This window comes from Bacillus sp. 220_BSPC (assembly GCF_001054655.1).
In the GTDB taxonomy this organism is placed as follows: Bacteria; Bacillota; Bacilli; order Bacillales; family DSM-1321; genus Peribacillus; species Peribacillus frigoritolerans.
Genome location: NZ_JVPL01000246.1, coordinates 1 through 57,279 on the forward strand (window position 1 = coordinate 1; position 57,279 = coordinate 57,279).

At 41.3% G+C, this 57,279-nt stretch carries 57 protein-coding genes; 35 read left to right on the plus strand and 22 right to left on the minus strand.

Translation table 11 applies throughout. The features are described 5' to 3' along the window. Window positions 1-79 precede the first annotated feature (79 nt). From ADA55_RS19275 to ADA55_RS19300, 6 genes are all read right to left on the minus strand, one after another. Entirely contained in the window at window positions 80-298 is a 219-nt protein-coding gene (locus ADA55_RS19275) for a spore germination protein (protein ID WP_048686849.1), read from the minus strand. A 21-nt stretch (window positions 299-319) separates the two neighbouring features. After that, window positions 320-727, minus strand: coding sequence for a spore germination protein GerPE (locus ADA55_RS19280; RefSeq protein WP_048686851.1), 408 nt, complete (start codon window positions 725-727; stop codon window positions 320-322). Window positions 728-732: 5 nt separating this feature from the next. Then, window positions 733-912 (minus strand): hypothetical protein, encoded by a 180-nt coding sequence (locus tag ADA55_RS19285; protein WP_034314611.1) that lies wholly within the window; start codon window positions 910-912, stop codon window positions 733-735. Continuing rightward, window positions 902-1,513 (minus strand): spore germination protein GerPC, encoded by a 612-nt coding sequence (gerPC, locus tag ADA55_RS19290; RefSeq protein ID WP_048686854.1) that lies wholly within the window; start codon window positions 1,511-1,513, stop codon window positions 902-904. The genes ADA55_RS19285 and gerPC overlap by 11 nt, the downstream gene beginning before the upstream one ends. An 82-nt stretch (window positions 1,514-1,595) precedes the next feature. Beyond that, complete coding sequence (locus ADA55_RS19295) at window positions 1,596-1,802, minus strand: spore germination protein GerPB (protein WP_034314608.1); 207 nt, start codon at window positions 1,800-1,802, stop codon at window positions 1,596-1,598. A 21-nt stretch (window positions 1,803-1,823) separates the two neighbouring features. Next, window positions 1,824-2,045 carry a spore germination protein gene (locus tag ADA55_RS19300; RefSeq protein WP_034315507.1) on the minus strand — a complete coding sequence of 74 codons (222 nt, stop codon included), beginning with the start codon at window positions 2,043-2,045 and terminating at the stop codon, window positions 1,824-1,826. Window positions 2,046-2,268: 223 nt separating this feature from the next. Here ADA55_RS19300 and ADA55_RS19305 point away from each other — a divergent pair, with 223 nt between their 5' ends. From ADA55_RS19305 to ADA55_RS19325, 4 genes are all read left to right on the plus strand, one after another. Next, a complete protein-coding gene (locus tag ADA55_RS19305; protein ID WP_048686856.1) occupies window positions 2,269-3,861 on the plus strand; it encodes a long-chain-fatty-acid--CoA ligase in 1,593 nt (530 codons plus the stop codon). A gap of 279 nt (window positions 3,862-4,140) precedes the next feature. Continuing rightward, entirely contained in the window at window positions 4,141-5,415 is a 1,275-nt protein-coding gene (locus ADA55_RS19315; protein ID WP_048686860.1) for an MFS transporter, read from the plus strand. A gap of 40 nt (window positions 5,416-5,455) precedes the next feature. Then, window positions 5,456-6,637 carry a DUF418 domain-containing protein gene (locus ADA55_RS19320; RefSeq protein WP_048686862.1) on the plus strand — a complete coding sequence of 394 codons (1,182 nt, stop codon included), beginning with the start codon at window positions 5,456-5,458 and terminating at the stop codon, window positions 6,635-6,637. A 133-nt stretch (window positions 6,638-6,770) separates the two neighbouring features. Beyond that, a complete protein-coding gene (locus ADA55_RS19325) occupies window positions 6,771-7,112 on the plus strand; it encodes a YisL family protein (RefSeq protein WP_048686864.1) in 342 nt (113 codons plus the stop codon). A gap of 57 nt (window positions 7,113-7,169) precedes the next feature. On the opposite strand, the gene ADA55_RS19330 is transcribed toward ADA55_RS19325, so the two are convergent. Further along, window positions 7,170-7,736, minus strand: a complete 567-nt coding sequence (locus tag ADA55_RS19330) for a DUF2777 domain-containing protein (RefSeq protein WP_020018810.1) — start codon at window positions 7,734-7,736, stop codon at window positions 7,170-7,172. Between the two features lie 284 nt (window positions 7,737-8,020). On the opposite strand from ADA55_RS19330, the gene asnB reads away from it, so the two are divergent. Beyond that, window positions 8,021-9,868: an asparagine synthase (glutamine-hydrolyzing) gene (gene asnB / locus ADA55_RS19335; RefSeq protein WP_048686867.1), complete on the plus strand. Its 1,848-nt coding sequence runs from the start codon at window positions 8,021-8,023 to the stop codon at window positions 9,866-9,868. A 43-nt stretch (window positions 9,869-9,911) separates the two neighbouring features. On the opposite strand, the gene ADA55_RS19340 is transcribed toward asnB, so the two are convergent. Beyond that, window positions 9,912-11,663, minus strand: coding sequence for a glycoside hydrolase family 13 protein (locus tag ADA55_RS19340; RefSeq protein ID WP_048686868.1), 1,752 nt, complete (start codon window positions 11,661-11,663; stop codon window positions 9,912-9,914). Between the two features lie 355 nt (window positions 11,664-12,018). Here ADA55_RS19340 and ADA55_RS19345 point away from each other — a divergent pair, with 355 nt between their 5' ends. From ADA55_RS19345 to ADA55_RS19360, 4 genes are all read left to right on the plus strand, one after another. Further along, the gene (locus ADA55_RS19345; protein WP_207117668.1) at window positions 12,019-13,281 is read left to right on the plus strand and encodes an extracellular solute-binding protein; all 1,263 of its coding nucleotides are present in this window, start codon (window positions 12,019-12,021) and stop codon (window positions 13,279-13,281) included. Between the two features lie 150 nt (window positions 13,282-13,431). Beyond that, window positions 13,432-14,967 (plus strand): alpha-amylase family glycosyl hydrolase, encoded by a 1,536-nt coding sequence (locus tag ADA55_RS19350; RefSeq protein WP_048686872.1) that lies wholly within the window; start codon window positions 13,432-13,434, stop codon window positions 14,965-14,967. Between the two features lie 79 nt (window positions 14,968-15,046). Beyond that, window positions 15,047-16,696 carry a glycoside hydrolase family 13 protein gene (locus ADA55_RS19355; protein ID WP_048686874.1) on the plus strand — a complete coding sequence of 550 codons (1,650 nt, stop codon included), beginning with the start codon at window positions 15,047-15,049 and terminating at the stop codon, window positions 16,694-16,696. A 329-nt stretch (window positions 16,697-17,025) separates the two neighbouring features. Further along, window positions 17,026-18,069: a LacI family DNA-binding transcriptional regulator gene (locus ADA55_RS19360; RefSeq protein ID WP_034314582.1), complete on the plus strand. Its 1,044-nt coding sequence runs from the start codon at window positions 17,026-17,028 to the stop codon at window positions 18,067-18,069. Between the two features lie 38 nt (window positions 18,070-18,107). Here the strand turns inward: ADA55_RS19360 and ADA55_RS19365 are convergent, their stop codons facing one another. The 5 genes from ADA55_RS19365 to ADA55_RS19380 form a co-directional block, all read right to left on the minus strand. Further along, window positions 18,108-18,887: an MBL fold metallo-hydrolase gene (locus ADA55_RS19365; RefSeq protein WP_082162876.1), complete on the minus strand. Its 780-nt coding sequence runs from the start codon at window positions 18,885-18,887 to the stop codon at window positions 18,108-18,110. Window positions 18,888-19,017: 130 nt separating this feature from the next. Beyond that, entirely contained in the window at window positions 19,018-19,893 is an 876-nt protein-coding gene (locus tag ADA55_RS19370) for an SDR family oxidoreductase (RefSeq protein WP_048686877.1), read from the minus strand. A 235-nt stretch (window positions 19,894-20,128) separates the two neighbouring features. Next, on the minus strand, window positions 20,129-20,620 hold the full coding sequence (locus ADA55_RS19375; RefSeq protein WP_034314577.1) for a YajQ family cyclic di-GMP-binding protein: 492 nt from the start codon (window positions 20,618-20,620) through the stop codon (window positions 20,129-20,131). Between the two features lie 103 nt (window positions 20,621-20,723). After that, window positions 20,724-20,855: a DUF3941 domain-containing protein gene (locus tag ADA55_RS28740; RefSeq protein WP_072272565.1), complete on the minus strand. Its 132-nt coding sequence runs from the start codon at window positions 20,853-20,855 to the stop codon at window positions 20,724-20,726. 71 nt (window positions 20,856-20,926) lie between these two features. Next, on the minus strand, window positions 20,927-21,790 hold the full coding sequence (locus ADA55_RS19380; protein WP_048686879.1) for a DegV family protein: 864 nt from the start codon (window positions 21,788-21,790) through the stop codon (window positions 20,927-20,929). A 156-nt stretch (window positions 21,791-21,946) separates the two neighbouring features. Between ADA55_RS19380 and ADA55_RS19385 the strand changes: the two genes are divergently transcribed. Then, on the plus strand, window positions 21,947-22,789 hold the full coding sequence (locus ADA55_RS19385) for a YitT family protein (protein WP_048686881.1): 843 nt from the start codon (window positions 21,947-21,949) through the stop codon (window positions 22,787-22,789). An 86-nt stretch (window positions 22,790-22,875) separates the two neighbouring features. On the opposite strand, the gene ADA55_RS19390 is transcribed toward ADA55_RS19385, so the two are convergent. The 3 genes from ADA55_RS19390 to ADA55_RS19395 all read right to left on the minus strand — a co-directional run bounded on the left by ADA55_RS19390 (window position 22,876) and on the right by ADA55_RS19395 (window position 24,138). Then, window positions 22,876-23,067, minus strand: a complete 192-nt coding sequence (locus tag ADA55_RS19390) for a DUF3813 domain-containing protein (RefSeq protein ID WP_034314570.1) — start codon at window positions 23,065-23,067, stop codon at window positions 22,876-22,878. Beyond that, window positions 23,067-23,219 (minus strand): hypothetical protein, encoded by a 153-nt coding sequence (locus ADA55_RS30080; protein WP_164468789.1) that lies wholly within the window; start codon window positions 23,217-23,219, stop codon window positions 23,067-23,069. The genes ADA55_RS19390 and ADA55_RS30080 overlap by 1 nt, the downstream gene beginning before the upstream one ends. A gap of 103 nt (window positions 23,220-23,322) precedes the next feature. Beyond that, on the minus strand, window positions 23,323-24,138 hold the full coding sequence (locus ADA55_RS19395; RefSeq protein WP_048686884.1) for a Cof-type HAD-IIB family hydrolase: 816 nt from the start codon (window positions 24,136-24,138) through the stop codon (window positions 23,323-23,325). A gap of 216 nt (window positions 24,139-24,354) precedes the next feature. On the opposite strand from ADA55_RS19395, the gene ADA55_RS19400 reads away from it, so the two are divergent. From ADA55_RS19400 to moaA, 3 genes are all read left to right on the plus strand, one after another. Then, entirely contained in the window at window positions 24,355-25,143 is a 789-nt protein-coding gene (locus tag ADA55_RS19400) for an alpha/beta fold hydrolase (protein ID WP_048686886.1), read from the plus strand. 88 nt (window positions 25,144-25,231) lie between these two features. Continuing rightward, complete coding sequence (locus ADA55_RS19405) at window positions 25,232-25,540, plus strand: metal-sulfur cluster assembly factor (RefSeq protein ID WP_034314562.1); 309 nt, start codon at window positions 25,232-25,234, stop codon at window positions 25,538-25,540. Between the two features lie 107 nt (window positions 25,541-25,647). Then, complete coding sequence (gene moaA, locus ADA55_RS19410) at window positions 25,648-26,661, plus strand: GTP 3',8-cyclase MoaA (protein ID WP_048686889.1); 1,014 nt, start codon at window positions 25,648-25,650, stop codon at window positions 26,659-26,661. 224 nt (window positions 26,662-26,885) lie between these two features. Here the strand turns inward: moaA and ADA55_RS19415 are convergent, their stop codons facing one another. Next, the gene (locus tag ADA55_RS19415; protein WP_034314560.1) at window positions 26,886-27,575 is read right to left on the minus strand and encodes a Crp/Fnr family transcriptional regulator; all 690 of its coding nucleotides are present in this window, start codon (window positions 27,573-27,575) and stop codon (window positions 26,886-26,888) included. Window positions 27,576-27,807: 232 nt separating this feature from the next. Between ADA55_RS19415 and argC the strand changes: the two genes are divergently transcribed. The 8 genes from argC (at window position 27,808) to ADA55_RS19455 (ending at window position 38,070) form a co-directional block, all read left to right on the plus strand. Beyond that, complete coding sequence (argC, locus tag ADA55_RS19420) at window positions 27,808-28,845, plus strand: N-acetyl-gamma-glutamyl-phosphate reductase (protein WP_048686891.1); 1,038 nt, start codon at window positions 27,808-27,810, stop codon at window positions 28,843-28,845. A gap of 16 nt (window positions 28,846-28,861) precedes the next feature. Then, the gene (argJ, locus tag ADA55_RS19425) at window positions 28,862-30,094 is read left to right on the plus strand and encodes a bifunctional ornithine acetyltransferase/N-acetylglutamate synthase (protein ID WP_048686893.1); all 1,233 of its coding nucleotides are present in this window, start codon (window positions 28,862-28,864) and stop codon (window positions 30,092-30,094) included. Window positions 30,095-30,106: 12 nt separating this feature from the next. Beyond that, window positions 30,107-30,880, plus strand: coding sequence for an acetylglutamate kinase (gene argB, locus ADA55_RS19430; protein ID WP_048686895.1), 774 nt, complete (start codon window positions 30,107-30,109; stop codon window positions 30,878-30,880). Beyond that, window positions 30,877-32,028 (plus strand): acetylornithine transaminase, encoded by a 1,152-nt coding sequence (locus ADA55_RS19435; RefSeq protein WP_048686897.1) that lies wholly within the window; start codon window positions 30,877-30,879, stop codon window positions 32,026-32,028. The genes argB and ADA55_RS19435 overlap by 4 nt, the downstream gene beginning before the upstream one ends. Before the next feature lie 81 nt (window positions 32,029-32,109). Then, window positions 32,110-33,192 (plus strand): carbamoyl phosphate synthase small subunit, encoded by a 1,083-nt coding sequence (locus ADA55_RS19440; RefSeq protein WP_048686899.1) that lies wholly within the window; start codon window positions 32,110-32,112, stop codon window positions 33,190-33,192. Beyond that, window positions 33,185-36,304: a carbamoyl phosphate synthase large subunit gene (locus ADA55_RS19445; RefSeq protein WP_048686901.1), complete on the plus strand. Its 3,120-nt coding sequence runs from the start codon at window positions 33,185-33,187 to the stop codon at window positions 36,302-36,304. The genes ADA55_RS19440 and ADA55_RS19445 overlap by 8 nt, the downstream gene beginning before the upstream one ends. Continuing rightward, entirely contained in the window at window positions 36,301-37,260 is a 960-nt protein-coding gene (gene argF / locus ADA55_RS19450) for an ornithine carbamoyltransferase (protein ID WP_048686903.1), read from the plus strand. Before ADA55_RS19445 ends, argF begins: the two co-directional genes overlap by 4 nt. A gap of 630 nt (window positions 37,261-37,890) precedes the next feature. Next, window positions 37,891-38,070, plus strand: a complete 180-nt coding sequence (locus ADA55_RS19455) for a YjzC family protein (RefSeq protein WP_034314546.1) — start codon at window positions 37,891-37,893, stop codon at window positions 38,068-38,070. A gap of 53 nt (window positions 38,071-38,123) precedes the next feature. Here the strand turns inward: ADA55_RS19455 and ADA55_RS19460 are convergent, their stop codons facing one another. After that, window positions 38,124-38,882, minus strand: coding sequence for an IclR family transcriptional regulator (locus ADA55_RS19460; RefSeq protein WP_048686905.1), 759 nt, complete (start codon window positions 38,880-38,882; stop codon window positions 38,124-38,126). A 382-nt stretch (window positions 38,883-39,264) separates the two neighbouring features. Here ADA55_RS19460 and ADA55_RS19465 point away from each other — a divergent pair, with 382 nt between their 5' ends. The 5 genes from ADA55_RS19465 to clpB all read left to right on the plus strand — a co-directional run bounded on the left by ADA55_RS19465 (window position 39,265) and on the right by clpB (window position 45,984). Next, entirely contained in the window at window positions 39,265-40,212 is a 948-nt protein-coding gene (locus tag ADA55_RS19465; protein ID WP_048686907.1) for a fumarylacetoacetate hydrolase family protein, read from the plus strand. 1 nt (window position 40,213) lies between these two features. Continuing rightward, window positions 40,214-40,705 (plus strand): DinB family protein, encoded by a 492-nt coding sequence (locus ADA55_RS19470; protein ID WP_048686909.1) that lies wholly within the window; start codon window positions 40,214-40,216, stop codon window positions 40,703-40,705. A gap of 30 nt (window positions 40,706-40,735) precedes the next feature. Further along, on the plus strand, window positions 40,736-41,848 hold the full coding sequence (locus ADA55_RS19475) for a cupin domain-containing protein (RefSeq protein ID WP_048686912.1): 1,113 nt from the start codon (window positions 40,736-40,738) through the stop codon (window positions 41,846-41,848). 127 nt (window positions 41,849-41,975) lie between these two features. After that, a complete protein-coding gene (locus tag ADA55_RS19480) occupies window positions 41,976-43,175 on the plus strand; it encodes an FAD-dependent monooxygenase (RefSeq protein WP_048686913.1) in 1,200 nt (399 codons plus the stop codon). Between the two features lie 220 nt (window positions 43,176-43,395). Then, on the plus strand, window positions 43,396-45,984 hold the full coding sequence (gene clpB / locus ADA55_RS19485; RefSeq protein ID WP_048686915.1) for an ATP-dependent chaperone ClpB: 2,589 nt from the start codon (window positions 43,396-43,398) through the stop codon (window positions 45,982-45,984). Window positions 45,985-46,066: 82 nt separating this feature from the next. Here the strand turns inward: clpB and ADA55_RS19490 are convergent, their stop codons facing one another. Next, entirely contained in the window at window positions 46,067-46,258 is a 192-nt protein-coding gene (locus ADA55_RS19490) for a YjzD family protein (protein ID WP_048686917.1), read from the minus strand. Between the two features lie 294 nt (window positions 46,259-46,552). Here ADA55_RS19490 and ADA55_RS19495 point away from each other — a divergent pair, with 294 nt between their 5' ends. The 3 genes from ADA55_RS19495 to ADA55_RS19505 all read left to right on the plus strand — a co-directional run bounded on the left by ADA55_RS19495 (window position 46,553) and on the right by ADA55_RS19505 (window position 48,605). Beyond that, window positions 46,553-47,275 (plus strand): alpha/beta hydrolase, encoded by a 723-nt coding sequence (locus ADA55_RS19495; RefSeq protein ID WP_048686919.1) that lies wholly within the window; start codon window positions 46,553-46,555, stop codon window positions 47,273-47,275. Window positions 47,276-47,377: 102 nt separating this feature from the next. Next, a complete protein-coding gene (locus ADA55_RS19500; protein WP_048686921.1) occupies window positions 47,378-48,211 on the plus strand; it encodes a hypothetical protein in 834 nt (277 codons plus the stop codon). A gap of 211 nt (window positions 48,212-48,422) precedes the next feature. Continuing rightward, entirely contained in the window at window positions 48,423-48,605 is a 183-nt protein-coding gene (locus tag ADA55_RS19505) for a ComZ family protein (RefSeq protein WP_034314525.1), read from the plus strand. Window positions 48,606-48,647: 42 nt separating this feature from the next. Here the strand turns inward: ADA55_RS19505 and ADA55_RS19510 are convergent, their stop codons facing one another. After that, complete coding sequence (locus ADA55_RS19510; protein WP_048686923.1) at window positions 48,648-48,869, minus strand: hypothetical protein; 222 nt, start codon at window positions 48,867-48,869, stop codon at window positions 48,648-48,650. Window positions 48,870-49,071: 202 nt separating this feature from the next. On the opposite strand from ADA55_RS19510, the gene ADA55_RS19515 reads away from it, so the two are divergent. The 4 genes from ADA55_RS19515 (at window position 49,072) to ADA55_RS19530 (ending at window position 53,057) form a co-directional block, all read left to right on the plus strand. Then, complete coding sequence (locus tag ADA55_RS19515) at window positions 49,072-50,007, plus strand: beta-ketoacyl-ACP synthase III (RefSeq protein ID WP_034314519.1); 936 nt, start codon at window positions 49,072-49,074, stop codon at window positions 50,005-50,007. Between the two features lie 50 nt (window positions 50,008-50,057). Then, entirely contained in the window at window positions 50,058-51,296 is a 1,239-nt protein-coding gene (gene fabF / locus ADA55_RS19520; RefSeq protein ID WP_048686925.1) for a beta-ketoacyl-ACP synthase II, read from the plus strand. Between the two features lie 126 nt (window positions 51,297-51,422). Next, entirely contained in the window at window positions 51,423-52,187 is a 765-nt protein-coding gene (locus ADA55_RS19525; RefSeq protein ID WP_048686927.1) for a DUF2268 domain-containing protein, read from the plus strand. 114 nt (window positions 52,188-52,301) lie between these two features. Next, window positions 52,302-53,057 carry a YjbA family protein gene (locus ADA55_RS19530; protein ID WP_034314514.1) on the plus strand — a complete coding sequence of 252 codons (756 nt, stop codon included), beginning with the start codon at window positions 52,302-52,304 and terminating at the stop codon, window positions 53,055-53,057. A 256-nt stretch (window positions 53,058-53,313) separates the two neighbouring features. On the opposite strand, the gene trpS is transcribed toward ADA55_RS19530, so the two are convergent. Then, window positions 53,314-54,300 (minus strand): tryptophan--tRNA ligase, encoded by a 987-nt coding sequence (trpS, locus tag ADA55_RS19535; protein WP_048686928.1) that lies wholly within the window; start codon window positions 54,298-54,300, stop codon window positions 53,314-53,316. A gap of 536 nt (window positions 54,301-54,836) precedes the next feature. On the opposite strand from trpS, the gene ADA55_RS19540 reads away from it, so the two are divergent. Further along, a complete protein-coding gene (locus ADA55_RS19540; RefSeq protein WP_053087433.1) occupies window positions 54,837-56,015 on the plus strand; it encodes a putative glycoside hydrolase in 1,179 nt (392 codons plus the stop codon). A 51-nt stretch (window positions 56,016-56,066) separates the two neighbouring features. Here ADA55_RS19540 and ADA55_RS19545 read toward each other — a convergent pair whose 3' ends face one another. Beyond that, the gene (locus ADA55_RS19545) at window positions 56,067-56,255 is read right to left on the minus strand and encodes a hypothetical protein (RefSeq protein WP_034314508.1); all 189 of its coding nucleotides are present in this window, start codon (window positions 56,253-56,255) and stop codon (window positions 56,067-56,069) included. A gap of 96 nt (window positions 56,256-56,351) precedes the next feature. Between ADA55_RS19545 and ADA55_RS19550 the strand changes: the two genes are divergently transcribed. Next, the gene (locus tag ADA55_RS19550; protein ID WP_048686930.1) at window positions 56,352-56,933 is read left to right on the plus strand and encodes a GNAT family N-acetyltransferase; all 582 of its coding nucleotides are present in this window, start codon (window positions 56,352-56,354) and stop codon (window positions 56,931-56,933) included. Window positions 56,934-57,279 lie beyond the last annotated feature (346 nt).

The following is a 57,279-nucleotide window of genomic DNA, read 5'->3' on the forward strand; positions in this document are numbered from 1 at the left end:
GGTTCAGAATTTTTTAATTCCGAACCCCTTTTGTCTACAAACTGAAAGCCTCCCTGGAAATGGGAGGCTTTTTCTATGACTAATTATTCCCTGTAATGGGCTGGTCAACTCCATTGATATCAAGGACATTGCTTCCATTCAGGCCATTGGCCGTGAAAGTGATTGCAGCTGTGTTCCCTGAGCCGGATCCGAAAACCGTTTTGGAGGAAGACTTAGGGGAAATGACGGCGCAATCACCGAATAACAGGTTTCCTTGCGCGACATTAAATACTTGAACCGGGCCGATAATGGCAGGCATATGAACCCCTCCTTTAAAAGTTTAAGTGTTGTTGGTGGAATCCTCGATTGGCGTCTCTTCAGGTTTTTTAGGAACCTCCCGAATATGTTTCACTCTTGACTCCATACGTGCATGGCCTACGTTCCCCACACCCACCACAGATGAGGAAGATATCCCGATTATATTGATATTGCCGACCCGTATGAAGGGATTCGGATTTGAAAAACTTGATATGACTGGTTCATTCAATCTTGGGATATAAAATGGTTTCATAAAGATGTCATAGTCTGCGAAATGAATATCGACTGAGTGGAAAGTTTCACTTTTCTTTTGAACGGCTAAAGCCAGGGAATTCCCGTCAATATATGAGGTATCCCCGATTTGCATGGCGGAGCTGAACGATACCGTGTCCGATACTATAGATTTTACTTTTGATATTCTTGAAAACATATTTTTTATCCTTCTGGAGAAAGCGGCACGAATGGACCTATGATAAGGGATTCCGGCGGGGTATCGAATGCTGAGGATAGTTGGACCGTTTGTACATCCCCTATGAGAAATAAAGCAGAGCTTGCTACACCGGTAATTTTAATATCTCCTACACAAAGCTGGTGATTGGTTACATTAAACTCCATTTGGATTTCCTCCTGTCTCGGCTTGTGAATGGGTAATGAATTGGAATAATGCAGTTTGAATATCGGATTTCACCTTCTCCCTGATCTTTTCCTTGACATTATCCCGTTGCTGCGGTGCACGTTCCGCGTAAGAAAGATTATCGAAATACATATTGATGCGTTGATGAAGCTGGCGTTCGACGTCCTGTTTAATGAAGTCATGATAAGATGCTTCCAAGGATATTTTCAGCTGGGTTTCCGCATCGTGAATCATATTTTCCAAGTCTGAAAGTATATCATTGTGAATTTCCTGGACGACGATTTCCCTTCCTGGAAATAGGTTAGGTGCAGGTTGAACGGGTTGGTTGTTGACGGCAAATTCATCAATGTTGTTAAGGTCAGTTGGATTTAAACCGATATTCAATGTTCCATCTAAAGATTCGACTTTTAACTGATCGAATTTATATTCAATTTTATCTACATGGATTGGCGGTTTATTTTTCAGCTCGGCAATTTCATCTGTCAGGCGTTTGAGTTCGTGTTCAAGTTTCATGATCCGTTTATCCTGGGCTTCAAGAAAACGCTGCATTTGTATGGAATATGAATAGAGATCCTGATTCACGATTCAACACCCACCTTCACAATAAGTTGATTTCATATAAGACAGTATATGAAAAAGTAGGATGTAGGTGAATGCCTATGAACTAGGAGGGCGTAAATGGGACGAAACTGGCTAATGGGGTTACATCGGCTTCAATTTCGGGAGCAGGCTCAGTGAATCCACCGGTATTGGCCAATGTGGAATATGGTTTAATCACCCCTGCACTACCTATTTGAAAAACGGATGAATTGGCGATGCTTTCAATTTTTATCATATTAATTTGTATGGTCTGGTGAATATTGAAGATCATGCTGACTCCTTTCTTAAAACATTAGAGATTTAGGACCAGTGGCTGATCAACACCATCAGTATCATTTGTATTCGTGGTGCTATAGGCATTATAAAGGGATATGGATTCACCCGTATTAAACGAGCCAGCACCTGCAAACGTTTTTGAGGTGGAATAGGGACTAATTTTAAAGACGTCACCAATATGGACAATTCCACTGCTACCGACGTTGATGACTTGAACGATTCCTACGATGGCCGGCAAGAAAATCACCCTTTTTTTATTCTGGTTTTCCCCTGAATTTAAGGCCATGAGCCTATCACTGAAGGGAGTTTCAATGTATTGTATGTTGACTCATGATTGATGTGATTCATCTGCCTATTAATATATTGTTATATAACAACGGCTGATTTTATTGGAATGTTGTAAACAGATATGGTAATATAATGCTAATTCAGAATTTTCAAATAAAACTAGAGGTGAGGAAATGAATGTACCATTAGTATTATCGCATTTCTTAGATCGAGCAGCCTTACTATATGGCGATAAGAAAGCCATCATTGGAGATGACAAGGTATTAACCTACGCAGAATTGAACGGCCGTGTAAACCAGCTTTCAAATGGTTTAAGGGATCTCGGTGTCAAAAAGGGTGACAAGGTGGCATATTTGGCACCTAACTCAATTGAAATGCTTGAAGGCTTTTATGGGGTATTTCAAATTGGGGCAGTAATCGTTCCCTTGAATATCCGTTTGAAGCCTGCAGATTATGTTTTCATTTTGAACCATAGCGAGTCCAAGGTCCTTTTCGTAGATCAGGAATTGTATCATCTTATTTCCCCTGTCAAGGACGAACTTGAATCGGTGGAGCACATAATCGTTCATTATAAAGATGAAGAGATAAATGAAACCGATTACAACCATTGGCTGGAACGTTATGATAACAAGTGCTTTAACCGGGAGTCAGTGGATGAAAATGATGTTTCGAGCCTTCTTTATACTAGCGGGACCACAGGAAATCCCAAAGGGGTGATGCTGACTCACCGCAACAACTATTTACATGCCCTGGGTGCGATGCATCATTTCAGGGTCAATGACCGCGATACATATTTGCACGTACTGCCGATGTTCCACGTGAATGGGTGGGGGGCGCCATTTTATTATACGGCAAATGGTGCCACTCAAGTTTGTTTGAGGAAAACCAGCCCAGAAATGATATTTGATACACTGCAAAAGCATAAGGTTTCCATCATGCATATGGCACCGACGGTTCTGAATTCACTGTTCCAATATTATGAACGGAATGTTCCGAAAATCGAGCAGGATATCCGAATCGTTGTTGCGGGTTCCGCTCCGCCTCCTGCATTCGTTACAAGGGTGGAAAAAGAGTTAGGCTGGGAATTCATTCAAATTTACGGAATGACTGAATCAACACCGGTCAGTCTGATATCGCTGATTCGTTCTGAATTCGATGATCTTCCGGAAAAAGAAAAATACAGGATGAAGGCGAAAGCCGGATATCCCATCATAGGCAGTGAGGTAAAGGTTATCCATGACAATGGTGAGGAAGTTGCCCAAGATGGCGTGGATATCGGCGAGCTTATCGTCCGCAGCCATGGAGTGATGTTAGGTTATTGGAAAAATGAAGAAGCGACCAGCCAGACACTGATAAATGGATGGCTGCATACAGGGGATATGGCCACAATCGATGAAAACGGGAATGTGGATATCGTTGACCGCAAAAAGGATATAATCATTAGTGGCGGAGAAAATATCTCTTCCATAGAAGTGGAAGGAATACTCTACGAACATCCGGACATTCTTGAAGCGGCAGTCATTGCCGTTCCGCATGAAAAGTGGGGAGAGACACCGCATGCATTCATTGTGCCAAAAATGGGCGTGGAATTAACGGAGGATGATATAAAGGCCTTCACACGGGAAAAATTAGCTCATTTCAAATCAGTTACCAGTGTGTCGTTCGTCGATGAGCTTCCAAAAACGGCATCGGGGAAAATACAAAAAATCCATCTTCGTAATGATTATTGGGAATCTAAGGGGAAAACAGGCAGATTCGTTAATTGAAGCTCGCTAACGCTGTTCAGAAATGATCAGCGTTTTTTTCTGTTGCCGTTTAAAACGGTTTCCTGAGGTGGACACTGATATGTTTCCATTCGTAAATAGCCGAAGTAACTCATGCCATTGTTGGATAAGGGAAGGTCATTCAGGAACATTGGAATTTGTTTCAATAAAAAGCTTCCTGTTTAAAGATAAAGTGTTACTATTATTAAATATTTCAAATTATTATAATTTTTCTTTTTTCATTATGTTGATTTTAACAGTTTTGGATTGTGGGGGAGAGCATTGAAACATATTCATTATAGCTGGGTTATTTTAATCATAACATTCTTCTCGATTATTGTAGCCGGTATCGTTAGGTCATCATCGGGAGTATTCATCGTACCATTTGAAAATGAGTTCGGGTGGGACCGGTCCGTAATTTCTTTAGCCTTTGCCATAAGTCTTTTTCTTTATGGATTATCGGGTCCATTCATGGCCGCCCTAATTGAAGTGCTTGGATTGAAGAAAATGATGGTAGCGGCCATGTCCACTTTATTGGCAGGGATTCTCCTCACTTTTTTCATGCAGCATGAGTGGCAGCTCATTTTAATTTGGGGAATTATCATTGGATTGGGTTCTGGAGTGTTTTTAACTGTATTGAGCCCATATGTGGCAAATCGTTGGTTCGAGAAGAGGCGGGGGCTGGCGGTCGGGATACTTACGGCAAGTACGGCCACGGGCCAGCTCATTTTACTTCCGGTTTTAGCCATCATCATTGAGAGTTATTCGTGGAGATGGGCGATTGGATTAATCTTGATCCTTAGCTTGATCATGCTGGCAATCATCCTTTTATTCATGAAAAACAATCCGAAGGAAGTGGGCACTCTTCCGTATGGATTGGAAGAGGAAAAGCAGGAGGCTGTTACAGTCCAAAATAAGAACCCCATCGTCATGGCTTTTCAGTCGTTGATTGAAGCAGTGAAAGTGAAGGAATTCTGGTTATTGGCAGGTAGCTTTTTTATATGCGGACTTTCAACGAGCGGGTTGATCGGGACACATTTCATTTCTTACTGCATTAGTTTTGGTTTACCGGTTGTGACGGCAGCATCACTGCTATCTTTCATGGGAATCTTTGATTTGATTGGTACGACTGTATCCGGATGGCTATCAGATCGTTTTGATAACCGTTGGCTGCTGTTTTGGTATTACGCTCTAAGGGGTGCTTCCCTCGTATTACTTCCTTTTGCATTAAATGAAGGTTCTATCGGTCTATTGATTATCTTTTCCGTTTTCTATGGCTTGGATTGGATAGCGACCGTTCCTCCGACCATAAGCATTTCAAGGCAAGTATTTGGCTTGGAGAAAAGCGGGATCGTATACGGGTGGATATTCGCGGCCCATCAGGTGGGTGCAGCAGTGGCGGCGTACGGTGGGGGGCTTATCTTCAAAATATTCAACTCCTATACATGGGCATTCTTCCTTGCTGGAATCTTTTGCTTATTGGGCAGCTTGTTTGTCATACTGATAAAAAAGCAAAAAGCGGTCACGAAAGTTAAAGGTGATGTAATGGAGATATAGAAAAGATGTTAAATCTGTATGAATGAAAGAGGGTGTACCTATGAAGGGCGCGATGGTACCATTGCAGGAAAGTAAACGGATCGTAAGCATCGATATTTTACGTGGATTAGCCATTTTAGGGATTTTTTTAGTGAATATGCCTTCTTTCCACTCCCCGCTCTTGTACATAGATGGTGCAAAGCGGTGGGCAGGAGGATGGGATGGGATTTTGTATAGATTCAGTGATATAGTCGCACAGGCCAGCTTTTATCCGTTATTTGCCTTTCTGTTCGGTTTCGGGGCAATCATTTTGGCAGTAAGGAGTGAAGAAAAGGGTATATCATTTCCGTTACTATATATGAAAAGGCTAAGTTTCCTGCTGATACTTGGCTGCATTCATGCTTTCTTCATCTGGCATGGGGACATCCTCATTAATTATGCTGTATTTGGGTTTGCACTTTTGTTTTTTTATAAGATGAAGGGCCGGAATTTAATTCTGATTGGCTCGGTTTGTTATGTCCTGCCTTTTGCGATATTGGGTTCTCTATTTCTTATAATGGGCATTTTTGATAGTGAAGGGATGGCGATCACGACTGATTCGGCGATGATGAAACAGTCTTTGGAAGTTTATCAATCTGGTACATTTACGGAACTGATGAGTCAAAGGGCGTTGGATTGGTATATGGTGAACAACCCTTTTAATGCCATTATCCTTTTTTTATCGATTTTTCCGTTTTTTTTAATGGGAGCAGGCGTGGCAAAACAGGGCTTTCTCCAAAATCCAACCCAATATAAACGACAATTGAAAGCGATATCGATCGTAAGCTTGCTATTGGGCATGTCAATTAAGATGCTGCCATATGTGACGGTATACCATTTTGGAACGATATTCGTCCAGGATTATTTGGGAGGACCGTTACTTACGATTTTTTATATCACGGCAATCACGATTTTGGCGGAACGGGCAGGGGCTTCCCGCCTGTTACATCCGCTTTCGTATATCGGAAGGATGTCGATGAGCAATTACTTGTTCCAATCGATGGTATGTACGGGCATTTTTTATTCATATGGCCTTGGTTTATATGGATCAGTCTCATATACGACAGGATTTGTTTTTCTAATAGCCCTGTTTTGCCTGCAAATCCTGCTTTCCTTATTGTGGATGGGCCTGTATAAATACGGACCGGTTGAATATATATGGCGTTTTTTTACGTATGGTAAAAAGCCGGTCATGCGCAGGTAGGGACCAGTTAAGAAGAAATGTAAATGATGTTCATTAAATTGTTGGTTTTACCCATTCAGGTGGATACTTAGTTTTGTTTTTTTGTAAAAGCCTATGATATGATGAAATGGAAACTGAACGAGGGGGCAAAAAAATGACACATATGCATATTACAGCTTGGGTTATCGGAATCATTCTTTTCTTTGTCACATATTCGATGCTTAAAGGTGCAAACCCGAAAGCGAAAATGCTACATATGATAACACGGTTGTTCTATCTATTGATTTTCCTTACTGGCGGCATGCTGATCACTGATTTTGGTGCCTATGCAGTAAAAATGATTGTTGGTATCATCGTGATTGCGGCGATGGAAATGGTGCTGGTCCGTACGAAAAAAAGAAAAAGCACAGGTGCCATGTGGATATTGTTCATCGTAGCGCTTGTATTCGTCCTTTATTTAGGACTTTCACTGCCACAAGGAATGGACTTTTTTTAATACAGAATTAAAGACGGGTAAATGAGGAAATCTCATTTACCCGTTTTCTTTTACCCGTTATTGTGAATTCACTTTCTCAATGACGATCCTTTTTCCGGTGTTCAGGGTGAATTCAAAACGATCATGATCCTTTTTCCCGTATGAAAAATGGTGCTGAACGAGACAAATTTGACTCTCGTTATCAAAGGTGAAGAAATTCACGCCGGACTGGTTTGGGACGGCCCTTAAAAAAGTGAGCTGGTTATAGCTATATATACAATCATAAATAGAAAAATCAAGTGAATTCAATGTTGTTACAAATTGGAAAAAGGAATCATCGTTCAATTCTTCCAATAAACGTTCAAAAGAGTAGAGCAGTTTTTTGCGTATCCGAATGGGCTCATTTTCCCTTAAGAAGGTGATTTCCCGATGAAGCAGGATCTTTCCCTCTTCTTCAATTACTCCTTGCTGCCAGCGCCCACCCCTGTACACTTCGATGATGCTGTCAACGTGGTCTTCTATGGAGCAGGCCTCATCTGTTTCATCATCGAAAAAAATCCATTGTTGATTGATATTTTCCACTGTTCCTTCGGTAAAAGCTCTTGTTTGCCTATTCATTAACTTAGTTCGTTGTTGCTGACTCATACATATACCTCCAATAGTGGAATCCTCACCTACTTTTTAGTCAAAATCCAATGAAAATATAACTGTATATTTTAAAATATTATGGACAAATAACCATCTTTCCGTCTTTGCATAGGCTATGTTTAACACGGGATGCTTTGCTCAACAATTCATTAACGACGCCGGGCGTTGTTGGCAGGTGGCCCTACGGAATGATGCTGAGCGATACTTAGGGACTGTAAATCTTTTTAAGACAGGGAGCCAATATATTTTTGATAGTCCGGATAGAAAGGATGAAGTGTAAAATGTGTGGGATAACAGGCTGGGTGCATTTTCAAAAAGATTTACGGACAAAAACGAAAACGCTGGAAAACATGACAAAAACGTTGGCAAAGCGGGGGCCTGACGAAGATAATGTTTGGAGCGAAGCCCATGTTGCCTTTGGTCATAAACGGTTAACGGTTGTCGATGCGGAAGGCGGAAAACAGCCGATGACGAAAAATCAAGAAAACGGCAGATATACGCTTTGTTATAATGGTGAGCTATATAACACCGAGGATATTCGTAAACAGCTATTATTAAAAGGATATTCCTTTAACGGTCATTCTGATACAGAAGTTTTGCTAACTTCTTATATAGAATGGAAAGAAAAATGCATTGACTTGTTCAATGGGATTTTTGCGTTTGCGATTTGGGATGAAAAGGAACAGAAATTATTCGTCGGAAGAGATCGCATGGGGGTAAAACCATTCTTTTATGCGGAAAGGGACGGCGGGTTCATTTTCGGATCGGAGCTGAAGGCGATTCTGGCCCATCCGGATGTTAAAACGGAGATTGACCGCGAAGGGTTGTCTGAAGTTTTTGGTGTTGGTCCATCCCGGAAGCCAGGTTCAGGCGTATTTCATAATATCCAGGAATTAAGGCCTGCCCATGCGCTTACTTTATCAAGGAAAGGCCTCCGGATTTGGAGATATTGGAATGTGAAAAGCGAAGAACATCGGGATACTCTTGATGAGACGGCCGAGAAGGTTCGCTTCCTTGTCGAAGATGCAGTGACGCGGCAACTTGTATCCGATGTTCCGCTTTGTACCTTCTTATCAGGAGGGCTTGACTCAAGCGCAATTACGGCCATTGCTGCAAATGCCTATCAAAAAGAAGGGAAAGGCCAGCTTCATACGTATTCCATTGATTATGAGGATAATGAGCGTTATTTCAAGGCAAATGATTTTCAGCCAAACTCCGATGGGTATTGGATTAAAAAGATGTCGGATCGTTTTAACACGGTTCACCATTCATCGGTCATCTCTCAAGAGCAGTTGACAAATTATTTAACGGAAGCTGTCCTTGTAAGGGACCTCCCAGGCATGGCGGATGTCGATTCTTCTTTACTTTGGTTTTGTAAGGAAATCAAGCGGGATTTTGTCGTAGGCCTCTCCGGCGAATGTGCGGACGAAATTTTTGGAGGTTATCCTTGGTTTCACCGTGAGGATGATTTGAATCGTGCTGGTTTTCCATGGATGAGATCTACGGATGAGCGGGTATCTTTATTGAAAACGGGATGGCGCGAGAAATTGAAGCTGGAGGAATATGCCCAGGAAGCTTATTTGGCCACCCTTGCCGAAACGCCTAAATTGGAAGGGGAAAGCGGTATAGCGGCAAAACGGAGAGAGCTTTTCTATGTGAATTTATTATGGTTCATGACGACGCTCCTTGACCGGAAGGACCGAATGAGTATGGGGGCAAGTCTAGAGGTGCGCGTGCCATTTGCCGATCATCGCCTTGTTGAATATGCATGGAACATTCCTTGGGAAATGAAAATGGAAGGCAACCGTGAAAAGGGTATTCTTAGGAAGGCTTTGGAGGGGCTATTACCGGATGAAGTATTGTATCGTAAAAAAAGTCCATATCCAAAAACCCATAACCCTATATATACAGACCGTGTGCAGGCGTGGTTGAAAGACTTACTGACGGATAAAAATTCGATCCTGCATGAATTTTTCGATAAACAGAAGCTAACCGATATAGTAGAGTCAAAGGGTGCGGCTTTTAAAGTGCCATGGTTCGGCCAATTGATGTCAGGGCCACAATTGCTCGCGCATTTGGCACAGACCCATGTATGGTTCAAAGAATATGATATCCAAATAATCGAGTGAAAAAACGGGGCGGATGTTTATCAACGCCCCGTTTTCATTTGCCTCAATGATTGATTGCGAGAATTTTATATTGATAACCACCCAATTCAAATTTGCCAACTTGTGTGGTTTCCTTCGTTCTTAAATCCATTAGTGTACGTCCTTTCAAATCAACAGGAAGGGTAAAGGATTGCTTGACATCGGTCGGATTGATGAGGATCACGACAGATCGTTTTTCATTATACTTTTGGTAGGCCACGATATTTTCGTTTCCAGCTGTATCAAGGAATTTGAACTCCCCGTCATTGGCAAGTAACCGTTCTTCTTTTCGCAAGTGGATCAATGCCTTAATTTCATTGAGTAGCTCGGTGTTTTGTTTTTCTTCTTCCCAGACCATGCATTTTCGGCATCCTGGATCCATGCCGCCGGTTAAGCCGATTTCATCTCCATAATAAATACAAGGGCTGCCATTGAATGTCAGCAGGATTGCGTGAATGAGCTTGGCTCTTGCTAGATCTTCCCCGCAATCCGTGAAAATCCGCGGTGTATCATGGCTTCCAAGAAGGTTGAATGTCACGTCAAAAACATTGGTTGGATAACTGTGATAGATGGCTGTCATTTCTTCAGTGAACTCGCGTGCATTGATGGTTTGTGAGGCGACCAGGCGAAAGACCTGGTTGGTGAAAGGGTAATTCATGACGGCATCGAACTGATCGCCGCGAAGCCATGGCATGGAGTCATGCCAAATTTCCCCAAGAATATAAAGGTCAGGCTTTATATTTTTCACCGTTGTTCGAAATTCACGCCAGAATGGCTGATCGACTTCATTTGCCACATCGAGCCGCCAGGCGTCTATATCGAACTCCTTGATCCAATAGGCCGAGACTTCGAGCAGATACTCTTTCACCTCCGGATTTGCCGTATTCAATTTTGGCATCGATTCAAAAAAACCGAATGTTTCATAATTGGGCCTTTCCCCTCCCTTAAGAGGGAAGCTGTGTGGGTGGAACCAATCCTTATATTTCGATTTCTCCCCTTTTTCGAGTAAATCCTGGAAAGGGGGGAAATAGTAGCCGCTATGGTTAAAAACAGCATCCAGCATGACCCTTATATTCCGTCTATGGCATTCGGCTATTAGTGTTTTCAATGTTTCCTTCGTTCCGAATTGCGGATCGATACTCCGATAATCAATCGTATCGTATTTATGATTGGAGTAGGCATGGAAGATAGGCGTGAAATAAATTCCGTTGATGCCGAGATTCTCCAGGTAATCCAAATGTTCAAGGATTCCTTCGAAGTCCCCGCCAAAAAAATTATCCACCGCCGGTTCTTCACTTCCCCATGGTTTCACACCTTCGGGGTCGTTGGCGGGGTTTCCGTTCGCAAATCGTTCAGGGAAAATTTGGTACCAAATTGTATCTTTGACCCAATCCGGTGCCCCGAAAACTTCATTTTGATGGAGATAGGGAATCGCGAAATAGCATCCGGGATCTCGGGGAGGCTCTTTGAAGAAGCCCTTTTCCGTGTAAATGGAGCATTCATTTTCTGACGATACCTTGAACCCATATCGAATTCTTCGGTAGGGAGGCTTCACATAGATATGCCAATAATCATAACGGGTATCGCTGCCCGACAGACTCATGGGAAGTTCCTCGTACTGCCATTGACCATTATTTGAAATGTAAGGATCCCCAAAAATCAATCCAACTGAGGAGATATCTTGTTTTTTCGTACGTAGGCGGATATGTAGGGTTTCAGTGTTGATTGGATAGCCGTAATTGTCATTAGGTCTATGGTGTATGGATGAAAATTCCATGAAAACCACTCCGATTCTATAAGTTTTGGGGCTGTGAAAAAGGAAACTTCCGGCTGTCACGAGGAGGGTCTCTATGAAGTGGTACTAAGCCAGGTTAAGTGCTTTTTCATTATGGTTATATACCCAATTTCAATTGAAAGAAGCACTTATTAACTAAAAAATAACAAAAATTGTTCATCACTACAAGGAAATAAATACGCCAAGGAAAATGTTGTAAAAATCAAAGCCGTTCATATAATGATAACAATAGCTTTGGCATCGCTTTCATCAATTGGCTTTATTTGAAGTACTGAACTGAAAAACAGTATTATTTGGTGCTTTTGGACATGATAGAATAAACATTGCAAAAAGGAGAATGAAAGTGAAGAAGCTGATTTTTCATTTGTTCATGTCCATATTATTGATTGTTAGTGTAAGTGCTTGCGGATCCAGTTCAGATTTAGAAAATAAAAATAAAGCAGTGAAAGAAGATAAGAAAAAAGAAGACGAAGCCAGCAATGAAGCGAAGCCGGAAAAATTGATCATTTGGGAGGAAGAAGGTAAAGCGGAGGCCCTAAAGCCGGTGATTGAAGCCTTTGAAAAAGAATATGGAATCAAAGTTGAGCATGAAGAGCTTGAAATGGCTACCGGGATGTATGAACGACTTCGTCGAGATGGGCCAATCGGAAATGGAAAGGCACCGGATGTCGTAACTTTTTCCCATGAAAAAGTCGGGCAAATCGTGAAGGAAGGCTTAATTCAGGAAGTGAAGGTGAAAGATGAGGTATTGAATGCCTTCATTGAACCTTCAATTAGGGGGGAGATGTATCAAGATAAGGTTTTTGGATTGCCAAAGTCCGTAACCACCTCCGTCTTCATTTATAATAAAAAATTGATGGCTAAGGCTCCTGAGACGATGAATGACCTGTATAAAATGGCGAAGGAATTAAGAAAGCGTAACATGCATGGTTACTATGGCAAGTGGAATGATTTCCATGATTCGTATGGAGTAATGGCTGGAATGGGAGGTTATATATTTAAAGATAAGAATGGAAAGTTAGACCCTTCCGACATTGGTTTGAATAATAAGGGTTCCGTAAAAGGGGCAGCGTACATCCAAAAATGGTATAGGGCGGGTTTGATTCCTAAAGGCGACAAGGCAGGAATCGAGAAGTTGTTTTTACAAGGGAAATTGGCTTCTATCATGAGTGACGGGAACTCATTTACCGAGCGAAAGGATACAGGAATTGCCCCCATGCCAGAATTGCCCAATGGTCAGCCAATGAAAACGTTCATGGAAATCAAAGGCTGGCATGTAACAGCATTCACAAAACACCCTTATTGGTCTACGAAGTTAGTTGAATATTTGACTAATGATGATAATGCAATGAAGCGTTTTGATTTAACAGGGGAATTTCCACCTAATAAATCAATTAAACACAGTGCCGCAATCAAAGAAAATGAAAGGGCACAAGCCTTAAGCATACAATTACAATACGCTGAACCAGTGCCGAATATTCCGGAAATGAATAAAGTATGGGGACCGATGAATTCAGCCATGGATGAAATGACCACTCAAAAAGCAAAACCAAAAAGGGCTTTGGATAAAGCGGTCAAGAAGATAAAAAAAGAGCGTTAACCGTGTTTGGCTCTTTTCCAATTCAGTAACCATAACCAGTATCCCCAGTTTGTCCCTTAAGTGTAAAGTTTTTTATAAATTGGATTTGACGTTAAGGGGTCAAAAGGCTAATCTTAAAGGCGTAAAGAGATAGCTAGGAGGAGAACGGATATGAGAAAAAGAGTGTTATCACTCGCTTTAATTCCGTTGCTTCTTTTTTACGCCATTCCAGTAGGAGCAGCTGAAAAAGAACAACGAACTTGGAAGGATGAAATCGTATATTCATTATTGGTCGACAGATTTTTCGATGGGGATACCCAAAATAATGGAGATGCGAACGTGAATGACCCTTCCACGTTTAATGGTGGGGATTTCGAAGGTGTCACGAAGAAACTGAATTATTTAAAAGATATGGGTTATACCGCTATCATCCTTTCACCGATTTTCGCTAATGATGCAAATGGCTATCATGGCGATTGGGTGGCCGATTTTTATAAAACGGATAAACACTATGGGACAATGGAAGAGTTTAAAAAACTCGTGAATGAGGCACATAAACGCGATATGAAGGTGATCATTGATTTTCAAGCAAATAATGTGGGCCCTGACTCCGCGTGGCTGAACGATCCAAAAAAACAAGAATGGTTCCATGAAGAAAAAAAGATTTCCAAGGATGGTAGCCAAACGGATTTGGAAACAGGGTGGGTTGATGGTCTTCCCGATTTGAATCAAGATAATGAGGAAACAAGGAAATATTTACTTGATGCTGCCAAATGGTGGATAACGGAAACCGATATTGATGGATACCGTATAAATAAAGTCCAATACGTAGCAAAAGATTTTTGGAAGGAATTTGTGGATGAAGTCAAATCTGAAAAATCAAATTTCTATACAATCGGCGATGTTCAAGGTGATGCGAAATTGATCTCAAGCTACAAGGAGACGGGTATCGATGCTTTTATGGCTTATCCGCAGAATGCTGAGCTACGTGAAGCATTTGCTGCGCCCGATAAGGAATTGAAACCTGTTTTTAATGCGTTTGCGAAAAGCGAAGATGAATTAGGGGGCAATGCCCATCAGGCTTTGTTCATGGATACAGAGGGAATGCCCCGGTTTACAAAGGATGCAGCCGACCATAACGAAAATCCAGGTTCCAGATGGAGAATGGCCCTGTCGTATCTATATACGATGCCAGGGGTGCCAATCGTATTTTATGGATCGGAAATTGCCTTGAACGGCGATATTGCCCCGGATAATCATAAGTTGATGAATTTTAAGACAGAACAGGAATTGGTGGAATATATAACAAAGCTTTCTGACCTCAGAGACATGTACCCGGCATTGAAAAAAGGGGATATGGAGCTTTTATATGAAGAAGGTGGAGCTTCGGTATTCAAGCGTGTATATGGTGAAGAAACGATTGTCGTCGCCATGAACAATACGACTGAAACTCAAACGATAAACCTTACTGATAAGGAACTTGAAAGCAATAAAGAGTTGAGAGGTATGCTGAATGGGGATCTGGTCCGCAGTAAGGACAACAGCTACTCTATCGTAATCGACAGGGAGACGACAGAAGTCTATACGCTGTCACCTAAGTCGATTATTAATATTCCTTACCTGTTAGTCATAGGATTGGTTCTTCTCATTTTTGGTATATTCATTGCTTTGGTTATTAAACGTTCAAAACGGAATCAACCAAAATAATCATATACCTCTCGATTGTCGGTAGCCGCCAAACATTGTCCCTAAGGCTTTGTGGAAAACAGGATCGGGAGGTTACAGCATGAATAAGACCTGGTGGAAAGAAGCGGTTTGCTATCAAATTTACCCGCGCAGTTTCATGGATAGTAATGGTGATGGAGTCGGAGACATAAAAGGTTTGATTTCAAAGCTCGACTATCTGCAGGAATTAGGGATAGATGTCATTTGGATTTGTCCTTTTTATAAATCGCCCAATGCGGATAATGGCTATGATATTAGTGATTATCAAGCAGTTTCCGATGAATTCGGTTCAATCGAAGATATTGATCTGTTATTGAAAGATGTTCACGGGCGTGGGATGAAGGTGATACTCGACCTTGTTTTGAATCATACAAGTGATGAGCACCCTTGGTTCGTCGAGTCACGTTCTTCCCGCGATAATCCGAAACGGGATTGGTATATTTGGAGGGATGGGCAGGACGGCCGTGAGCCTAATAATTGGGAAAGCATCTTTTCCGGAAGTGCCTGGAAATTCGATGAAAGGACCAATCAATACTATTTACATCTATTTGCCGAAAAGCAGCCAGACTTAAACTGGAAAAACACTGATGTGCGAAAGGCATTATATGAAATGGTCAATTGGTGGCTCGATAAGGGAATCGATGGCTTCCGGATTGATGCGATCACGCATATTCATAAGCGCGAAGGCCTTCCGGATATGCCCAATCCTTATTGGCATCAGTATGTACCTGCGTTTGAAATGCATACCAATCAGGACGGGATTCTGGATTACCTTCAGGAGTTGAAAGAAGAGACTTTCTCTAAGTATGATATCATGACGGTCGGTGAGGCCAATGGCGTCAGGATAGAGCAGGCGGAAGAATGGGTCGGGGAATCGAATGGGAAGTTCAATATGATCTTTCAATTTGAACATCTTGGTCTTTGGAATAGGGGACAGAATCACGCTGTTGATGTTCAAGGGCTAAAGCGAACGATGACCAAATGGCAAAAGGGGCTGAAAAACAAAGGATGGAATGCTTTGTTTTTTGAAAATCATGACCAGCCGAGAAGTGTATCCACCTGGGGAAATGATCATCAATATTGGTTGGAAAGCGCAAAAATGATAGGGGCCCTTTACTTTTTCATGCAAGGGACACCTTTTATTTATCAAGGTCAGGAAATTGGCATGACAAATGTCCAATTTGATTCGATTGATGATTATGATGATGTCGGAATGAAAAACTTTTATAGGATAGAGACCTCGAAAGGTCGACCTCATGATGAGATCATGAACATTATATGGCATAGCGGCCGTGATAATTCACGAACACCGATGCAATGGAATGATCTTGAAAATGGCGGATTCACTCATGGAACCCCTTGGATGAGGGTTAATCCAAATTATCGCGCCATTAATGTAGAACAGCAGAAAAATGACCCGTCATCCATTTATCATTTTTATAAAAAGATGATTGAACTTCGAAAAAAACATCAGGTCCTTGTTTATGGGGAATATGAGTTATTATGGGAAGATCATCCTGAACTTTATATTTATACAAGAAACATGAATGATAATTCAGTTATGGTGGTATGTAACTTTAGTATGAATCACCATCAAATCGACCTTTCTTATTGGGGGGGAATGGAACTTTTGCTTGCTAATTATGAGGATTGTCCTGAGGTGCCCATTATTGATTTACGTCCATATGAAACGAGGATTTATCGTTATTGATTCTATGGACTTGATTGGAAATTAGCCTAAAACCTATGTAGTTAGTCGTCTGACTTCTTAATTTCCAATAGACCTGTCGTTTTTAAAGAAGCTGATTATCCATCAGCTTCTTTTTGAATTTTAATCTTAGATGAAAAAAACGGAAAAGTAAGTATTTTCTGAAAAATTAAATAAACATTAAAAAAAGTATGGATATAACTATTGAACTGAGTGTATTATGAATACATGCAAAATGTATAAATATAAAATGAATATTAGAGAAGTGTTTATTGGTATTCACCTTTTTTAAAATGAAGTCAATAAAGGCTAAGAAAGGAGAGGGGAAATGCATGGCCATCACAATAAAAGATGTGGCACAGCTAGCGAATGTTGCTCCTTCAACAGTTTCTCGAGTGATTGCAAACAATCCTCGGATAAGTGAAAAAACAAAGGTACGGGTACGTAAGGCGATGACTAAATTAGGATACCATCCAAACTTCATTGCACGTAGTCTTGCCAATCAATCGACCAGGATCATTGGCTTGGTAATGCCAAGTTCGTCAAATGATTATTATCAAAATCCCTTTTTTCCTACGATCCTCCAGGGTCTAAGTGAGGGAGCTCAGGAAAACCATTATTCCCTGTTGTTAAGCACGGGAAAAACAGAAGATGAAATCTACGAAGGAGTAGTGAATATGGTGCAGGGGGGGATGGTGGATGGAATAATCCTGATGTATTCAAGGATGAACGATCACATTCTGACCTATTTGAGGGAAAGGGATTTTCCATTTGTGATCATTGGGAAACCCTATGATTACATCGAGGAGATAACATATGTTGATAACGATAATGTCTTGGCTGCCGAACAGGCAACGGATTACCTCATAAAGCTAGGACATGAAAGGGTTGGATTCATCGGAGGTGATGAATCCCTTATGATGACCATTGATCGCTTATCAGGATATGAACGGGCATTGGAGAGGGCTGGAATCGATCGAAGGATGGAATATACCCTGCATGAAGATTTTTTGCATGAAGGGGGACAAGCCGCTGCAAAAAGGTTACTATCCATCGATGAACCACCTACCGCTTTGGTGGTCAGTGATGATCTCATGGCACTTGGCATCGTGCATTCACTTCGCGAAATGGGCGTGCGCACTCCTGAAGAAATGTCAATCGTCAGCTTCAATAACGTTCTTTTCTCTGAACTGTCATTACCAGCCCTGACCTCCGTAGATATTAATATTTTTGATTTGGGATATCAGGCCGCTAAGGGCATCATTCATATGCTGCAGACTGGAGATGCTCCTGCCGGGACCATCATTCCACATCATTTCGTGGAAAGGCATTCCTGCAGATCGATCAAGCAAGGTGCAATGGCCATGACTTATTGAACGAGAAGGCATTGCGTAAAAGCAATGCCTTTTTTTATCTAGAAATGTACGCTGAAACTTTTGAATGCATGTATACCCGTTCCGTGTCTGACCAAATGATTCTCTTTAAGATATTGAATGGCTGCAAGGACTTCTTCAAGGATCTTTGGTTCGAGGCCTAGTTGGTTGTGTCCGCCATAGATTTTGGAGACTGCCTTGATCTTTGCGATTTTTTCTAACGAATTAACAAGGTCTTCAGGGCTTGTCGAGGGATAAAATGCATAAACGGGAGTATCTGAATAAAGCAGGTCGCCAGTAAATAAATAACCTGTTTTATCATCCAAAATTGAAATGTGGCCAGGCGAATGACCAGGTGTACGATAAATGCTTAAACTTCGGTTCCCGAGATCAATCGTGTCCCCATCCGATAAGAGCCTATCGGGGTACCCCTGGTATGGCTTGTATGTATCAGGATTGAATGAATCGGGTATGGGTAATGTGATATCCCGGGCCATGTTCTTTCTTATTTGTTCCAAGGGCAAACCTTCAATGCCGTTAATCAGCCAATTGGCATCATCACCATGAACATAAATCGTTTCATAATCAACGTGACCGCCAATATGATCCGCATGAACGTGTGTGGTCAGGACGATGATCGGAAGATCGGTAAGCTGGTCTGTAATCCGCTTAATCGAATCGATGCCTAATCCTGTGTCGATTAACGCAGCCCGGGTCTCACCAAGTAATAAAAAGGAATGAACTTTCTCCCAATGACCATATTCACTGATTGCAAACGTTTTTGAGTCCAATCCCTGAACGGTGAACCATGGATCTACAATATTTTTCAAAAATTACTCCACTCCTTCCCAGTCATATATTCCGCGTTAACCGGAAATATCCTGCCTGAAATAATAAAAGCAGTGGATTTCAATTTATGAAATCCACTGCTTTTGGAAAAAAGGTGAGGCCTTATCCGTTAACAACGGTCCCGCCGTTTACATGGATGACTTGTCCGCTGACATAGGATGAATCATCACTTGCCAAATATACATAGGCTGGTGCCAATTCCTCAGGCTGACCTGCACGGCCCATTGGAGTATCCTGTCCGAATTTGGCAACATCCTCCTCGCCGAATGAGGCAGGAATCAACGGTGTCCAGATCGGTCCAGGCGCAACACCATTAACTCGGATGCCATCTTTTGAAATGGAGTTCGACAGGGCTCTTGTAAATGCAAGTATTGCACCTTTAGTTGAAGAGTAATCGATTAGTTTTGGGTTGCCCTGATAGGCTGTGATAGAGGTTGTATTAATGATGCTGCTTCCTTTTTTAAGGTGCTTCAATGCAGCTTTAGTTAAGTGGAACATCGAGAAAATATTCGTGCGGAACGTTTTTTCCAATTGTTCAGCTGAAATGTCCAGGATACTTGTCTGCACATGCTGTTCCCCGGCGTTGTTGACTAGAATGTCCAAACCGCCAAATTCATCAACCGTTTTTTTGACGACTTCCTGGCAGAATGCTTCATCACCGATATCACCGGAAATGAGTAAACATTTCTGGCCTTCTTTTTCGATCAATTCTTTTGTCGCTTTGGCATCCTCGTGTTCATCCAGGTATGCAACTGTCACATTCGCTCCTTCTTTAGCGTAGTAAATGGCAACTGATTTTCCGATTCCGCTGTCTCCTCCCGTTATGATTGCCGTTTTACCTTTTAATTTGCCGCTTCCTTTGTAGGCAGCTTTAACTGAATCAGGATTAGGTTCCATTTTTGTTTCCAATCCAGGTTGATGCTGCTGATGTTGAGGTGGAAATCCTTGTTTGTTCTGATTTTGGTTTTGAGTAGTCAAGATATAAACGCCTCCCATTTAATTATCTACGCTTTTTCTATTCCTTCTTTTAGGAAAAAGAAAACATGGAAAAAATACCCATAAAAGTTTTGGTTTATGTTTTAACTGAAGGGAACATGACTAGTCTTTCCATGTTCCATGAAGGCGATTCATAAGAAAAGGGAGGATGAGCGCTGACGGAGGCAGTTGAAACAAATGAAAAAAGACCCACCCAAAGCAGGTGAGGTCTTCATACTTAGCGGTAATTTAAGAATTGTACATCAATGGACAGATCAGCGCCCCGAATCGCGGAAATGATTCCTTGTAAATCATCCCGGTTCTTACCGGTAACCCGGATTTGATCATCCTGGATCTGGCTTTTCACTTTAAGGCCGCTATTTTTAATGATGGTATTGATCTTTTTTGCTTGCTCCTTATCGATGCCTTGAATTAACTTGGCCCGTTGGCGAACGGTCCCGCCAGAAGCTCCTTCCAATTTGCCATAATCCAGGTTCTTGACGGGTACGTCACGTTTTATGAGTTTACTGATGAGAACATCCTTCAGCTGTTCGAGCTTATATTCATCGTCGGATACTAAAACCAAGTCTTCTTTATCAATGGTGATGCTGCTTATGCTCCCTTTAAAATCATAGCGTGTCTGTATTTCCTTCATTGCCATGGTAACTGCATTCGTTACCTCTGAAAAGTCTACTTTCGAAACAATATCAAATGAATTTTCCTTTGCCATCACTTACCTCCAGCAGGGTTTATTTCCTTTATTATAGAGAAAGTATGATAGGAAGACAACTATATAAACGATATTAAAAAAGCGGGGGGACAAGCCCCACGCTTCATTTATGGTCCGTTTTCTTCGAATAGGAGTGCTTACCTGCAGCAAGGTTTTCCTGATATGCGATATTTTTTTCAGCATTTCTCGCTTGGTTATCTTTTGGCCTTTTATTGTCATCGGTTGTTTTGGACATAGTGAAAACTCCCTTCCATTATCTGATCAATATATATTGTTCACAATTATGGAAGGGAGTATGTATGTTTATTATTTCTCAGGGGTATCGTTTAAGAAGAAGAGGGCAATTGTGCCAGGGCCGGCATGCGCACCGATGACGGAGCCAATTGTATGGATCATGAAGTCGGTTGTCCCGAATTCATTTTGGATGGCTTCCTTCCATTCCAGGGCCGTTGCTTCATCGTCCCCATGACTGATGGCAATCGTTTGGGTAGTTAAGTTTTTGCCTCTTTCGTGCATTAATTCGATTACACGTTTGATCAATTTCTTTTTGCCGCGTATCTTTTCAAGCGGAACAAGCTTCCCATCTTCAACATGCAATAACGGTTTAATGTTTAATAAACCGCCAACAAGGGCAGATGTCTTGGAGATGCGGCCGCCACGGGCCAGATATTCAAGGTTGTCTACAGTGAATAGATGCTCCATATGCCGGGTTTGGAATTCTATGGCAGCCAGGATTTCTTCTTTAGTGGCACCGTTTGCTGAAAGATCGGCTGCTTTCTTTACAATTAAACCGACGCCCATGGAAGCGCATTTTGTATTGACGATATCAATGTCAACGTCAGGGTACTCTTCCTTCACCTGATTAAGAATCATGACTGCCGTTTGATATGTTCCTGATAACTCAGAGGAAAAGGCTATATATATCCCTTGTTTTTTCTCCTTGGCAAACTGTGTGAAAAGTTCTATAAAGTATTCTGGAGAAGCTTGCGATGTTTTCGGGGCTTTTCCTTCAAGCATCGCCTGATAGACTTCGTGAGAATTAATGGTAAGTAAATCTTCATAAGTTTCCCCGTCAAGATGGACTTGTAAAGGGATTAATGAAACATTGTTTTCCTTATAGAAAGACAACGGCAAATCACATGCACTATCTGCAAGAATTGTGATAGCCATAATACACCTGCTTTCTTTTTACAATTTTTAGAAAATGAGTGGTCACTCTACTTTTTAGTGTAGCACGTAACGGTAAAAATTCAATCTCTACGTAAATAGAATAAATAATTAAGGGTAAAAAGATAATAGAATAAGGGTGAAATGGAGGTTTTTAGGATGTACAGTGGTGAAATGAAGAAAATTATCATAGTTGTGGTCGGGGCATTGCTTAATGCCATCGCAATGAACTTTTTTCTAATACCGGCAAACGTATATGCAAGCGGATTTACCGGAGTGGCCCAGCTTCTATCGAGGATGATTGGATCTTTTGCTCCTTTTAATGTATCGACAGGTATTCTCTTGCTTTTATTGAACATTCCAGTAACGATCATTGCTTGGCGAAAGGTAGGAAAGTCTTTCACTTTTTATAGTTTCCTCAGCGTTGCCTTGATGTCCTTTTTTATGGAAATCATCCCGATTACACGCTGGTCACCTGACATATTATTGAATGCGGTATTTGGCGGAGTCATAGCTGCAGTTGGTGTGGGGATCACCTTGAAATACGGAGCATCGACTGGCGGAATGGATATTATCGCCATGCTTCTTTCACGGAAGAAGGATAAACCTGTAGGGACTTATTTATTTCTGCTGAATGGCGTGATCATTGTAACGGCAGGTGCTGTTTATGGACCGGAAAAAGCTTTGTATACACTTGTTACCCTTTATACATCGACCCGTGTCGTGGACGCGATACATACACGTCATGAAAAGCTTACGGCCATGATCATTACAAAGAAAAGCGAAGAGCTTAAACAGGCAATCCATGCTAAATTAGTTCGCGGAATTACAAGGGTTCCCGCAAAAGGTGCATTCACTAACGAAACTAAGGAAATGTTATTGATTGTCATTACAAGGTATGAACTGTATGACCTTGAAAAGATCATCAAGGAAGTGGATCCACACGCATTCACAAACATCATAGAAACGTCAGGAATTGTTGGGACTTTCCGCAGGGAATGATATTAATAAAAATCAAGGCCATTGCACTTCTATTACAAGATGAAAAACAAAGCGAAAGCCTCCAGGAATCCCTGGAGGCTTTCACATTATTTAGAGTGATTTTCCAGCTCTTGCTGGAGTTCTCGCAATTGTTCTTTTTCAGCCTCGTTCGTATTGGCAAAGGCTGATGAAAGAGCGTTTTTAGCGATTTCCTCTGTCTTATGCTGGTCACCGTCATGCTCAGAGTGGAGAGCTTCTTCAACAAATTCCCTAGCCTTTTGGAATAATTTGTTTCCCATTAGAAGCCACCATAGCTTTGTTCAGACATAATTCTTAACCTGTCTTTTTCTGCCTCTTCAAACGTAGTGTGATAAGGGATTTTTTCGGCATGCCTGGCAACACTTTCTTTGCCCTGCTGTACAAATCGTTTAGATTTACTGCTTTTACCCATTCTTATCTCCTCCGATTCTGAGCGTTGTCGACAACGGAATAGATCTGTTGTCCATATTAGTTTGGCTTGAAAGTTGAATATTATGAAGGTAAAAAATGACGGATTAGGCTTTCATATTGAATTTTTCTTCGAGGAAGACGGCTATACCATCTTCTTCATTCGTCAATGTCGTCGTATTTGCTACCGTTTTTACTGGTGAGATCGCATTTCCCATGGCCACCCCGGTTCCCGCATATTCGAGCATTTCCAAATCATTATCTTCATCACCGAAAGCGATTATCCTGTTTTGAGGAATTTCCAGATAGTTGGATACGCGTTTTAGCCCTACGGCTTTACTTAACCCGCTTTTTATTATTTCGATGATATGAAAAGGCTCTGCCCAGCGGCGGTGATCGACCAATTCTGCATGGACATCGGATAGATGCTGGCGAATCTGCCCTACGAATTCACTATCTGTGTGAATCAGCATCGAAGTTGGGGAATCCTGAAGGTAATTGCGTAAATCACCTGTCTTCATGATCGGATTTCCTAGATTGAACATGTTCATCAACTTTTCATCATGATAATGGACATAAACTTCATCCCGGACTTCAGCGATGATGTTATGATATGTAAAATCATCACACGCTTCGACAATTTCTTTCGCAACATTTATATCCAGTGGAGAGTGGTATACCCCCCAGCTTGTATGTAATGGGTGATGGACGAAAGCGCCATTGAAATTAACGATTGGTGTAGTCAGCCCCAGTTCCCGGTAATAAAGTTCACTTGAGCGAAAGGGGCGCCCGGTGGCGATCATAACCTCGTGTCCATCTTCTTTAAGTTTTAGGAGTGTTTTTTTAGTCCTTGAAGAAATTGTTTTGTTATCTGTAAGTAAAGTACCATCAAGATCCAATACGATTAAATGTTTCTCAGTCATGTACACACCTTCTGTTCTTTTTGATTTCATTATATGCAAATATTGTTAAGCCTATTTTAAAGTAAATGTAAATCTTTTTCATTCTTTATGCATTCCTGTATGATATTACTATATCCAGGATTATGATAATTAAAGCGAAGCTCAGATTTAAAGGTAATGAATTCCATTTTGGTAATAGATTGAAAAGACCGGAACAAATTATTCGGAGGGGTTAACTTGATAATAATTGAAAAAGAACGAATTGGGCAAATTCCTGTCTTGCACTTAGGGGAACAAGCCACTTTCAATCAGGAATTGCCGCTTATTATTTTTATACATGGTTTTCAAAGTGCAAAAGAACATAATCTGCACTATGCTTATTTATTGGCTGAAAAGGGGTTTCGTGTGCTTCTACCCGATGTGATTCATCATGGGGAAAGGGAAGCCGGTTTAAGTGATTCTCAAATGATGCCCCGTTTTTGGAAAATGGTTTTACAAACAATCCAGGATTTATCTTTGCTGAAGGATGATTTATTATCCCGAAAATTGATTGATCCCGACAGAATTGGCGTGGCAGGTACTTCAATGGGGGGAATAGTTACTAATGGGGCCCTTGCTGCTTATGAATGGATTTCCGCCGGGGTCAGTTTAATGGGGAACCCATCATATGTCGCGTATGCAGAGCTCCAAATGGAGGAGATTAAGAAAAGGAAAGTTGATTTCCCAGCTACCGATGAGGAAGTTGCGAAGGTGATTGAACAGCTTAAGCCATTTGATTTGAGTCTTAATCAGGATAAGCTTTGCGACCGACCGCTTCTTTTTTGGCATGGTGCCAAAGATCCGGTTGTACCTTATCAGCATGCATACCGTTTTTATGAAGGGGTCAAAGCAGGGTATGACAAGGCAGATGAAAAAATTGATTTTATCCTTGACCCTAAGGCTGGGCATAAGGTCAGCAGAGAAGGAGTGCTTAAGACAGCGGACTGGTTCGCGAAACATTTACTGTCTGCTGTGCAAAATGCTTAAGTACTCACTCAAAATCTGTTATGATGCTTATACGGACATAATGATGAAAGCGACAAACTAGAGATTTTCCATAAAAGGAGTGATTGAAGTGGATCAAGATACAAAAGACATTATTCTTGGAGCTTTGGAGCAGGTCATTGACCCTGAGCTTGGTATAGATATCGTTAATTTAGGCTTGGTATATGATGTGGATATGGATGAGGAAGGTCTGACCACCGTTACGATGACATTGACAGCAATGGGCTGTCCGATGGCTGGGACGATTGTCGATCAAGTTAAATTGGTTCTGGAAGATATCCCCGAGGTCAAGGAAACGGACGTGAAGATAGTCTGGAGTCCGCCATGGACGAAAGACAAAATGTCCAGATATGCTAAAATTGCATTAGGTATCAAATAATAACTCTGTAATAGAAATGAAAAGCCAGTCAAAAAAAGTGAACCCATTCAAGGAGCCACTTTTTATGGTCTGGTTTTTTTCTAATACTTTCGGCTAGGAGTGGTTAATTGAACAGTCAAATTAAAGATTCATTGGACAGGCCACTAAGGGATTTAAGGATTTCAGTCATAGATCGCTGTAACTTTCGCTGCCAGTATTGCATGCCTGCTGAAATTTTTCACGAGAATTTTCAGTTCCTGCCTAAAAGTGAGCTATTATCTTATGAGGAAATTGTAAGGCTTTCTAAAATCTTCGCAGGCTTAGGGGTAAAAAAACTAAGGTTGACTGGCGGGGAACCATTACTCCGAAGAGATCTTACCACTTTGATTTCAAATCTCGTTAAAATTGAAGGTATTGAAGATATTGGACTGACCACGAATGGGGTCTTCTTGAAAAAACATGCCGTAAATTTGAAGGAAGCTGGTTTGCAGAGGGTGAATATCAGCTTGGACAGCCTCGATGACGATCTTTTCAAGAAGATGAACGGCAGGGATATCGGCATAAAGCCCGTTATTGAAGGCATCGCTGCTGCTAAAGAAGCAGGGCTTGGCGTTAAAGTGAATATGGTAGTCAAAAAAGAAACCAATGAATCTCAAATCCTGCCGTTGGCCCGATTTTGTAAAGATGAGGGCCTTCAATTACGCTATATAGAATTCATGGATGTCGGACATACAAATGGCTGGCAGTTAAAGAATGTCATTACGAAAAAAGAACTGCTTGCAATGCTCCAAACCGAATTCGACCTCGAACCAGTTGAAGAAGATTATTTTGGAGAGGTCGCAAAACGCTTCCGCTATAAGGGCACTACTGCAGAAGTAGGCTTCATTACCTCGGTTTCCGAGTCTTTTTGTTCAACTTGTACACGTGCACGTCTTTCTGCTAATGGAAGTTTATATACATGCCTGTTTAATGGAAAGGGACATGACTTGAAGTCATTGCTCCGTTCCGACATGACCGATGAAGAATTGACAGGGTTCATCATTTCACTTTGGAACCGCAGGGACGACCGCTATTCGGATGAGCGGGCAGCGGGAACGGTGAAGAAACAGGAAAAAATCGAAATGTCATTCATTGGCGGATAATCCGTTTGAATGAAAAATTAAGGGATGGCAGCTATGCCATCCCTTTTTTGTATAGTTGTCAGGACATGATGCCGGTCAATGGCGTTTTTTTATGCATTTTTATTTAGGATACAAGGTAATGAAAATAATTCAATGGTCCTAGGGATGGATTAGACTGAAATAAATTCCATTCATTATTAAGATCATTAAGGCTTTATGTATTGCTGCTTTTTATGGGAAAGGATTCAATCGATTGTACAGATTTCTATTGGACAGTTTTCACAGTCGATTTCCTGTTTCAAATAGTCAAAGTCAAGAATCGTAATGCGGCCCTTTTTAATGGAGATGACATTGTTTTTCCTTAATTGAGCGAGCATTCGATTGACTACTTCGCGGGATGTGCCGCAAAAATTGGCGAGTTCTTGGTTTGTAAATGGAAGATTGATAACTTTGCCGTCTTCCGCTTCAGTGCCATAGCTATTTGATAAACGGATGAGGGTGGAGTAAAATGCACCTTTCTTACCGTGCAGGAGCATATCGCGGAATTTAGCCTGATTTTTACGGTTTTGAGCGGATAACCATGTCATCATCTCGACTGCGAGATGGCTATCGGAGGCGATTTTTTCTTCTAATGCTTCTTTGGAAATAACCGCGACAGTACCATCTTCCATCATTTTTGCATTCATCATATATTTAGGATTTTGAGAAAATAAGACTGTCTCCCCAACCAAATCATTCTCCGAACTAATGCGTATAGTTAATTCCCGACCGTCGGGAACAACCTTACTCACTTCTACTTTCCCATTTATAATGTAATACAAATCACTTGCTGGGGTGCTCTCATGAAAAAGGTAGCGCCCTTTTTCCATATGTTTAATTTGTTGTTTATTATCTAAAATTGCTTGCATCCGATTGGATAACGATAATTCATTCATGCATATGACCACCTTTCAGAAACCGTCATTACTCAATTACTACCTTTGATTTAAACGGAAAAAACCCTAGTAGTCAACAGCTTTGGATAATTCTAGGAATTTTGTTGGATAATATTTCATTTGAAATTTATGTTTATAATTTTATAAAAATACATTTGATTTTATTTTTATTCAGTCTTATAATAATAGAATCAAAGATTGACAGGGACCTGAAATTATAGGAGATGGTTTTATGAACGTATCAATAGTAGGTGCAACGGGTTATGGAGGAATGGAACTAATAAGGTTTTTGAATAATCATCCGCAATTTAAAATAAAATCATTGCATACTTCATCCCAATTTGGTCGAAGTTTATATGAAGAAAATGCACATTTAATGCATATGAAAGATACATTAGAAGAAATCGACCCGGAAGCGATTGCAAAAAAATCCGATATTGTATTTCTTGCAACTCCTTCGGGCGTTTCATCGCAATTGATTTCGGAATTTTCTGATCTCGATATTAAAGTGATCGATCTATCAGGAGATCTTAGGCTTCAAACTCCAGGTGAATACGAAAACTGGTATAAAAAGCCGGCAGCGCCTCAGCATATTATTGAAGAAGCCGTATACGGATTGGCTGAATGGAATGCCGAAGCTATAAAAAAAGCGACGATCATTGCAAATCCTGGGTGCTACCCAACCGCATCACTATTAGGTCTTGCCCCTTTATTCACTGAAGGGTTGGCCGGAGCGGATGCCGATGTGATCATCGATGCAAAATCCGGGGTTTCAGGGGCGGGTAAATCACCTTCTGCAGTCACCCATTTTAGTGAAATGAATGAGAACTTTAAGATATATAAGGTGAATCAACATCAGCACATACCGGAAATCGAGCAACAGCTTGGGCGATGGTCATCAGGTTTACAGCCCATTACCTTCAATACCCATCTTGTTCCAATGACAAGAGGGATTATGGCAACGATGTATATAAAGGTAAATCGGGAAACCTCAAATGTTGAATTAAAGGATTTGTACGAAACGGTTTACGAGAACCACCCATTTGTCCGGGTACAGCCCCTTGATCGCTATCCATCCACGAAACAGGTATACGGATCGAACTTTTGCGACATTGGCGTCGATTATGATGAAAGAACAGGTAAGGTAACGGTGGTTTCGGTTATTGATAATTTAGTGAAGGGTGCCGCAGGGCAGGCCATTCAAAATGCAAATATATTAATGGGACTAGAAGAAACGGCTGGACTATGGAACAGTCCGCTATATCCGTAAACTATGGAGGGAACCAATGAATACACTACAGTCAGTTGAAGAAATCAAACAAATTCAAGAAGGAAACATTTTAATGCCCCAAGGGTTCAAAGCGTCGGGTGTCCATGCAGGATTACGCTATTCTAAAAAGGACGTTGGCATCATTTTTACCGATGTCCCAGCCTCAGCCGCGGCCGTTTATACACAAAATGTCGTTCAAGCCGCTCCAATCAATGTAACGAAAGACAGTATTGCCGTTACTGGAAAACTTCACGGCATTGTAGTGAATAGTGCTTGTGCGAATGCTTGTACAGGTGAACAAGGTTTAAAAGATGCAAATGAAATGAGGAAGCTTGCGGCTCAAAAGTTCGGTTTGGAGGACCATTCATTTGCAGTGGCTTCAACGGGAGTCATAGGGGAATTCATGGAAATGGAAAAAGTAAGAAACGGCATAGAGGCATTACAGCCAGAAAATACACCTGAAGCTGCTGAAGCTTTCGGTACCGCCATTTTAACAACGGATATTGTAACGAAGAGTTGTGGTTATGAAACAATCATCGACGGTAAAACCGTGAAAATGGGCGGTGCTGCAAAGGGTTCGGGAATGATTCATCCAAACATGGCCACAATGCTAGGTTTCATTACGACGGATGCCGTCATTGAACCGCATGATTTACAGCAAGCATTATCCTCGATTACCAATGATACATTCAATCAAATCACGGTTGATGGCGACTGTTCAACGAACGACATGGTGTTGGTGCTCGCGAATGGAGAAGCGAACAATGAACCTTTGACACCTGACCATCCAGAATGGTCCATTTTCCTGGAATTATTAAAACAAACTTCCGAAAACCTCGCCAAACAAATTGCGAAAGATGGAGAAGGTGCGACTAAACTGATAGAAGTGAATGTTCATGGCATGCATACGAAACAAGATTCACAGATGATGGCGAAGACGATCGTCGGTTCAAATCTTGTGAAAACGGCAGCTTTTGGAGCGGATGCAAACTGGGGACGAATCATAGCTGCAATGGGAAGAAGCGGAGTGGGATTCAATCCGGATCAAACAACGATCGTTTTTGGTGAAATCGTCGTACTTAAAGACGGTGAGCCGATTATGTTTTCTGAGGAAGAAGCCAAAGCATACTTGGAAAATGAAAGTATCATCATTCATGTTTATTTGAAAGATGGTAATGAATCAGGCACGGCATGGGGCTGCGATTTAACCTATGATTATGTGAAAATAAACGGAAGCTATCGTTCGTAAGAGGTGAAAAGTATGAACATATTAGTCATAAAGTGCGGCGGCAGCATCATCAATGAGTTATCGGAGTCGTTTTTCAATAGTATTAAAGAGTTACAAAACCGGGGATACCATATTGTCTTTGTGCATGGGGGCGGCCCTGATATAAATTCAATGCTTGAAAAATTTGAAATTGAACCAGTATTTGAAGATGGGTTAAGAAAAACGACCACAGAAGTGCTGGAAATTGTGGAACTAATGCTGGCAGGCAAATCGAACCGCAGCCTCGTTCATAAATTGGAAGCCCATGGCATCAAGGCAGTCGGTTTAAATGGCTCGGACGGCGGAATTCTCACAGGTGATTATATCGATGAACAGAAACTTGGGGCTGTTGGTGAAATACAACAAGTCAATACGGAATTATTCGGGCTTTTATTCGAAAAAGGCTATTGTCCGGTATTGACGCCCATTTCATCTACCGAAGAAGGCAATAAATTAAATGTGAATGCCGATATGGCTGCCGGGTCTGTAGCTAAGGCACTATCGGCTGATATGTGTTTATTTGTGACCGATGTTCAGGGGGTCTTGAAGAATGGGCAGATCATTGAGAAATTGAATGAAACGGAAACGAAGAATTTGATCATGGATGGAAGTATACATGGCGGAATGATCCCGAAAGTCAATACAGCCTTGTCGGTGCTGAATAAAGGGATTGAAGAAGTGATGATCGTTAGTGGGAAAGATCATTTTTATCAAGGCGGACAATTCATCGGTACAAAATTTCTTCAGGAAGAAGGGGTATTTCAATGAGTTCTTTATTTCCTACATACGCTAGGTGGGACATTGAGCCAAGAAAAGCGTCAGGATTGAAGATTACGAGTGAAACAGGTAAAGAGTATCTGGATTTCACATCCGGAATCGGAGTTTTGAATCTTGGACATTGTCATGAGAAGGTAAAAATGGCCGTGACGGAACAACTTAATAAATATTGGCATGTATCGAACATGTTTCAAAGTTCCATACAGGAACGGACAGCAAAAATGCTGGCTGATGCCTCAGGTTTAAGTCAGGTGTTCTTTGCCAACAGCGGTGCCGAGGCGAATGAGGCAGCCATCAAACTAGCACGTAAAGCTACCGGGAAAAGCAAAATTGTCACTTGTCAGCAGTCTTTCCACGGCCGTACTTTTGCAACGATGGCGGCAACGGGACAGGAAAAAATCAAGACTGGTTTCGGACCGATGCTAGCTTCGTTCGAATATGTTCCATTTAATGATCATGATGCCATGAAAGCAGCCATCGATGAAAATACGGCAGCTGTAATGATTGAAATCGTGCAAGGTGAAGGCGGCATCCATGTTGTACAGCAATCATATCTGGACGCGATTCAAACTAAATGCCAAGAACACGGAGCTCTCCTTATCATAGATGAAATTCAGACTGGGATAGGACGTACAGGAAAGCCATTTGCATTCCAGCATTTCAATATCCTGCCGGACATCATCACTTCGGCAAAGGGGTTGGGAAATGGCCTGCCAATCGGGGCGATGATTGGGAAGGAAGAGTTGTCTGTATTCTTTGACCCTGGAAGTCATGGATCCACTTTTGGAGGGAATCCAGTTAGTGTCTCAGCAGCCGAAGCTGTATTAAAGGAAATTTTTCAATCAGGGTTTTTAAAAGAAACCGTTAAAAAGGCGGAATACCTTGAGAGCGAATTGGCAAAAGCATTGAATGGCATCGAAGAAGTGAAAGAGATTCGCGGTCTGGGAATGATGGTCGGAATTGAATGTAAACAAGATGTTCAAGTGTTTTTAATGGAATTGCAAGAAGAGGGCTTACTTGTATTGAGTGCAGGTCCTAAAGTACTTCGTTTACTTCCATCACTGACTGTTTCCGAATCGGAGATCGATACGGCGATAAATAAAATTAAAAAAGTATTGGCAATAAAACAAACTGTCTAAATTTATTGAATTTTTATAGAATAAAATGAATAATTATGCTATTGTATATATAAATATACATCATCTAAAGAGGTGAAGATCATGAAAAGCTATCTATATTTAGAGAATGGTTCCGTCTTTGAAGGGGAACTGCTGACTAAATCGACTGAAAAAACAATCACTGGAGAGATTGTCTTTTTTACAGGAATGACCGGATATCAAGAAGTGTTGACAGATCCTTCATATAAGGACCAGATTGTCATCTTCACATACCCACTAATCGGAAATTACGGAATCAATGAACATGATTTTGAAAGTAAAAAGCCGCATGTTGCCGGTGTGATTGTATATGAAGGAAATATGAGCCATTCCCATTATCAGGCTAAATATTCAATTGGTGAATATTTAGACAAGTGGAACATTCCTCTTTTAAGCCATGTGGACACAAGAGCGGTCGTTAAAAATATAAGACAGGAGGGTTCCATGCAGGCAGTCATCACAGCTGAAGAAAAATACACTGTCGTACCCAGCCTGAATGGTTTATCAGCCCATGTAGCTGAGGTATCCACAAAGGTTGTCGAGAGATTTGGTGGAGGCGACAAGCACGTTGTGATGATGGATTTCGGCTATAAAAAATCAATCCTGGATTCATTGGTCGCTCAAGGCTGCCGAGTCTCTGTCGTACCATTCGATACGGAATTCGAGCAAATCAAGGACTTGAAGCCAGATGGTATTTTGCTTTCAAATGGGCCTGGGGATCCAAAACAGCTTGAATACCTTTTAGGAAACATAAAAAAGATCATTACGAGTTTTCCCACGATGGGCATCTGCCTCGGTCATCAATTAACGGCCCTTGCCTTAGGTGGAAATACAAAAAAAATGCTGTTTGGACATCGCGGTGCGAATCAGCCCGTGGTCGATTTGAAAACGAAAAAGGTGTATATGAGTTCGCAGAATCATAGTTACGAGGTTGATGAACCGAGCTTGCAAGGAACATCGCTTCAAGTGAGATTCAGAAACGTGAATGATAACACGGTTGAGGGACTCATGCATGAAGACTTGCCAATCTTCACTACCCAGTACCACCCAGAGGCAAATCCAGGACCTATCGAGAGTTCATTACTATTCAAAGACTTTTTACAAATGATAAATGATTATAGCGGGAGAGAAAAAGCTTATGCCTAAGGACGACACGATACAGACCATTTTAGTGATTGGTTCGGGGCCGATTGTCATCGGGCAGGCCGCCGAATTCGATTATGCAGGTACACAGGCCTGCCTGGCTTTAAAGGAAGAAGGATATAAAGTCATACTGGTCAATAACAATCCGGCAACAATCATGACTGATGATATGAATGCGGATGCTGTTTATTTCGAACCTTTAACGGTTGATGTACTGGAAAAGATCATTTCCAAAGAAAAGCCGGATGGCCTGCTCGCTACATTAGGCGGTCAAACAGGATTGAACCTAGCTTATCAGTTGGATGATGCTGGAATACTTGAAAAATATAAGGTCAAATTATTGGGAACTCCGATCGATTCCATCAAAAAAGGGGAGGATCGTGAGCTGTTCCGTGAGTTGATGTTTGAAATAGGTGAACCCGTTCCCGACAGTACGATTGTCCATACTCTTGAAGAAGCGCTGGCTTTTGCCGACAAAATCGGTTTCCCCATCATCGTTCGTCCCGCATATACACTCGGCGGAACTGGCGGTGGTATTGCCGATTCACTGGAGACCTTTAAGGAACTTGTACGGGGCGGACTGCAAGAAAGCCCAATTACACAATGCTTGATTGAAAGAAGCATAGCTGGTTTTAAGGAAGTCGAATATGAGGTTATGCGAGATGGCAACAATACGTGCATCACTATCTGTAATATGGAAAATATCGATCCGGTAGGGATCCATACAGGTGATTCGATCGTCGTGGCACCATCACAGACTTTATCGGACGATGAGTTTCAGATGCTGCGTGCCGCATCCATTAAAATCATCTCTGCTTTAGGGATCATAGGCGGCTGTAACATTCAATTTGCACTTGATCCGAATAGCAAGCAATATTATTTAATCGAAGTGAACCCGCGCGTCAGCCGTTCATCGGCACTAGCCTCAAAAGCAACAGGTTATCCCATAGCCCGTATAGCGGCAAAGCTTGCTGTCGGCTACGATTTATCGGAGCTCATCAATCCTGTAACGAAAAGCACATATTCAAGTTTCGAACCTGCGCTTGACTATGTAGCGGTGAAGTTCCCGAGGTGGCCATTCGATAAATTCACGACCGCCGACCGCAAATTGGGAACACAGATGAAGGCAACTGGTGAAGTCATGGCTTTACACCGCAGCTTTGAGGGTGGAGTCCAAAAGGCCGTCGATTCTTTGGAATTGAAAACGATTGGGCTGCAGCTATCATCACTGAAAAATAAAACCATTCCTGAACTTTGGGGAAAGCTTGCCGAAAAATCGGATGAACGAATCTTTGTCATTTTTGAAATGCTTAGAAAAGGCGTGACGATTGAAGAAATCCATGAAGCGACAGCCATAGATTATTTCTTCCTTAAATCCTTTGCTTCATTGATCCAAAGCGAAATGGAGATTGAAGCTAAGGCAATCGATCAGGTAACAAGGGAAGAACTTCAGTCATACAAGGAAAAGGGCTTTTCAGACCGCTATCTTGCTTCCGTATGGAAAGTAAATGAGATGGAAGTGAGAGCACACAGGAAATCACTGGGTGTTACGGCGGTTTACAAAACGGTTGATACATGTGCAGCCGAGTTCGAATCACATACAAACTATCACTATTCAACATATTTTGGTGAGAACGAACAGCAAAAAACGGATAAAAAGAAAGTCTTGATGATTGGCAGCGGCCCGATTCGCATCGGACAGGGAATAGAATTTGATTATTGTTCAGTTCACGGTGTTTATGCACTCCAGGATGAAAATGTTGAAACGATCATGATCAATAATAATCCGGAAACGGTAAGCACGGATTTTGCGACAGCAGATCGCCTTTATTTCGAACCGCTGACCCTTGAATATGTTCTTAATGTGATGGAAGCGGAAGACATAAAAGATGTAATCGTCCAGTTTGGCGGGCAGACTGCAATAAACCTTGCTAAAGGCCTGGAAGAATACGGTGTCAATTTGTTGGGGACATCCTTCGATACACTTGATCAATTAGAAGATCGTGATCGTTTTTATCAGCTTCTTCAAAAACTGGATATCCCCCATGTACCAGGTTCAATGGCTAATGGAGAAGAACAATTAATTTCCCGGGCAGAGGCCATCGGCTTTCCGGTACTCTTACGCCCATCCTATGTAATTGGCGGCCAGGGAATGGAAATCATCGGCTCCAAAGAAAGCTTGTTGAATAGAATGGCTAATGGAACGGCACTAGTCTATCCCGTGTTGATCGATTCCTATATTCCAGGGAAGGAAGCCGAAATCGATTTGATTGCTGATGGAAATGATGTTTATATTCCCATCATTGCCGAACATATAGAAAAAGCAGGCGTCCATTCAGGAGATAGCATGGCCTTATTGCCAGCTCAATCCTTAACGGATGATATTAAAGATAAAATGACCCATTATGCTAAAAAACTAGTTAGTGAACTTGGTTATAAAGGTCTTATGAACATCCAATTCGTGATCGAGGGAAATAGTGTATACGTATTGGAAGTGAATCCTCGTGCAAGTCGAACAATTCCAATCATCAGTAAAGTGACCGATGTGGCTTTGGTGCAAATAGCGACAAAAATATTGCTTGGGAAATATTCATTGTCGAATGCGTTCGAAAAAACGGGCTTAATGGATGAAATTCCATATGCAGTTGTCAAATATCCCGTATTCTCTACTTTTGCACTAAGCGGACTTGATTCGAAGGTAGGTCCGGAAATGAAATCAACAGGTGAAGGAATCGCCATCGGGGAAACGGTAAATGAAGCGTTGACAAAAGTGTTCCATGCTCAAAAAGCTAATCATACCACAGGCGTTTACCAATCAGAATCAGTTCAATTAAGTGAAGACCTGTTAGTGCAAATCAAAGAAGCAGGTTTGACATTGGGGAATTCAGATTTTGATAAATGGTTAAATGAAGGAAATGCGGCGGTCGTTTTGGCATATGGAACAACGGAGGAAGATAAGCAGCTAAGGTTACTTGCAGCGAAATACCGACTGCTTGCTTTTACGGAAGAAGAGACGTTCAAGGCCTATCTGCAATCGGTGGATAATGCTGATCCAGGGGTTACCTCGCTTCAGGAATGGCTTGTACCATATACGAAAGGAGTGTCACACGTATGAGTTCAATGACGGCACCGACACAAGCGAAGATTTTAAATGGAAAAGATTTTTTGACCATGAAAGAGTCCACACCAACGGCAATTGCAGATTTGTTAAAGCTAGCGCAGACCATTAAAGGCAAATTGCAAGCAGGTGAAGAATATACGCCTTTAAAAGGGAAAACACTGGGGATGATCTTTGAAAAATCGTCTACCCGTACCCGTGTCTCTTTTGAAGTGGGCATGATGCAGCTTGGCGGGCACGCTTTGTTCCTAAGTGGCAATGACTTGCAAATTGGACGTGGTGAAACGATTTCCGATACTGCAAAAGTCCTTTCTGAATACATTGATGGCATCATGATTCGTACCTTCGAACATGAAAAAATCCTGGAATTGTCAGAAAATGCTTCTATCCCAGTCATCAATGGGTTAACAGATCTTGCACATCCTTGTCAAGTACTTGCAGACTTCTTGACGATCATCGAGATAAAAGGGCAGTTAAAAGGCTTGAAGATGAGTTATATCGGTGATGGCAATAATGTTGCGAATTCATTGATGGTAGGCTGTGCAAAAATGGGAATGGATTTTTCCATTGGGTGTCCTGACGCCTACAAACCTGATGAAAAGGTCGTCGCCTATGCTAAAAAAGTGGCAGAAGAGACTGGCAGTGAAATTTTGGTGACAACCTCAGCTTCAGAGGCCATAAAAGATGCGGATATCGTCTATTCGGATGTTTGGACTTCCATGGGGCAGGAAATCGAGAATGGTATCCGCTTAGAAGCTTTTAAAGATTATCAAATCAATGGTGAGCTAGTAAAACTTGCTAAAGAAGATTATTTATTCATGCATTGCCTGCCTGCGCATCGGGAGGAAGAGGTTACGGCTGAAGTCATCGATGGTCCTAATTCCGTCGTTTTCCACCAAGCCGGAAATCGCCTTCATGCCCAAAAGGCGGTCCTGGTGGACTTAATGTCTTAACCAAAAAATCTTACCTCAGAAAGCAGTCACTCAGTTTGTAGAAAAAAAGGTTTCGGAATGGTCTCATTCCGAAACCTTTTTGATTTTATTTGTAGCAGTTAGAGAATAATAACTGGATCTATACTTGGGCGTCCTACCTCTAATACATATCTTCCATCAAGTTTAAATGAAAAAAGAAAACAATTGTTGCCTTCATTTTACGAACCAAAAGGTTCGATGGTACCAGTTGATTTAAAGTAAATCATTTCAAATTGATCTCGTTGAATAGAACCATGTATAGAAAAGCATCCCTATCACCTCAAGTTTTAATCCATTTTTTAAAACAAAAAGGACTGCAGGTAAAAGGATCTATCCTTAATGTTAAAACAAAGTTGATTGGAGTGGGTGTTCGAGATTCCTGCGGGAAAAGCGCGTCCAAAGGAGACCCCGCAGGCGCAATGGCGCCGAGGGAGGAAAGCGAGTGTCCTACGTTCCAATCGACTGTTAATTTTTAAAAACCTAAAAAGACGTCTGCTCAGAGAATAGACGCTTTTTAATTAGCCGAATTTCCTGTATGTACCTAATTTTTCTGACATGAAAGGTAGGAACCTGGTAATAATAACAGGGAAAGCATGTAAAGGGGTGAAATCTATGGGGCAAAATCGTCAATTTAAGCCAGGACAGAAGGCACCGAATAATGGGACCTACGTAGAAATCGGTGAAACGGGCAGCACGGTAGTGAATCCGAAAATGGTAAAGCTTGATGCAGGGGATTCTTTTCCTGAAACATCAAATCATAATCGGATATGGACCTATAAGCGGAAGCCATGAAACATCTAAAAGCAGGAAAAAGGAATGGTCGCCATCCTTCTTCCTGCTTTTTTCTATTCAGCGGAATAACCGAATATATTCGAGATTTCCAAACAGCTTTTCCTTAAATAGACGCTTAAAGGATCTTCATAATGATCAGGAATGTTTTCGGTGAACCCAACGGCAGTGATTGCTCCCAACAATTCGGAATTATAATTAAAAACCGGAATGGACATGGAGGAAACGGAAGGTACAAGAGGCTCTTTGGCAAAAGCTATTTTGTATTTCCGAATTTCATCATATTCATTTGTTTCTTTAAGGAACGAGCCCGTAACATTACGATCTTTTTCAATCCATTCCGCCGTCAAGGAAGGATCCTGAAATACAGTGAATACCTTTCCGGAAGAGGATGATGGCGGAAGTCGCGTACCTAACTGTGCCCCTATGTTTAAGTTTTGATTGGAATTCCATATTTTTGCAGTGATTGGTCCATCATATGTCCAAACGGAAAAAAGGACCGTGCAGGAAGTATGGTGACTGATTTCCTGTAAATAAGGAGTTATTCTGCTCGTTACATCCTCATTTCCTATCGCTGCCATTCCGTATTGAATCAATTTGCTCCCAAGGTGATACATACCGGTTGTCTTATCGCGATATAGTAACTCCAGTTGAGTCAAAGTATTCAAATACTTATAGAGGTTACTTTTCGTTATCTCCGTTAATTCCTGAATATCAGAGAATCTTAAAGGAGTTCTTTGGGAAGCAAGTAAATCTATGATGCTCATCCCTATTTGTAATGATTGAATCGTCGAACCGGATTTTACGATTTCCATAAATCAATCTCCCTAATCTGTTTTAATTTAGGTCTAGTATATCAGAATATGTAAAATATACATGAAATTCAGCAGAAAAAACCGCCGGATGCTTGAAGCTATCAATATACGTTCCTATTAAATGAATAACGAACTTTTTGATTCCGCAGTACTGTTAATGGTGTAGATGATAACATTTGCACAAAAATTTGCAATACTTTCTTGACAATATTGCGAAAATTGAGTTATCATTTATATAAATAGTGAACAATGTTATCTATAAGTGAAATAAATAAGGTGTACAGTCATTCAAATTCTGGTTTGTGAAGCGAATCCAGCAGAATTAGGATGTTGGCATCAAAAGAGGTTTTAAAAAAATCCAGATTAATAAAGGAGAATGAATATGAAATTAGTAACGTTCAGCAGTCAAGGATTTAAACGCATCGGTGCAATTTACCCGGAAAATGTAGTAGTTGACTTGAACTATGCCTATCAAGCGCTACTTGAAAGCGAAGGGAAACTTCGCAGTGAACAAATTGCTGACGCTTATGTCCCTGCAACAATGGAGGAGTTTTTACAGGGAGGGAATGAAAGCCTTTCCATCGCGCAAAAGGCTGCTGACTACGCTATTAGCAATCGTGATTCCTTCAGACATCAATTGGTATATGAAATTGAAAATATAAAGCTTGAGGCCCCTGTCCAAAAGCCAAGCAAAATTATTTGTGTCGGCCATAATTACCGAGAACACATTGCTGAAATGGGCCGTGAACTGCCGCCATTTCCTGTAGTATTCGCAAAGTTCGCCAATACAGTTATCGGTCCCCAGGATGATATACCGTTTTTCCCAATCTCGGAACAACTGGATTATGAAGCGGAATTCGCTTTTGTTGTCGGACAAAGGGCACGTAATGTTTCAAAAGAAGATGCTCTTGATTATGTAGCAGGTTATACAATTGCGAATGATGTCACTTACCGTGATATCCAACGGCGTACACTTGAGTGGCTACAAGGGAAAACGGTTGAAGGAAGTGCTCCGATGGGGCCTTGGTTAGTCACTTCCGATGAACTGTCCGATCCATCGGGCTTGAATGTCCGATTAACGGTAAATGGTGAAGAACGCCAAAAAACGAATACATCCAACTTCGTATTCGATGTGAAGTATCTAGTTGAATTCTTATCGAACTTAATGACTCTTGAACCAGGTGACATCGTACTAACAGGAACACCGGGTGGGGTAGGAGTAGCCCGTGATCCGCAAGTGTTCTTAAAAGATGGTGACGTTGTCAAAATCGAAATCGACAAAATAGGGTATCTTGAAAACCGTGTGAGACGTGTCGGGGAGGGAAAATAAAATGGCTTATCAGGGAATCGGGACATCAATCCAATCAGTGCAACAATCCATCGACCATATTCTTGAGACAACGGCAAACCTACCGGAAGAAACGATCCGATTTAAACCAGCAGAGGATGAATGGTCAATCATGCAGATACTTTCCCATTTAGCTGAAGCCATTCCTTATTGGTTAGGTGAAGTGGAAACTGTAATAGCGATGCCTGGAGCCGAATGGGGGCGTGGATTGCAAGATCCAGCCCGATTGGCGGCGGTTACCGATACAGACAAACTTGCTGTGGATGATGTCATGAAGCAAGTGGAGGAGCTTAAATATAAAGTGGAGAGCGGTCTCGGGAATTTAGATGAAGAAACACTATCCAAAGAATCGCCACACCGGAATTTCGCTAAATTCGGAAACAAACCAGTTTCCTATATAGTCGATCACTTCATCGATGAGCATGTTTCAGGACATTATGATCAAATTAAGCGAAATCTTTCTAAAATCCAGTGAGGCAAGATAAAAAAGAAAGTAGGGATTAATATGGCTGAAAAATCGGAATACATGAATAGTACAATCGTAAAAGATTTTACAAAGGATATTCAGCAGTATAACCTTGGGCCGCTGTGGGAAGCCATTCCCGCTCTGATGGACCATGAACCTAAACCCCATGCGCATGCTTATTTATGGAAAGAAGAGCTTTTGACAAAAAAATTGATGGAAGCGGCTGAAATCTTCACACCTGACCGAGGCGGGGAGCGCAGGGCGATTTATTTTCAAAACCCTGGCCTTACTTATCGCCAGCCTTGGGGATGGGCTTCGACAACACAAACGCTTTATGCAGCGGTCCAGCTATTGTTGCCAGGTGAAGTGGCCCCTTCCCACCGTCATTCCCAAAGTGCACTTCGTTTCATTACGAATGGTGAAGGTGCCTACTCCATCGTGCAGGGAGAAAGGATCTTCATGGAAGAAGGAGATTTTTTGATCACGCCCAAAAACTTATGGCATGGTCATGGACATGTTGGGGAAAAACCAATGATTTGGATGGATGCCCTTGATATCCCAACCATCTATTCCATAGGCGGCACTTTCTTTGAACCATATCCAGATCGGATTGAAACGCCTAAGCGGCCGGATAATTTTTCAGAGCTCCGTTATCAAGGCGGAATGGTTCGTCCAGTATCCGACCGTTATTCACAAGTGGCACCGCTTGCCAACTACAAGTGGAAGGGCACCAAAGCAGCGATAGAAGGATTGATGAACTTCGAACCGGATCCATATGAAGGTTTTGCCGTGGAATATATCAATCCATCAAATGGCCAAACGGCCAATCCGACGATGGGGGCATGGATGCAGAGACTTCCTAAAGGTTTCCATACGAAAGCCCATCGCCATACCCATTCCACGATTTATCAAGTGCACCAAGGATCAGGCTATACGGTCATTAATGGCGTGCGTTTTGACTGGTCCAAGGGAGATTATTTCGTCGTTCCTAATTGGGCATGGCATGAGCACGTTGCAGAAGCGGATTCTTACTTATTCTCGGTAAACGACCTACCAATAATGGAAAGATTCGATTTGGAACAGCAACAAGCATTAGACATAAACAATGGGTACCAAAAGGTTGAAAGTGAATTCAAGCCTGTTTTGGTTTGAAAATAATCGGTTTGGAATCTTCAGCTAAGATACTAGTGAATAGATGAATGCCATTCGAATGAAAACGCTTACTGTGGCAGTGGTCCGCAACTTTGACTAATAGCAACTAATATAGGGGGAATTGATGATGAACACAGAAAAAAAACCATTCATCGTTATTGGTGGGGGAATTGGCGGATTGGCAACTGCTTTAGGAATCGCAGAAACAAAACAGTATGTAAAAGTCCTAGAACAAGCTCCCGAATTTGGGGAAATTGGTGCTGGGATTCAGCTTGCAGCAAATGCCACCAACGTATTGCAGCGTTTGGGTGTCATGGATAAAATCAATGATATTGCAGTATTTCCAAAAAGATTGGTGCTGATGGACGCCTTTTCCGGAAAAGAGCTTTCCGCTTTGGATTTAGGTGATGTTTATAAAGAAAGATATGGAGCTCCGTATGTTGTTTTGCATCGTTCCGATTTGCATAAAGTATTGGCTGAAGCCTGTGAAAAGAACCCGTATATCGAACTGGTCACGAATCAAACCATTATTGAGACAGTAGAGTATGAAGGTGAAGTGATGGTTACTTCTGCCAACGGGTCCCAACATTCAGGAACTGCTGTCATTGGAGCCGATGGATTATGGTCCAAGGCACGGAAACTTTTTGTGGAAGATCAGCCGGTCTGCTCTCAATATGTTGCATACAGGGGAGCGATCCCGATGGAGGAGGTTACGAGCCATGGGGATTTAGATGATGTATACATGTGGATTGGGCCAGACCTTCATCTTGTTCAATATCCGGTTAGAAGGGGAGAACTTTATAACCAAGTAGTGGTTTTCAAAAGTTCTCAATATACGGAAGAAAACGAAAAAACAGATCAATGGGGAACACCGGAAGAAATGGACCGTGTATTTGCCGGAACTTGTGAGCTTGTTCAGAATGCGATTTCATTCATTCAAAGACAACGCCGCTGGCCGATGTATGACCGTTTACCAATTGATAATTGGACAAAAGGAAGAATTACGCTTATGGGCGATGCGGCACATCCGATGCTTCAATACTTGGCACAAGGCGCTTGCCAGGCTTTAGAAGATGCAGCTTATTTGTCTGATATGCTCCATAAGCATGGGAATGACATTGAACAGGCATTTTTGGAATATCAGGAGGAACGCATTCCTCGTACGGCTAATGTTCAAACGAGTGCTAGAATGTGGGGGGAAATCATTCACAATACGACCGATGCAGGCATTCTGCTCCGAGATACGATCCTTGCAGGTCGGACGGATAAGGATTTCCACTTCGTCGATGAATTTCATGGTTACAATAAAACGGCCGTGAAAGCATAAACCATTTTTTCATCCATAAAGGAATTTATCCATGTTACAAATGGGTCTGCCTTTCTTCTATATGAAGAAAGGCTTTTTCCGTTTATTTTCCAAACTACTGCATTTCTTATAACTTTCCTTTACATGGGGAGAATTAGAAGTATAATGAAAATATAAAGGTCAAAATTGGTCAAACCCAGTGGGGATTCGTTCATGATATAGATGAATGGGAGGTTTCAAGATGGATATTAATAAAATGACGGAGAGAACCCAACAGGCATTCACTGGCGGTCAGGAACTAGCCAATGAAAGAGGGAATCCCGAGCTGACGGAGCTTCATTTATTAAAGGCCTTAATGGAACAGGATGAAAGTTTATTAATCAGGATTTTATCGGAATCTGGTAAATCGGTGAATCTATTTGATATAGAGCTGAATAAGGAATTGGATGGATTACCGGAAGTGAGCGGGGGTGTTTCCCAGGTTTACATGTCATCCTCCCTACAGCAAGTTCTGACGGCTGCCGAAAAGGAAATGCAGATGTGGGAGGATGAATACTTATCTGTCGAGCATATACTGCTTGCGTCTTTGCAAGTCAATAGAACGAATGTAAACAGGCTATTTTCATCATATGGAATTGATTATGATAAAGCAAAACGGGTTATAAGCGATATAAGGGGGAATCAGCGAGTGACTAGTCAAAATCCTGAAAGCACTTATGAAGTACTGAAAAAATACGGCAGAGATCTCGTTGCTGAGGTTAAATCGGGTAAGGTCGATCCAGTAATCGGTCGAGATACGGAAATCCGTAACGTCATCCGGATCCTTTCACGGAAAACGAAAAATAATCCTGTATTAATAGGAGAACCTGGAGTAGGTAAAACAGCGATTGTCGAGGGGTTGGCTCAAAGGATCGTCAGGAAGGATGTGCCGGAAGGTTTAAAGGATAAGACCGTTTTTTCACTCGATATGAGTGCACTTGTCGCAGGGGCCAAATTCCGAGGTGAATTTGAGGAACGCCTAAAAGCGGTGTTGAATGAGATCAAGAAGAGTGATGGGAAAATTCTCTTATTCATTGATGAATTGCATACAATTGTCGGTGCAGGAAGAACGGATGGCGCCCTTGATGCCGGAAATATGTTAAAGCCGATGCTTGCGCGCGGTGAGCTGCATTGTATCGGTGCAACGACCCTTGATGAATATCGGCAATATATTGAAAAGGATCCGGCTTTGGAACGCCGTTTCCAACAGGTTCTGGTTCCTGAACCGGATGTTGAAGATACGATTTCAATTTTGCGGGGATTAAAGGAACGGTTTGAAATTCATCATGGCGTCAGGATACATGATCGGGCGATCGTTGCAGCCTCTGTCCTTTCGAACCGATATATAACGGAGCGGTTTTTACCGGATAAAGCGATTGATCTTGTGGATGAAGCATGTGCGATGATCCGCATGGAAATCGACTCCATGCCATCCGAGTTGGATGAAATCACGAGAAAAGTCATGCAACTTGAAATTGAAGAAGCGGCCCTGAAAAATGAAGACGACCCTCAAAGCAAAGCAAGGCTGGAAGTGCTTCAAAAAGAACTATCAGAACTTCAGGATCAAGCGAATAGCATGAAATCCAAGTGGCAAATGGAGAAATCAGCGCTTCAAAAGGTGCAGGACAAACGTGAAGACCTTGAGAAACTGCGTCATGAACTGGAACAGGCAGAGAATGACTATGACCTTAACCGGGCAGCTGAACTTCGGCATGGAAGGATTCCGCAGCTTCAAAAAGAATTGGAAGCAATGGAAGACGAATTGGAAAAGGAAAAACAGGAATCACGATTGCTTCGCCAGGAAGTGACGGAGGAGGAAATTGCCTCGATTGTGGCAAGGTGGACAGGGATTCCGGTAAGCAAGCTGGTGGAAAGTGAAAGGGAGAAGCTGCTTCGCCTATCAGATATCCTGCATGAACGCGTAATCGGTCAAGGAGAAGCGGTGGAACTCGTATCCGATGCTGTTTTAAGAGCAAGGGCTGGAATAAAAGATCCAAACAGACCAATCGGTTCATTCATTTTTCTTGGGCCGACTGGTGTCGGTAAAACCGAATTGGTAAAAGCTTTGGCAGAAACATTATTCGATAGTGAGGAACATATGATTCGAATTGATATGTCGGAATATATGGAGAAACATTCCGTGTCCCGACTTGTTGGTGCACCTCCCGGTTATGTTGGATTTGAGGAAGGCGGCCAGCTTACGGAGGCTGTAAGGAGAAACCCATACTCAGTCATATTACTGGACGAAATTGAAAAGGCGCATCCTGAAGTCTTCAATATTTTATTGCAAATGTTGGATGATGGAAGAATAACAGACTCCCAAGGCAGGACAATCAACTGTAAAAATACGGTCATCATCATGACTTCCAATATCGGTTCCCATTTCTTATTGCAATCCAACCGGGTGGATGGTGGCATTGAAGAAGAAATAAAAGATCAGGTCTTTAAAGAATTAAGAGGGCATTTCCGTCCGGAATTTTTGAATCGAGTTGATGACATTGTTTTATTCAAACCTCTGACGAAACATGAAATCGTTGAAATCGTAGATAAAATGGTTCATCAATTAAAAGTGAGGTTAACTGAACAAAATATAGTCCTCAACGTCACAGAAGCGGCTAAGGAATTCATTGCGGACCAGGGATATGATCCGGTATATGGAGCTAGACCGCTGAAGCGATTCATCCAAAAGCATCTCGAAACGAAAATCGCCCGTAAAATCATAGCTGGGACTGTTAAGCTTAAAGAAGGAATCACGATTGATTATGACCATGATGAATTGGTCCTTAAATAAAAACGTTAATATGCAGTTTATCCGCATCCAAAGTACGGTATAACAAAAAGGACATCCTAAAAAGGATGTCCTCTTTTGCTTCTTAATGTTGATGGGAGTCTTTAGCTGGCCCGGCAGGCATGATAGCTGGGATGATACAAATCAGGATAGCAGCAGCTAATCCTAGAATAGTTCCCTGCGCAGCATCGTATGAAACTCCGATCATGGAAGAAACAACATATACAGTCATATGCACTAATAAGAATGTCCAAAAAATTGTCCAAGCATAACGCATCGAATTTCACCTCATTCCACTACATTCATTTTTATCTTACCATAATTAATATACAGTTAAAACGTGTTTTTAATAATAACCTTTAAATAATTCAATACATTAAATCATAAGAGAAATTTTTTGGCAGACAAGCTGGTTCAAAACTTCAAAAGGGAAATCATCGGGGGAATAAAAACGAAAATCGTCCCTGCTTGGTTAATTTAAGATAAGAAGTTAGGCGTTTCCACTGACCCTTTCTATTTTTCGTCATAAATTAATATAGTAGTAGTAATATTCCTTAAAGGAGTTTGAACGATGGAACAACGAACTTTTCAAATTGATGACCAATGGAATATCATCTATTATCCAGAGCGGCCCAGTGGTTTTTCCGTAATGGTAATTGGAGACCGTAGTCATTTTGTCGAAAAAGACAGCAGCTTTTGGCTGCAGCATCCAGGCAGGCTGCAGATATTGGAATATTTAAAGGAATATGGATACACACTATTTTCTTCCAATTTTCACGGGGCCAACTGGGGCAGTCCTAAAGCACTGGACCTTTCCCTTAACCTATATATTCTTTTCATGAAAAAAGAAATAGTCAATCAAAGGGTTCATATATTGGCAGAGGGGACAGGCGCACTACTTGCCCTAAAGCTAATGAATGAACTTGGAAATAAAATTCGGTCTGTCGTATTGATCGATCCGGTTTTTTCCTTGAAAGCACAACTGGAAAAAGAAAAGGAAAATAAGTTCTTCTATAAAAAATGGCTGTCAGAGGTTGCTGCTGCATATGAGCTCGATCCGGCAGAATGTGAACAGCATATCCTGGACACTGAAGATTCAGTTATCGCAGAGAATATCCCCATGAAAGTGATTCAGGTTTTTGGAAGCTTACGGAAAGAGCAAGCCTCCCTTTATCGGCAAATCCAGCTGGCCAGAAAAGCAGACTTGCAGCTGACGTATATATTACCCGAAAAACGTTATAAAATCCCCTATCAAATACAAAAGTTTTTCAATGAGAATGAAGAGATTTTATGAGAAGAGATATATTTTCACAATAGTTTGCATACGATACAGCATCTAAAAAAACTAGACGTGCCGGGTGAAGTGGGCTTGATGGCATACGAGGAGGCTGTATTTATGCAAACAAACATTGTCATAGGCACTTATCGATTTGTGGGCTTCTATGTGACTCAATATTTTTTGAACCAAGGGAAAGAAGTAATCGGAATCGATTGGGATGATTCCGAAGCAAATCAATATATTATGGAAGAAAAAGAATTTGAAATAGGAAGGAATTCAAATTATATATACTTTCCGATAAATAAACTTAAATTATTGGATATTTCACAGCAGGACACGGTGTTCATCTCTTGTTACGATATTCAGAGCGGCAAAATGGACAAAATCGATTTTCTGATAGGCGAAATCGTTTCCTTCATTGAGAAATTCAAAAATGGCAAGAATGAAACGCCCAATTTCGTTCTTTTCATGCCCATTGAAAAAGATGTCAGTATATTTCATTCCATATTAAGCTCGATTCGTGAAATCGATTCTGCAAAAATCATATTTTTACCGACGATTTATGGACCTTGGCAATCGGAAGGCATGAGCTTTGAAGCTGGAATCAATCAGCTTGGGCAGTCTGATATCAAAGCGGCAATTGCTGCCGAATATACCTTTGATGCTCTCTATATCACTGATTTTGTTAATGCCTTGGAAGCGGTGCTAACCTCAAGTTCCGATAGGGACATCCAATTGTGCAGCTCTATTGATGATCATTGGAATGAATGTGCCAAGCTAATATTTGGTGAAAGCATGGATTCATTCACTCCCCAACAATCAACAACTAAAATCAATAAAGGAACAATATTTGAAGTGCAATGCAAAATGGAACCGGAAGAAGGCATTGCATTACAAAAAAAACATAATAAACGATTAAACTTACTTAAAAAGTGGAGAAAGCGTGATTAAACAAATAATTTCGTTATTTGAGAAGAACAAATCGGTATATTTGCCTCTAATCTATATGTCTTGTACTATAATGTACAAGATAGGAAGAACATCAAAAGATATCCTTGATTTTATATGTGCGCCCTTTACGAAAGGGTCCTGTGGAATTATGATATTATTTGGGCATCACAAATCAATTGATGAATATTCAAAAGATAGGGGGGAAACGCGAATGAGTTCAGATAAAACTCTTGAATTTATGGGAATCGCCATGAAATACTTCCCAGAGGCTAAAGCGAAGCTTGAGGCAAGCGGGATTCCATTTTCAATGGAGATGGCAGAGCCATTCATGGAGCTCTTTAAAAGCGTAATGCAAGAAGCTTATGAGCTTGGCAAACAAGATGCTCAGCGTTAATTAAAGGCAGGCTGTCCCGATAAAGGGCAGCCTTGATTTTTTTTATTCTTTTTTCAAGAACTTGGCGATCAATGGGTTCAGATTGATTTTATCAATGGTCGGTTTGTATTGACTGTATAAGCCCATCAATGTTTCAACGCTCGCCATCAATTGCAAGTAATCAACCTCCGATTCCTCTTGCTCCGGTTCGGGTTTCCTGCCAAACATCAAATTCGAAAAATGATCATCCGGGTTTCTTTCGCGGTTGCGATTGAAGATATCCATAATGAGTCCTCCTTTACTCCTTTTATTTATAATGTATGTCCCTGAATTTCCCCTGGCATAGGCGCTTGACCGGCTTCCGAAAGAGATTTCTTTAGCTTTTAAAACTGTTAACTCTTGCAAGGAAGTCTTTTTTTATATAAAATTAGTACCAGGTAATAATAGATGATTATAATAACTCATTAAAATATAAGGGGATGGCAAGATGAATGCTGGAATACTAGGGCTTGGCCGCTACTTACCCGACAAAATCGTTACAAATGCGGATTTAGAAAAAATTATGGACACTTCTGACGAGTGGATCCGGACCAGGACGGGTATTGAGGAAAGAAGAATTGCAAATGATGATATTGATACTTCAGATATGGCTTATGAAGCCGCAAAAGCTGCATTGAAAAATGCGGAAATTTCGGCTGAAGAGATAGATATGATTCTTGTGGCTACCGTTACACCTGATCAGTCGTTTCCTTCCGTCGCTTGCATGATTCAAGAGAAATTGGGAGCGATGAAGGCAGCTGCAATGGATGTAAGTGCGGCATGTGCCGGATTTATGTATGCAATGATCACGGCACAGCAGTTTATTAAGACAGGTGCATATAAGCATGTGTTGATTGTCGGTGTTGAAAAACTTTCGAAAGTAACCAATTGGGAAGACCGTAATACTGCTGTCCTTTTTGGTGACGGAGCGGGTGCAGCTGTACTTGGACCTGTATCTGATGGCAAAGGGGTCCTTTCCTTTGAATTAGGCGCAGATGGAACTGGCGGGAAGCACTTATTACAGGAAGGAGATTTCATTCATATGAATGGACGTGAAGTATTTAAATTTGCTGTCCGTCAGATGGGGGAATCCAGCCTGGGTGTATTGGACAAAGCTGGTTTGACAAAGGAAGATGTGGATCTGCTTGTTCCGCATCAAGCAAACATACGCATAATGGAAGCCTCAAGGGAACGCCTAGGTCTCCCGCTTGAAAAAATGACAAAAACGGTTCATAAATATGGAAATACTTCATCAGCGTCCATTCCAATGGCCCTTGTGGAAGAAATGGAAGCGGGAAGAATCAAGGACAATGACTTAATCGTCATGGTCGGTTTTGGTGGTGGCCTTACATGGGGAGCGATCGCTCTTAGGTGGGGTAAATAAAAGAAGAAACAAATCGTAAGAGCTTTAAAAATAGGAAGGAGCCATTTTCAATGACTAATCGTCGTGTAGTTGTAACAGGTATTGGAGCAATCTCTCCAGTTGGTAATGATGCAGAAACTGGATGGAAGAATATAATCGAGGGGAAATCGGGAATAGGGCCTTTAACTCGTTTGAATGCTGAAGAATATCCCGTTAAAGTGGCTGCTGAAATCAAGGACTTTGATATAGAAACATATATAAATCGTAAAGAAGCACGCAAAATGGACCGTTTTACCCATTATGCAATTGCAGCTTCCGTTATGGCATATAATGATAGCAAGCTGGAAATAACCGATGAAAATGCTGCACGTGTCGGGGTCTGGATCGGTTCGGGTATCGGCGGGCTGGAGACACTTGAAACACAGCATGAAAACTTTTTAAACAGGGGATATAAACGGGTTAGCCCATTTTTCGTTCCAATGATGATACCGGACATGGCAGCCGGCCAGGTTTCTATCTTACTGGGTGCAAAAGGAATCAATTCATGTACGGTAACAGCCTGTGCAACAGGAACAAACTCAATTGGTGATGCGTTTAAAGCCATTCAACGGGGCGATGCCGATGTCATGATTACAGGCGGGGCCGAAGCGCCAATCACAAAAATGTCGGTTGCAGGCTTCTGTGCAAATACGGCTTTATCGACAAATCCTGATCCACAAACGGCTAGCCGTCCTTTCGATCTTAACCGTGATGGTTTTGTAATAGGTGAAGGAGCTGGAATCATCGTTCTGGAAGACCTTGAACATGCATTGAATAGAGGAGCCAAGATTTATGCTGAAATAGCTGGTTATGGCTCAACAGGAGATGCCTTCCATATTACCGCTCCGGCACCAGGTGGAGAAGGCGGGGCAAGAGCCATGAAAATTGCAATTGAGGATGCAGGTTTGAATCCTGAAGACATCCAATATGTGAATGCCCACGGAACGAGTACGCCATACAATGACAAATACGAAACGATGGCAGTCAAAGAAGTCTTTGGCGACCATGCTAATAAACTTGCGATAAGTTCCACTAAATCAATGACAGGCCATATGTTAGGGGCAGCAGGCGGTGTGGAAGCAATATTCACGATTCAGGCAATCAGGGACAGCATTTTGCCTCCAACCATCAATATTGAAACACCAGACCCTGAGTGTGATTTGGACTATGTCCCGAATCAAGCAAGGAAGGGCGAAATCAATGCAGCCATCAGCAATTCACTTGGATTCGGTGGACATAACGCAACGATTCTTTTCAAGAAATATCAATAAGTTTTGAAGGAAGAGCAGATCTTTTGGGATCTGCTCTTTTTTATGTTGAAGGGAAAAGGGATATATTGTGTCATCCGCCTTTATTAAATCATACGATAGTCAATAGAAGCGGAGGTGTATGGGGAAATGGGAGTCATTTCAACCAATGAATGGATGAGGAAGGATTTCAACCGGCCGATCCAGATGATGGAAAGACTTAAAAGCACTTTCAACGATACCCTTGATGCGGATATGATTTATCATCATTTATTGAAGCATGGCATGTATTCTCCGAATCAAAAAACTAAACTCACATGGGAAGACTTGCAAGAAAACGATGTATGGGAAAAAACACAAAGCTTGTTTACAGCTTATAAGAAGCTATGGGGAGGGCCAGATGTTCCCATATATATTTTCCCGCTCATGTCTACAGGGATGTGGAATAAAAAAGTTGAAACGAAGTCAGGGTTGGCCTTTAAAGATAAACTATTCCTTTTTTACGGAAAGGGGATAGCCGAAAAGGAAATGGAGGCCCTGTTGATTCATGAATACCATCATGTTTGCCGTCTGCATCATTTGAAAAAGGACCAAAAAGAATTCACTCTCCTTGATACGATGATCATGGAAGGACTGGCGGAAAGAACGGTGGGAAAATATTTAGGAACAAAATATTTAGCGAATTGGACTAAGTTATATCAGGAAGATAAACTACGAGAATATTGGAGAAAGCATTTAGAGGAAAAGCACACGATAAAACGTACAGATCCTCTTCATGATGTACTTCTGCTTGGGTCGAAAGGATATCCATATATGCTTGGATACTGTAGTGGCTATTACCTGGTGAAAAATTTTGAAAAACTCTCCGTGAAAAGATCATTCATTATTCAATCTGAAGAATTCTTATCAAAATAGAGCTAATATATACGTTCTTTTTTTCTTAATCTGTTTTCTAGAATAGGAATAAATTGTATGGTTACTGCCTATACTGATTGACAAACAGAAATTTGTTTAAGTGAGGGATGAATGATGCTATATCTTCATGATGTATGGGTTAACTGGTTTGAAGGAGAAGAAAACGGCTATAATATTTGTCATTTTCATGAATGGAGGAAAGATGACGGGATCGAACTACTAGATCAAGTTCCTTTGTTGAAAGTGTCATCAACATTGTTCCACTACATAGAAAACGACTTGTCAGAATTACCTAAGCCATTGCTGAATGATGTTTATCAAAAAGCATATGCAAGGAAAAATCATGAGCGAATACAGCTTGACTATTGTTTTATCGTGACTGACGGAAATGGAATTTTAGCTGTTGATACGATAGGTTATCATATTCCGATTAGGAAAAGCAGAATAATTCCCCGGCAGGAACAAATTGTTTATGACATGATAGAAAACCATGATGAGATGGATTACACCTTTACTGAAAAACCTACATCTGAGAAAGAATATCATATTTTGTCGCCGTCTCCCTTATTCATGAACGGTTTGACAAGAAAAGAAAGACAGCTTAAGCAATTGCTATTCATGGCCATGGACCAATTATTCACGGCGAAAAACACTGCTGAAATCCGCTATTGGTACACAGAATGGGCCCCTGAGAAATATGAAAGCATTCAAGAAATGGATTTTCAGATAGCTTGGCTTGAGTTATATGAAGAAATGAAGGAAGGCTGGTCAGAGAAGCACCTTCAACTTTGTGAAAATCTTGTGAAAGGGCAGCCTTTTTTTGAAAAGCTTTGGCAAGTGGAGGCTGGCGATAGCCCATCGATTTTATGAACAAAAAAGACGATCCGGTAGGATAAGTCAGACTGTAGGCAGACTTGAACTGCCCCGTAAATGTTAGACACCAAACTAACATTTACGGGGTGTTTTTTATGTACAATTTGAAAATTTGCCTGAGTCCGCGGAGGAGTGACATATTTGACAAGAATGTGAGAAAGAATCAAGAGCTACAAAGAAAAGGTTTCGGAATGATACCATCCGAAACCTTTTTGTTTACACACTGAGACGATCCGTTGAGGATCGTCTTCTTTTATCTCTTTCTGCCAAGTCCCATGCCATTATACATTTTTCTAATCATTTTATTGGCTTCAATATTCGCCTTTTCTGCACCGCGGTCCAGAATTTCATCCAATTCAGGTGAATCGATCAATGCATTAAAGCGTTCTTGGATTGGCAGGATTTCTCCAAGAACCACCTCAGCCAAATCACTTTTAAAGTCACCATAGCCTTTGCCATCATACATCTCTTCAATTTCTGAATAGGATTTTCCACTGAAAATGGAGTATATGGACATCAGGTTGGAAACACCTGCTTTGTTTTCCTTATCGTAACGGACAATTCCTTCCGAATCGGTAACTGCGCTCTTGATGTTTTTTTCGATTTGCTTCGGATCATCCAATAAGGCAATCGTCGCCTTTTTATTAGGATCGGATTTGCTCATTTTCTTGTTTGGTTCCTGAAGGGACATGATACGGGCCCCTTCTGTAGGGAGGCTGATTTCCGGGATTTTAAATATGTCATTATGCTTTTTATTGAATCGTTCAGCCAAATCGCGTGTCAATTCTAGATGCTGTCTTTGATCTTCCCCGACAGGGACCACATCTGTACTATAAAGGAGAATATCGGCAGCCATCAACGGCGGGTAAGTGAGCAGTGCTGCGGATACCCCTTCTTTGCCAGCGGATTTGTCCTTGAATTGTGTCATTCTCTCAAGTTCCCCGATATAGGATATACTCTGTAAAATCCAGCCTGCCTGTGCATGCGCTGGTACTTCTGATTGAATGAAGATGGTATTCTTTTCAGGATCCAGGCCAATGGCCAGATATAAAGCAGCCAATGTTTTAATGTTTTTCCTTAACTTGATGCGGTCTTGTGGAACTGTAATTGCATGTTGGTCAACAATACAAAAGAAACATTCATATTCATTTTGTAAGTTAACGAATTGTTTCATGGCTCCGATGTAATTTCCTAAAGTAACGGAACCGGATGGCTGAATGCCGGAGAAAATCCTTTTCAACTGCTAGTCACTCCTCTAAATACGTTTATTGATAAATGGATATTCGCTCTTCATTATTGTAAGGATAAATAGAAAATGAATCCACATTCTTTGAAAGAAATGTGCATGTTCCTTTGTGGGGAAACGCTCATTTGAATCTTGTGGAGGGCCGTTTTGTCCTGTATCGATGCCATTTTGAGAATACGAAATGTCCACTATACTGTATTTTAGCATTTATTCATATTAAATGTATAATCGAAACGGAAATCAAGCCAATAGAAAGGGTTTTCCGTTTCTTTTTTTTGACATGGAAGAAATGAAGGCTTCAAGGAAAATCAAACCGTTTAACATATATCACAATGAGCAGACCATTTTAGGGAAGGATACTCACAAGGGAATACAGGATTGTGAACGTATTCTTAAGCTGAAACTTTGTAAAGCAGTTTTTTTAATTATTTATCAATTATAGGAGTAAAGTTAATTGTTTGTGGTATTAAAGAAAGGGGTTTATTATATTTGTTGAATATTGATGACTGATGGCGAATGAGGTGGAGAAAATGAAACCAATGTGTAAATGGTTGATGACAGGTATATGCTTATTCCTGATTCAACAGCCAGTTCATGCGCAAGGCATGAACGAAACCAGGCAGGTAGCATTAGAAAATAAAGAATTGCCTGCGAGCGTACCGCGTTTTGTTTTTGATTCGGGGTTGAAATTCGACTATCCGGATGCTGTACGCGGAATATATGTGACAGGGCCTGCAGCGGGTGGCAATAAATTGAATGAACTTATTAATTATGTAGATGAAACCGATTTGAATGCGATGGTCATTGACATTAAGGATGACAAGGGGAATGTAACGTATAAAACGGAAGATCCCGACTCTCCATATGCTGGGATTGGTAAAGACTACATAAAAAACCCAAGGGCAATGCTGAAAAAATTTGAGGATAAACAGATTTATCCGATTGCAAGGGTTGTCGTCTTTAAAGACTCCCTTTTGGCCAAAGAGAAACCTGAATTGTCTTTTTTAGATGGTGAAAAGGTATGGAAGAATGGCCGAGGGGAAGCCTTCGTTAACCCATTCTTAAAAGAAGTGTGGGATTATAATGTCGGTATTGCCATTGAAGCGGCAAAGATGGGTTTTAAAGAAATTCAATTTGACTATGTCCGTTTTCCCGAAGGATTCGAAAATAAAGAAGATGATTTGAAATATAATGTCGGTGAATATGATGAAGCGAAAATGAGTCATACAGCCAAAAGGGTTCAGGCAGTGACGGATTTCGTAAGTTATGCGAGGAAGCAACTGGAGCCATACGATGTCGAAGTGTCAGTTGATATTTTTGGATATGCGGCTACATTGCCTGAAGCTCCTGGAATTGGGCAAAACTTCACAAAAATCTCTGAGAATGTTGATGTAATTTCCTCGATGATCTACCCGAGTCACTGGACATCTTATTTTGGTATCGAAAAGCCTGATTTGGAGCCTTATAATCTCGTTAAGGAATATGCGAAATTGGAGAACGGGAAGCTGAAGGAATTAAAAACACCACCTACTTCAAGACCTTGGCTGCAAGATTTTACTGCCTCTTATTTAGGCGATGGAAATTACCAAAGGTATGGTAAGGAAGAAGTTGAAGCCCAAATAAAAGCATTGAATGATAATGGTATTGATGAATACTTATTGTGGAATGCAGCAAATCGATATACAAAGGGAGTAGACTATACCCCATGAAAAAAAGGATGACCCAGGAAGTTCCTTCCGGTCATCCAAATTCTCTCTGAATTACCGCTTTTTATTCCCGCCAACTTGACTCCACCCTGACTGAATTCGTTTCGATTGATCGAAAATATGAGAGTGACGTTTCCCGCCAAACCATTTTTCGCCGATGCCATTCGTCACAACGCCATTCACAGCCGTAATGCCAATAACGCAAGCGGCGACTAAAAAAAAGTCCAAAAAGTAGCTGATCATCAAAACCCTCCTAATATTTTCAAGCTATTCAAGTTCCATTGTAGTGGATAAGAAAAAATCTGGAAAGTATAAACTAGCAAATGAGGAGATTAAATTATGAATTGGTATGAAAAGCTAAACCAGTATTTCCCTATTGAAGAAATGAAGTCAAAAGAACACATAGAAGTTCTTTTAGAAGATAAACAGGAAATATATAAAAAGGATGAAGGGCCCGACCATGTTTTATTATATGTGGAAGGGGACGAGTTTATATTCGTTGATTACCTTTTTGTATCAAAGAAATCAAGGGGGCAGGGACTTGGAAGGAAATTAATTCAAAAATTGCAAAAAAAGCAGAAAACGATCTTGCTGGAAGTAGAACCAGTACAAGAAAATGATGATGATACATTTAAAAGGCTGAAATTTTATAAAAGGGAAGGATTCAAGCACGCCTCTTCGATTTCCTACAGCAGAAAATCGCTTGCCACCAAGGAGAATACGCCTATGGAAATCTTGTATTGGCCGGCAAATCCATCTGTTGATGAAGAAGATGTATTTGATTTCATGAAAGAGATTTATTCTGAAATCCATACTTACAAGGATGATGATCTTTATGGGAAATCTTATCAAGATGTAGAGGATGTACTTAGCTTGAATGCAGGTCAGGAAGCCGATATTTTTAAAGAGATGGAAGTTTGAGTAAAAAGGGCCGGTTGTTAACCGGCCCTTTTTAGTTTGTCGAAATCCTGCTTTTTAAAGGAGAACTTGGTTAATATTCAATAAAGTTATTTTGGATGTCCAATATATTAAGAAATTTGCCATACTCCTGCCGAGATGCTGGCTAGCCGAGACCCCGCAGACGCTAGCGTCGAGGAGGCTGGGCAGACAGGGAGTGGATTTCTGGAATAAACTGGAATTAAATTTTAAGAAAAACCGTAGGCAAGACTCATCCCGAACCAAATTTAAGAATAGGTGATCCTTGATGTTTTTTTACTGTAATCCTTAAAGGATGGAAGAAATTTGCGGGACTCCTGCCGAATAACTG

Bases quoted from the DNA above. Each gene is read 5' to 3' on its own strand.
- ADA55_RS19275 (WP_048686849.1), bottom strand. From the start codon at position 298: ATGCCTGCCATTATCGGCCCGGTTCAAGTATTTAATGTCGCGCAAGGA.
- ADA55_RS19280 (WP_048686851.1), bottom strand. From the start codon at position 727: ATGTTTTCAAGAATATCAAAAGTAAAATCTATAGTATCGGACACGGTA.
- ADA55_RS19285 (WP_034314611.1), bottom strand. From the start codon at position 912: ATGGAGTTTAATGTAACCAATCACCAGCTTTGTGTAGGAGATATTAAA.
- ADA55_RS19295 (WP_034314608.1), bottom strand. From the start codon at position 1,802: ATGATCTTCAATATTCACCAGACCATACAAATTAATATGATAAAAATT.
- ADA55_RS19305 (WP_048686856.1), top strand. From the start codon at position 2,269: ATGAATGTACCATTAGTATTATCGCATTTCTTAGATCGAGCAGCCTTA.
- ADA55_RS19320 (WP_048686862.1), top strand. From the start codon at position 5,456: ATGAAGGGCGCGATGGTACCATTGCAGGAAAGTAAACGGATCGTAAGC.
- ADA55_RS19325 (WP_048686864.1), top strand. From the start codon at position 6,771: ATGACACATATGCATATTACAGCTTGGGTTATCGGAATCATTCTTTTC.
- ADA55_RS19330 (WP_020018810.1), bottom strand. From the start codon at position 7,736: ATGAGTCAGCAACAACGAACTAAGTTAATGAATAGGCAAACAAGAGCT.
- asnB (WP_048686867.1), top strand. From the start codon at position 8,021: ATGTGTGGGATAACAGGCTGGGTGCATTTTCAAAAAGATTTACGGACA.
- ADA55_RS19340 (WP_048686868.1), bottom strand. From the start codon at position 11,663: ATGGAATTTTCATCCATACACCATAGACCTAATGACAATTACGGCTAT.
- ADA55_RS19345 (WP_207117668.1), top strand. From the start codon at position 12,019: ATGAAAGTGAAGAAGCTGATTTTTCATTTGTTCATGTCCATATTATTG.
- ADA55_RS19350 (WP_048686872.1), top strand. From the start codon at position 13,432: ATGAGAAAAAGAGTGTTATCACTCGCTTTAATTCCGTTGCTTCTTTTT.
- ADA55_RS19355 (WP_048686874.1), top strand. From the start codon at position 15,047: ATGAATAAGACCTGGTGGAAAGAAGCGGTTTGCTATCAAATTTACCCG.
- ADA55_RS19360 (WP_034314582.1), top strand. From the start codon at position 17,026: ATGGCCATCACAATAAAAGATGTGGCACAGCTAGCGAATGTTGCTCCT.
- ADA55_RS19375 (WP_034314577.1), bottom strand. From the start codon at position 20,620: ATGGCAAAGGAAAATTCATTTGATATTGTTTCGAAAGTAGACTTTTCA.
- ADA55_RS28740 (WP_072272565.1), bottom strand. From the start codon at position 20,855: ATGTCCAAAACAACCGATGACAATAAAAGGCCAAAAGATAACCAAGCG.
- ADA55_RS19380 (WP_048686879.1), bottom strand. From the start codon at position 21,790: ATGGCTATCACAATTCTTGCAGATAGTGCATGTGATTTGCCGTTGTCT.
- ADA55_RS19385 (WP_048686881.1), top strand. From the start codon at position 21,947: ATGTACAGTGGTGAAATGAAGAAAATTATCATAGTTGTGGTCGGGGCA.
- ADA55_RS19390 (WP_034314570.1), bottom strand. From the start codon at position 23,067: ATGGGAAACAAATTATTCCAAAAGGCTAGGGAATTTGTTGAAGAAGCT.
- ADA55_RS30080 (WP_164468789.1), bottom strand. From the start codon at position 23,219: ATGGGTAAAAGCAGTAAATCTAAACGATTTGTACAGCAGGGCAAAGAA.
- ADA55_RS19395 (WP_048686884.1), bottom strand. From the start codon at position 24,138: ATGACTGAGAAACATTTAATCGTATTGGATCTTGATGGTACTTTACTT.
- ADA55_RS19415 (WP_034314560.1), bottom strand. From the start codon at position 27,575: ATGAATGAATTATCGTTATCCAATCGGATGCAAGCAATTTTAGATAAT.
- argC (WP_048686891.1), top strand. From the start codon at position 27,808: ATGAACGTATCAATAGTAGGTGCAACGGGTTATGGAGGAATGGAACTA.
- argJ (WP_048686893.1), top strand. From the start codon at position 28,862: ATGAATACACTACAGTCAGTTGAAGAAATCAAACAAATTCAAGAAGGA.
- argB (WP_048686895.1), top strand. From the start codon at position 30,107: ATGAACATATTAGTCATAAAGTGCGGCGGCAGCATCATCAATGAGTTA.
- ADA55_RS19435 (WP_048686897.1), top strand. From the start codon at position 30,877: ATGAGTTCTTTATTTCCTACATACGCTAGGTGGGACATTGAGCCAAGA.
- ADA55_RS19440 (WP_048686899.1), top strand. From the start codon at position 32,110: ATGAAAAGCTATCTATATTTAGAGAATGGTTCCGTCTTTGAAGGGGAA.
- ADA55_RS19445 (WP_048686901.1), top strand. From the start codon at position 33,185: ATGCCTAAGGACGACACGATACAGACCATTTTAGTGATTGGTTCGGGG.
- argF (WP_048686903.1), top strand. From the start codon at position 36,301: ATGAGTTCAATGACGGCACCGACACAAGCGAAGATTTTAAATGGAAAA.
- ADA55_RS19455 (WP_034314546.1), top strand. From the start codon at position 37,891: ATGGGGCAAAATCGTCAATTTAAGCCAGGACAGAAGGCACCGAATAAT.
- ADA55_RS19460 (WP_048686905.1), bottom strand. From the start codon at position 38,882: ATGGAAATCGTAAAATCCGGTTCGACGATTCAATCATTACAAATAGGG.
- ADA55_RS19465 (WP_048686907.1), top strand. From the start codon at position 39,265: ATGAAATTAGTAACGTTCAGCAGTCAAGGATTTAAACGCATCGGTGCA.
- ADA55_RS19470 (WP_048686909.1), top strand. From the start codon at position 40,214: ATGGCTTATCAGGGAATCGGGACATCAATCCAATCAGTGCAACAATCC.
- ADA55_RS19475 (WP_048686912.1), top strand. From the start codon at position 40,736: ATGGCTGAAAAATCGGAATACATGAATAGTACAATCGTAAAAGATTTT.
- ADA55_RS19480 (WP_048686913.1), top strand. From the start codon at position 41,976: ATGAACACAGAAAAAAAACCATTCATCGTTATTGGTGGGGGAATTGGC.
- clpB (WP_048686915.1), top strand. From the start codon at position 43,396: ATGGATATTAATAAAATGACGGAGAGAACCCAACAGGCATTCACTGGC.
- ADA55_RS19490 (WP_048686917.1), bottom strand. From the start codon at position 46,258: ATGCGTTATGCTTGGACAATTTTTTGGACATTCTTATTAGTGCATATG.
- ADA55_RS19495 (WP_048686919.1), top strand. From the start codon at position 46,553: ATGGAACAACGAACTTTTCAAATTGATGACCAATGGAATATCATCTAT.
- ADA55_RS19500 (WP_048686921.1), top strand. From the start codon at position 47,378: ATGCAAACAAACATTGTCATAGGCACTTATCGATTTGTGGGCTTCTAT.
- ADA55_RS19505 (WP_034314525.1), top strand. From the start codon at position 48,423: ATGAGTTCAGATAAAACTCTTGAATTTATGGGAATCGCCATGAAATAC.
- ADA55_RS19510 (WP_048686923.1), bottom strand. From the start codon at position 48,869: ATGGATATCTTCAATCGCAACCGCGAAAGAAACCCGGATGATCATTTT.
- ADA55_RS19515 (WP_034314519.1), top strand. From the start codon at position 49,072: ATGAATGCTGGAATACTAGGGCTTGGCCGCTACTTACCCGACAAAATC.
- fabF (WP_048686925.1), top strand. From the start codon at position 50,058: ATGACTAATCGTCGTGTAGTTGTAACAGGTATTGGAGCAATCTCTCCA.
- ADA55_RS19525 (WP_048686927.1), top strand. From the start codon at position 51,423: ATGGGAGTCATTTCAACCAATGAATGGATGAGGAAGGATTTCAACCGG.
- ADA55_RS19530 (WP_034314514.1), top strand. From the start codon at position 52,302: ATGCTATATCTTCATGATGTATGGGTTAACTGGTTTGAAGGAGAAGAA.
- ADA55_RS19540 (WP_053087433.1), top strand. From the start codon at position 54,837: ATGAAACCAATGTGTAAATGGTTGATGACAGGTATATGCTTATTCCTG.
- ADA55_RS19545 (WP_034314508.1), bottom strand. From the start codon at position 56,255: ATGATCAGCTACTTTTTGGACTTTTTTTTAGTCGCCGCTTGCGTTATT.
- ADA55_RS19550 (WP_048686930.1), top strand. From the start codon at position 56,352: ATGAATTGGTATGAAAAGCTAAACCAGTATTTCCCTATTGAAGAAATG.